At 68.7% G+C, this 45,188-nt stretch carries 40 protein-coding genes and 1 tRNA gene; 16 read left to right on the top strand and 25 right to left on the bottom strand.

What is annotated here, in order from left to right:
* Positions 1–463: 463 nt before the first annotated feature.
* A complete protein-coding gene (locus L0984_RS28270) occupies positions 464–769 on the bottom strand; it encodes a DciA family protein (protein ID WP_234197728.1) in 306 nt (101 codons plus the stop codon).
* Between the two features lie 178 nt (positions 770–947).
* Here L0984_RS28270 and secA point away from each other — a divergent pair, with 178 nt between their 5' ends.
* The 4 genes from secA (at position 948) to L0984_RS28245 (ending at position 6,405) form a co-directional block, all read left to right on the top strand.
* Entirely contained in the window at positions 948–3,722 is a 2,775-nt protein-coding gene (secA, locus tag L0984_RS28265; RefSeq protein ID WP_305079925.1) for a preprotein translocase subunit SecA, read from the top strand.
* A 100-nt stretch (positions 3,723–3,822) separates the two neighbouring features.
* Entirely contained in the window at positions 3,823–5,049 is a 1,227-nt protein-coding gene (gene argJ, locus L0984_RS28255; protein WP_234197727.1) for a bifunctional glutamate N-acetyltransferase/amino-acid acetyltransferase ArgJ, read from the top strand.
* Between the two features lie 34 nt (positions 5,050–5,083).
* On the top strand, positions 5,084–5,959 hold the full coding sequence (locus L0984_RS28250) for an ATP-binding protein (protein WP_234197726.1): 876 nt from the start codon (positions 5,084–5,086) through the stop codon (positions 5,957–5,959).
* A complete protein-coding gene (locus L0984_RS28245; RefSeq protein ID WP_234197725.1) occupies positions 5,956–6,405 on the top strand; it encodes an NUDIX domain-containing protein in 450 nt (149 codons plus the stop codon). Before L0984_RS28250 ends, L0984_RS28245 begins: the two co-directional genes overlap by 4 nt.
* An 85-nt stretch (positions 6,406–6,490) precedes the next feature.
* Here L0984_RS28245 and L0984_RS28240 read toward each other — a convergent pair whose 3' ends face one another.
* The 11 genes from L0984_RS28240 to L0984_RS28190 all read right to left on the bottom strand — a co-directional run bounded on the left by L0984_RS28240 (position 6,491) and on the right by L0984_RS28190 (position 17,006).
* Positions 6,491–6,709, bottom strand: coding sequence for a DNA gyrase inhibitor YacG (locus tag L0984_RS28240; RefSeq protein WP_234197724.1), 219 nt, complete (start codon positions 6,707–6,709; stop codon positions 6,491–6,493).
* Between the two features lie 22 nt (positions 6,710–6,731).
* Positions 6,732–7,487, bottom strand: a complete 756-nt coding sequence (zapD, locus tag L0984_RS28235) for a cell division protein ZapD (protein WP_017759280.1) — start codon at positions 7,485–7,487, stop codon at positions 6,732–6,734.
* Between the two features lie 69 nt (positions 7,488–7,556).
* The gene (locus L0984_RS28230; RefSeq protein ID WP_234197723.1) at positions 7,557–8,564 is read right to left on the bottom strand and encodes a hypothetical protein; all 1,008 of its coding nucleotides are present in this window, start codon (positions 8,562–8,564) and stop codon (positions 7,557–7,559) included.
* A gap of 8 nt (positions 8,565–8,572) precedes the next feature.
* Entirely contained in the window at positions 8,573–9,595 is a 1,023-nt protein-coding gene (locus L0984_RS28225; RefSeq protein WP_234197722.1) for a hypothetical protein, read from the bottom strand.
* A 13-nt stretch (positions 9,596–9,608) separates the two neighbouring features.
* On the bottom strand, positions 9,609–11,099 hold the full coding sequence (locus tag L0984_RS28220; protein ID WP_234197721.1) for an MBOAT family O-acyltransferase: 1,491 nt from the start codon (positions 11,097–11,099) through the stop codon (positions 9,609–9,611).
* A 115-nt stretch (positions 11,100–11,214) separates the two neighbouring features.
* Complete coding sequence (coaE, locus tag L0984_RS28215; protein ID WP_234197720.1) at positions 11,215–11,820, bottom strand: dephospho-CoA kinase; 606 nt, start codon at positions 11,818–11,820, stop codon at positions 11,215–11,217.
* A gap of 7 nt (positions 11,821–11,827) precedes the next feature.
* Positions 11,828–12,784 (bottom strand): prepilin peptidase, encoded by a 957-nt coding sequence (locus L0984_RS28210; RefSeq protein ID WP_370646221.1) that lies wholly within the window; start codon positions 12,782–12,784, stop codon positions 11,828–11,830.
* Entirely contained in the window at positions 12,781–14,019 is a 1,239-nt protein-coding gene (locus L0984_RS28205; RefSeq protein ID WP_234197718.1) for a type II secretion system F family protein, read from the bottom strand. The genes L0984_RS28210 and L0984_RS28205 overlap by 4 nt, the downstream gene beginning before the upstream one ends.
* Positions 14,020–14,047: 28 nt before the next feature.
* Entirely contained in the window at positions 14,048–15,781 is a 1,734-nt protein-coding gene (pilB, locus tag L0984_RS28200; RefSeq protein WP_234197717.1) for a type IV-A pilus assembly ATPase PilB, read from the bottom strand.
* A 193-nt stretch (positions 15,782–15,974) separates the two neighbouring features.
* A tRNA-Pro gene (locus L0984_RS28195) sits at positions 15,975–16,051 on the bottom strand.
* A 25-nt stretch (positions 16,052–16,076) separates the two neighbouring features.
* Positions 16,077–17,006 (bottom strand): polyprenyl synthetase family protein, encoded by a 930-nt coding sequence (locus tag L0984_RS28190; RefSeq protein WP_234197716.1) that lies wholly within the window; start codon positions 17,004–17,006, stop codon positions 16,077–16,079.
* A gap of 236 nt (positions 17,007–17,242) precedes the next feature.
* Here L0984_RS28190 and rplU point away from each other — a divergent pair, with 236 nt between their 5' ends.
* The 4 genes from rplU to proB all read left to right on the top strand — a co-directional run bounded on the left by rplU (position 17,243) and on the right by proB (position 20,174).
* Positions 17,243–17,554 carry a 50S ribosomal protein L21 gene (gene rplU / locus L0984_RS28185; protein WP_017761189.1) on the top strand — a complete coding sequence of 104 codons (312 nt, stop codon included), beginning with the start codon at positions 17,243–17,245 and terminating at the stop codon, positions 17,552–17,554.
* 18 nt (positions 17,555–17,572) lie between these two features.
* Positions 17,573–17,830, top strand: coding sequence for a 50S ribosomal protein L27 (gene rpmA, locus L0984_RS28180; RefSeq protein WP_017761188.1), 258 nt, complete (start codon positions 17,573–17,575; stop codon positions 17,828–17,830).
* 88 nt (positions 17,831–17,918) lie between these two features.
* Entirely contained in the window at positions 17,919–18,986 is a 1,068-nt protein-coding gene (gene cgtA / locus L0984_RS28175) for an Obg family GTPase CgtA (RefSeq protein ID WP_234197715.1), read from the top strand.
* 54 nt (positions 18,987–19,040) lie between these two features.
* Positions 19,041–20,174 (top strand): glutamate 5-kinase, encoded by a 1,134-nt coding sequence (gene proB / locus L0984_RS28170; protein WP_234197714.1) that lies wholly within the window; start codon positions 19,041–19,043, stop codon positions 20,172–20,174.
* 101 nt (positions 20,175–20,275) lie between these two features.
* On the opposite strand, the gene L0984_RS28165 is transcribed toward proB, so the two are convergent.
* On the bottom strand, positions 20,276–20,776 hold the full coding sequence (locus L0984_RS28165) for a CNP1-like family protein (RefSeq protein WP_234197713.1): 501 nt from the start codon (positions 20,774–20,776) through the stop codon (positions 20,276–20,278).
* A 13-nt stretch (positions 20,777–20,789) separates the two neighbouring features.
* Positions 20,790–21,455 (bottom strand): RNA pyrophosphohydrolase, encoded by a 666-nt coding sequence (locus L0984_RS28160; protein ID WP_017761184.1) that lies wholly within the window; start codon positions 21,453–21,455, stop codon positions 20,790–20,792.
* A 141-nt stretch (positions 21,456–21,596) separates the two neighbouring features.
* Here L0984_RS28160 and L0984_RS28155 point away from each other — a divergent pair, with 141 nt between their 5' ends.
* Together L0984_RS28155 and L0984_RS28150 are read left to right on the top strand one after the other, a co-directional pair.
* The gene (locus L0984_RS28155) at positions 21,597–23,339 is read left to right on the top strand and encodes a proline--tRNA ligase (RefSeq protein WP_234197712.1); all 1,743 of its coding nucleotides are present in this window, start codon (positions 21,597–21,599) and stop codon (positions 23,337–23,339) included.
* Between the two features lie 98 nt (positions 23,340–23,437).
* Positions 23,438–24,106, top strand: coding sequence for a lytic transglycosylase domain-containing protein (locus L0984_RS28150; RefSeq protein WP_370646220.1), 669 nt, complete (start codon positions 23,438–23,440; stop codon positions 24,104–24,106).
* A gap of 58 nt (positions 24,107–24,164) precedes the next feature.
* On the opposite strand, the gene L0984_RS28145 is transcribed toward L0984_RS28150, so the two are convergent.
* The 6 genes from L0984_RS28145 to hemA form a co-directional block, all read right to left on the bottom strand.
* Positions 24,165–25,490: a hemolysin family protein gene (locus tag L0984_RS28145; protein WP_234197711.1), complete on the bottom strand. Its 1,326-nt coding sequence runs from the start codon at positions 25,488–25,490 to the stop codon at positions 24,165–24,167.
* A gap of 97 nt (positions 25,491–25,587) precedes the next feature.
* Positions 25,588–26,586, bottom strand: a complete 999-nt coding sequence (locus L0984_RS28140) for an AAA family ATPase (protein WP_017761180.1) — start codon at positions 26,584–26,586, stop codon at positions 25,588–25,590.
* A gap of 228 nt (positions 26,587–26,814) precedes the next feature.
* Complete coding sequence (gene grxD, locus L0984_RS28135) at positions 26,815–27,138, bottom strand: Grx4 family monothiol glutaredoxin (RefSeq protein WP_017761179.1); 324 nt, start codon at positions 27,136–27,138, stop codon at positions 26,815–26,817.
* Positions 27,139–27,176: 38 nt separating this feature from the next.
* Positions 27,177–28,094, bottom strand: coding sequence for a peptide chain release factor N(5)-glutamine methyltransferase (gene prmC, locus L0984_RS28130; protein WP_234197710.1), 918 nt, complete (start codon positions 28,092–28,094; stop codon positions 27,177–27,179).
* Positions 28,091–29,176 (bottom strand): peptide chain release factor 1, encoded by a 1,086-nt coding sequence (gene prfA, locus L0984_RS28125; protein WP_234197709.1) that lies wholly within the window; start codon positions 29,174–29,176, stop codon positions 28,091–28,093. The genes prmC and prfA overlap by 4 nt, the downstream gene beginning before the upstream one ends.
* Positions 29,177–29,281: 105 nt before the next feature.
* On the bottom strand, positions 29,282–30,568 hold the full coding sequence (gene hemA, locus L0984_RS28120; RefSeq protein ID WP_076511518.1) for a glutamyl-tRNA reductase: 1,287 nt from the start codon (positions 30,566–30,568) through the stop codon (positions 29,282–29,284).
* A gap of 92 nt (positions 30,569–30,660) precedes the next feature.
* Between hemA and L0984_RS28115 the strand changes: the two genes are divergently transcribed.
* The 6 genes from L0984_RS28115 to L0984_RS28090 all read left to right on the top strand — a co-directional run bounded on the left by L0984_RS28115 (position 30,661) and on the right by L0984_RS28090 (position 38,844).
* The gene (locus L0984_RS28115; RefSeq protein WP_234197708.1) at positions 30,661–30,936 is read left to right on the top strand and encodes a hypothetical protein; all 276 of its coding nucleotides are present in this window, start codon (positions 30,661–30,663) and stop codon (positions 30,934–30,936) included.
* Between the two features lie 95 nt (positions 30,937–31,031).
* On the top strand, positions 31,032–31,721 hold the full coding sequence (locus L0984_RS28110) for a TetR/AcrR family transcriptional regulator (protein WP_234197707.1): 690 nt from the start codon (positions 31,032–31,034) through the stop codon (positions 31,719–31,721).
* Positions 31,718–33,631: an alkyl/aryl-sulfatase gene (locus L0984_RS28105; protein ID WP_234197706.1), complete on the top strand. Its 1,914-nt coding sequence runs from the start codon at positions 31,718–31,720 to the stop codon at positions 33,629–33,631. The genes L0984_RS28110 and L0984_RS28105 overlap by 4 nt, the downstream gene beginning before the upstream one ends.
* Positions 33,632–33,718: 87 nt before the next feature.
* Positions 33,719–35,392, top strand: coding sequence for a GMC family oxidoreductase (locus L0984_RS28100; protein ID WP_234197705.1), 1,674 nt, complete (start codon positions 33,719–33,721; stop codon positions 35,390–35,392).
* Positions 35,393–35,470: 78 nt separating this feature from the next.
* Positions 35,471–37,786, top strand: coding sequence for an arylsulfatase (locus tag L0984_RS28095; protein WP_234197704.1), 2,316 nt, complete (start codon positions 35,471–35,473; stop codon positions 37,784–37,786).
* 89 nt (positions 37,787–37,875) lie between these two features.
* The gene (locus L0984_RS28090) at positions 37,876–38,844 is read left to right on the top strand and encodes a Bug family tripartite tricarboxylate transporter substrate binding protein (RefSeq protein ID WP_234197703.1); all 969 of its coding nucleotides are present in this window, start codon (positions 37,876–37,878) and stop codon (positions 38,842–38,844) included.
* An 85-nt stretch (positions 38,845–38,929) separates the two neighbouring features.
* On the opposite strand, the gene L0984_RS28085 is transcribed toward L0984_RS28090, so the two are convergent.
* The 5 genes from L0984_RS28085 to ugpA form a co-directional block, all read right to left on the bottom strand.
* Positions 38,930–41,383, bottom strand: coding sequence for a DUF3772 domain-containing protein (locus tag L0984_RS28085; RefSeq protein ID WP_234197702.1), 2,454 nt, complete (start codon positions 41,381–41,383; stop codon positions 38,930–38,932).
* A gap of 126 nt (positions 41,384–41,509) precedes the next feature.
* Positions 41,510–42,247 carry a glycerophosphodiester phosphodiesterase gene (gene ugpQ, locus L0984_RS28080; protein WP_234197701.1) on the bottom strand — a complete coding sequence of 246 codons (738 nt, stop codon included), beginning with the start codon at positions 42,245–42,247 and terminating at the stop codon, positions 41,510–41,512.
* Complete coding sequence (gene ugpC / locus L0984_RS28075; protein WP_234197699.1) at positions 42,248–43,258, bottom strand: sn-glycerol-3-phosphate ABC transporter ATP-binding protein UgpC; 1,011 nt, start codon at positions 43,256–43,258, stop codon at positions 42,248–42,250.
* 143 nt (positions 43,259–43,401) lie between these two features.
* Positions 43,402–44,253 (bottom strand): sn-glycerol-3-phosphate ABC transporter permease UgpE, encoded by an 852-nt coding sequence (gene ugpE / locus L0984_RS28070; RefSeq protein ID WP_234197698.1) that lies wholly within the window; start codon positions 44,251–44,253, stop codon positions 43,402–43,404.
* A 1-nt stretch (position 44,254) separates the two neighbouring features.
* Positions 44,255–45,136 (bottom strand): sn-glycerol-3-phosphate ABC transporter permease UgpA, encoded by an 882-nt coding sequence (ugpA, locus tag L0984_RS28065; RefSeq protein ID WP_234197697.1) that lies wholly within the window; start codon positions 45,134–45,136, stop codon positions 44,255–44,257.
* Positions 45,137–45,188 lie beyond the last annotated feature (52 nt).

The following is a 45,188-nucleotide window of genomic DNA, read 5'->3' as shown; positions in this document are numbered from 1 at the left end:
GAACAGGACAGTGAAACGACTCAGCGCCGATGATAGTGCGGACTCCCGTGTGAAAGTAGGTCATCGTCAGGCTCTTACAGCCCTCAAAAAGCCCCTCAGCTCTCGCTGCGGGGCTTTTTGTTTTGGGCGACCGGCCAGCACTCAAGACGGGCCAATACCGCGACGCCAATTCAAGATTCAAGGAGAAATCGCAGCTTTTGAATCGGCCTTCCAGACGCCAGCCGCAACGCTTTAATCAGCCTACAACCCCCGGCGCGTCAGAGTCCAGAAGATGTCCGCCGAGCGAGGCCTGACGCCGTGGCAGCACACGTCGTCGTGCGAATGACGTCGCAGAAGCCGTAGCGAGCGAAGAGCGCCATTCAACCAGCGGCGACCGGCGTAATGCATCCAGCGCGCCAATCGTGCAATTACGGCTCTAAGCCACCGCCCGCTCCGCCTCCTTGGCCGGCCAACCGAACGCCCCTCAGCTCCCCGCCGATATCTTGATCCGAATCGCCGTGGTCTCCCAGCCGCGGGAGCGCAGATGCGCCAGCAGCATCGGCACCATCTGCCGCAGCTTCGCCGCCACCGCACTGCCTTTGACAAGCAGGCACCAACTGCCGTCCTCCAACGGCCCCGCCTGCAGCGCCGCGAACATCGCCGGCGGAACCAGCGGCTGGATGGCCTTGAGCCGTGCCTGGCTGGCTCGGACGCGGGACAGCAAGCCTGACAGCGTTGGCGAATCCTCGGTGGCTTGAAGCAAGGTGATGGCGTGGGAACGTCGGGTCATGGACAGGCTCTAAAATGCCCTGTTCACCGGCCCCAGGCTGGTGAGGCATGTCGCGGGACGGCGTGGCGGGTCTTCTTCTTGGAAGGCTGGCCGGCGCCCCCAACTCGTCCACTATCTTAGGCTTTCCGACCCGCCGTTTCTCGAGGCAGCCTCGAAGCGCGCGCCGATATCGCATCCAATGGCCACGAACTTCCTCACCCGCCTATTCGGCAGCCGCAACGACCGCCTCCTGAAGCAGTATCGAAAGAACGCAGAGCGCGTGAACGCGCTGGAGCCACAGTTCGAGAAGCTCGACGACGATGCGCTGCGGGGCAAGACGCAGGAGTTCAGGGAGCGGCTCGCCAAGGGCGAGTCACTGGACGATCTGCTGCCCGAGGCCTTCGCCACGGTGCGTGAGGCCTCGAAGCGCGTGATGAAGATGCGGCATTTCGACGTGCAGCTCATTGGCGGCATGGCCCTTCACCAGGGCAAGATCGCCGAGATGCGCACGGGCGAAGGCAAGACGCTCACCGCAACGCTGCCGGTCTACCTGAATGCGCTCACTGGCAAGGGCGTCCATGTGGTCACGGTGAACGACTATCTGGCCAGCCGCGATGCGACCTGGATGGGGCGCCTGTACAACTTCCTCGGACTGACGGTGGGCATCAACCTGCCCAACATGCCCAAGGAGGAGAAGCAGGCGGCCTATGGCTCGGACATCACCTACGGCACCAACAACGAGTACGGTTTCGACTACCTGCGCGACAACATGGTCTACGAGCCGGCCGACCGTGTGCAGCGGGGGCTCAACTACGCCATCGTCGACGAGGTGGACTCCATCCTGATCGACGAAGCGCGTACGCCGCTGATCATCAGTGGCCAGGCCGAAGACCACACGCAGATGTACCTGGCCATCAACCAGGTGGCGCCCCTGCTGACCCGCCAGGAGGGCGAAGAGGATCCTCGAACCGGCGAGGGCATCACCAAGCCCGGTGACTTCACGGTGGACGAGAAGGCGCACCAGATCTTCCTGACCGAAGATGGTCACGAGAAGGCCGAGCAGTTGCTGAGCCAAGCCGGCCTGTTGCCCGAAGGCGCATCGCTCTACGACCCGGCCAACATCACGCTGATGCACCACCTGAATGCCGCGCTGCGTGCACGGCACCTGTATCACCGCGACCAGCACTACGTGGTCCAGGACGGCGAGGTGGTCATCGTCGACGAATTCACGGGCCGCCTGATGAGTGGTCGCCGCTGGAGCGACGGCCTGCATCAGGCCGTGGAAGCCAAGGAAGGCGTGGAGATCCAGGCCGAGAACCAGACGCTGGCATCGATCACCTTCCAGAACTACTTCCGCCTGTACGGCAAGCTCGCCGGCATGACCGGCACGGCCGACACCGAAGCCTACGAGTTCCAGGAGATCTACGGGCTCGAGACGGTCATCATCCCGCCCAACCGGCCCAGCAAGCGCGACGATCAGCTCGACCGCGTCTACAAGACCACGCGCGAGAAGTACGAGGCGGCCATCGCGGACATCCGCGAATGCCACGAGCGCGGCCAGCCGGTGCTGGTGGGTACGTCGTCGATCGAGAACTCGGAAATCATCTCCGGCCTGCTGACGCATGCGGACCTGCCGCACCAGGTGCTCAACGCCAAGCAGCATGCACGCGAGGCGGACATCATTGCGCAGGCCGGTCGGCCCAAGATGATCACCATCGCCACCAACATGGCGGGCCGCGGCACCGACATCGTGCTGGGCGGCAACGTGGAGAAGCTGGTCGAGGCCGTGGAGGCCGACGAGTCGCTCGATGCCGCAACCAAGCAGGCACGCATCGAGGAACTGCGCGATGGTTGGAAGGCGGAGCACGAGTTCGTGCGCTCGCTGGGCGGCCTGCGCATCATCGCCACCGAGCGCCACGAGTCCCGCCGCATCGACAACCAGCTGCGCGGGCGTTCGGGCCGCCAGGGTGACCCCGGCTCCTCTCGCTTCTACCTGAGCCTGGACGACCAGCTGATGCGCATCTTCGCGGGCGACCGCGTGCGCGCCATCATGGACCGCCTGAAGATGCCCGACGGCGAAGCGATCGAGGCTGGCATCGTGACGCGCAGCATCGAGAGCGCGCAGCGCAAGGTCGAGGCGCGCAACTTCGACGTCCGCAAGCAGCTGCTCGAGTACGACGACGTGGCCAACGACCAGCGGAAGGTCATCTACCAGCAGCGCAACGAGATCCTGGACGCCACCGAACTCGGCGCCCAGATCGACGCACTGCGCGAGGGCTGCTTCACCGACCTGGTTCGCCAATACGTGCCGGCCGAGTCGGTGGAGGAGCAGTGGGACCTGCCGGGTCTGGAGCGTGCCCTGGCGGCGGACTGGGGCCTCGAACTGCCGCTGGTGCAGGAAGTCGAGGGCGCCGCTGCCATGACCGACGAGGACATCGTCGAGCGCGTGGTCAAGGCGGCCAACGAGGCCTACGAAGCCAAGGTCGCCCTGGTCGGCCGCGAGCAGTTCACGCAGTTCGAGCGCATGGTGCTGCTGCAGGCCATGGACAGCAACTGGCGCGAGCACCTGTCCTCGCTCGACTACCTGCGCCAAGGCATCCACCTGCGCGGCTACGCCCAGAAGCAGCCCAAGCAGGAATACAAGCGCGAGGCCTTCGAGCTCTTCGGCCAGTTGCTCGACACGGTCAAGAACGAGGTGACGCGCCAGCTGATGCTGGTGCGCATCCAGTCGGCCGAGCAGATCGAGCAGGCGGCCGACGACATGGAAAGCCGCGCGGAGGCGATTTCCAACCTCACCTACACCGCGCCGACCGAAACGGGCGAGCCGGAGGTGCGCAGCACCGCGGCGGCCAGTCCTACGGCAGCCGCAGCGGCCGTGGCGGCCGCCGTCGCCGCCGGCCGCGTGGGCCGCAACGATCCCTGCCCCTGCGGCAGCGGCAAGAAGTACAAGCAGTGCCACGGCAAGCTGAGCTGATCGCCGGCTGAGCCTTCGCCTTTGCGCCCCGGCGCCGGCCGTCATCGGCACGGCACCGGGGCGCTGCACAATCCGCGTCCCAGACTTTTCAGGAATCCCCATGCCCGTGAACCTGACCGCCCCCGATCCAGCCCAGTTGCACCCCGTGCCGGGCGTGCGCATCGGCGTCACCGAAGCCGGCGTTCGCAAGGCCAATCGCAAGGACTTGACCGTGTTCCTGCTCGACGAGGGGAGTGCCGTGGGCGGCGTGTTCACGCAGAACCGCTTCTGCGCGGCGCCGGTGCAGGTCTGCCGTGAGCATCTGGCCGCAGGCTTCGGCGTCCGCGCGCTGGTCATCAACACCGGCAATGCCAACGCCGGCACCGGCGAGGATGGCCTGGTGCGTGCGCGCTCCACCTGCATCGCCCTGGCCCGCCTGCTGGAAGTGGCGCCTGAGCAGATCCTGCCGTTCTCCACCGGCGTGATCATGGAGACGCTCCCCAACGACCGCATTGCCGCCGGCTTGCCCGCCGCGCTGGACGACGCGTCGGATGCGCACTGGGGCCGCGCCGCCGAAGGCATCATGACCACCGACACCGTGCCCAAGGCCTTCAGCCGTCAGGTCGCGCTGGGCGGTGCCACCGTCACCATCACTGGCATCAGCAAGGGGGCCGGCATGATCCGCCCGAACATGGCGACCATGCTGGGCTTCCTGGCCACCGATGCGCGCATTGCGCCGGCGCTACTGCAGCCGCTGGCCCGCACGCTGGCCGAAGGCTCCTTCAATCGCGTCACCATCGACGGCGACACTTCCACCAACGATTCCTTCGTCGTCATCGCCACGGGCAAGACCGGCCCGGCCATCGACGCGCTGGACAGCGCCGACGGCCAGGCCCTGCTGGCGGCCATGCAGGCGGTGGCGCGTGACCTGGCCCAGGCCATCGTGCGCGACGGCGAGGGCGCGACCAAGTTCATCACCGTGCAGGTGGAAGGCGGCCGCGACGCCGCCGAATGCCGGCAGGCGGCCTATGCCGTGGCCCACTCGCCGCTGGTCAAGACCGCCTTCTTCGCCAGCGACCCGAACCTGGGCCGCATCCTTGCGGCCGTGGGCTATGCCGGCATTGCCGACCTGGACCAGACGTGCATCGAGCTGCACCTGGACGATGTGCATGTGGTCACCCGTGGCGGTCGCCATCCCGACTACCGCGAAGAAGACGGCCAGCGCGTGATGAAGAAGAGCGAGATCGTCGTGCGCATCGGGCTGGGTCGCGGCGAGGCCAGCGACACGGTCTGGACCTGCGACCTCAGCCACGACTACGTCTCCATCAACGCGGATTACCGCTCCTGAGAAGGCGCGGGTCGCGCGTCCGCCCCATGCCGCCATGAACGAGAAATTCGAGCGCCTGATCGAACGGGCCGAGCAACTGATCGACCGCATCGAGTCCGTGCTGCCCCAGCCCCTGGGCGCGCCGCCCGACTGGAATGCCGCCATCGCCTGGCGCTACCGCCGACGCAGTTCTGGCCATGGCCGGCTGGAGCCGGTGCGCCATGTGGCGGCGATGGCGCTCTCCGATCTCAAGGAGATCGACGGCCAGAAGGAAAAAATCGAACGCAACACCCGCCAGTTCATCGAGGGCCGCCCCGCCAACAACGTGCTGCTGACCGGCGCGCGCGGTACGGGCAAGTCCTCGCTGGTGCGGGCCTGTCTGCATGAGTTCGCGCCGCAAGGCCTGCGCCTGATCGAGGTCGACAAGGCGGACCTGACCGACCTGCCCGACATCGTCGAGGTGGTTTCCGGCCGGCCCGAGAAGTTCATCGTCTTCAGCGACGACCTGAGCTTCGACGAGGGCGAGCCGGGCTACAAGGCGCTCAAGTCCATCCTCGACGGCTCGGTGGCCGCGGCCACGCCCAACGTGCTGATCTACGCGACCAGCAACCGGCGCCACCTGCTGCCCGAGTACATGAAGGAGAACCTCAGCTACACGCACACGGAGGATGGCGAGGTGCATCCCGGTGAGGTGGTGGAAGAGAAGATCTCGCTGTCCGAGCGCTTCGGCCTGTGGGTGAGCTTCTATCCCTTCTCGCAGGCCGAGTACCTGGCGATCGTGGCGCAGTGGCTGTCGTCCTTCGGGCTGGACGCTGCCGCCATCGAGTCGGCGCGGCCCCAGGCGTTGGTGTGGGCGTTGGAACGCGGCTCGCGCAGTGGACGCGTGGCCTACCAGTTCTCGCGCGACTTCGCGGGGCGGATGGCGGTATGACGGAAGTCGCCCCCTCCACCGCGCCCCGCAAGCACACCGAAGTGGCTGTCGGTGTGCTCATCGCTGTGGACGGTGCGCTGCTGCTGTCCACGCGCCCTGACGGCAAGCCCTATGCGGGCTACTGGGAGTTCCCGGGCGGCAAGATCGAAGCCGGCGAAACGGTCGAAGAGGCGCTGCGTCGGGAGCTGCAAGAGGAACTGGGCATCACCATCGACGGCGCCGAGGTCTGGCGCGTGACCGAGCACGACTATCCGCATGCGCTGGTGCGGCTGCACTGGTGCAAGGTGTTCAGCTGGACCGGCGAGTTCGAGATGCGTGAAGGCCAGACGATGTGCTGGCAGCAGCTGCCGCTGACGGTGACGCCGGTGCTGCCCGGCGCCATGCCGGTGCTGCAGTGGCTGGCGGAGGAGCGCGGCGTCGCGGGTCCGGTGCTCGCCGGCGGCTGAGACAACATCCCTCAGGCGGGGCATAACCTCCCGGCTGCTGCGAGTGTGCTGAGTGACCAGCCTCCCGCGGCCAGGCGACCTTCTCTCAGCTTTGCAGGCGCGGATCGCCGAAGGGCTCGTCGTCGGGCGGCGCCTCGGTCGGCATGCGGAACTGCTCGCTGGCCCACGCCCCCAGGTCGATGCCCTTGCACCGTGCGCTGCAGAACGGGCGGAAGCGGTTCTCGGGCGCATAGACGCTGTCCTGCCCGCAGGCGGGGCAGGGCACCAGGCGGACAGCAGGCTTCTTCTTCGGGTCGGAACTCATCGGAACGGCAGGAGGGCGCCCTTCAGGCGCACAGGGTGAGCTCGAACGGCGCGTCGTCGACGCTGGGTTGCAGATGGCCCTGCTCGTCCTGCCGCATCAGCCGCACCGAGACCATCAAGCGATTGCCGCTGATCTCCGGCACTACATCGAGCGACGGGTCGATACGCAGGCGGAGCAACTGGAAGCTGCGGCTTTGCGGCAGCGTCTGCTGGAACTGCCCACGCGTGGCCATCACCCGGCAGGGCATGTCGGCATCGCGCAGCAGCTTGAGCAGCAGGTAGACGGCCTCGGCCAGCGGCGACAGGCTCGCCGCCCATTGCTGCAGGTCGGCCCGACGCTGGGCGGCACTGCGGTGCTGCCAGGCGTGATAGGCGGGCAGGTCGAATTCGCAGGTGCCGGCAGGAATGCCCGCCCGGCTGCGGATGCTCATCAGCCACTCGTTGTCGGCCAGCGCCTGGCCCGCCTTGCCGCTGGCGCTGTTGAGCGACTGGAAGGCACGGTCCAGCTGCAACACGAATGCGTCGAGCAACGACTCCTGAATGGCAGGATTGCCGCGGTAGCCGTTGAACACCGCCTTCTGCTTGTCCAGGTCTCGCAGCGCCTCGGACTTGAGGTCGGCGCGGCCCGCCACGTCCATGATGTCGAACATGGTGAGCAACGCGAAATGATGATGCAGCGCCGAGTCCGATGGCACCAGTTCGCCCAGGCGACGGAACAGGTGCTCGAGCCGAAGGTAGGTCCGGATGCGCTCGTTGAAGGGATATTCGTAGAGGATCACGTCTCTGTGGGGCTCCTTCGCGACATCATAGTTGCCGCGATGCCACATGCGTGTCCGGTTCCCAATGTTTCACGGGGCCTTGGCGACACCCAGCCGCGCCTGCACTTCCTTGAGCATGATGTCCCCCAAAGCATACTGCCCGTGCATCGAGAAGTGCGTGTCGTTGGGGAAGTACAGGTCACGCACCTGGTGCCGTGCGGATTGCGCATAGGCAAACAGGTCGGGCCCGAGGCCGCTCGGCCGGAAGCGCGCGAGGAAGGCGTCGGAGTAGGACGGGTCCAGGTAGACGGTCGTCTTGTTGGGAATGACCATCCACAAGATGGGGATCGGCTGCGAGCGCGTGAAGCTGACCATGTGCTCGAAGGTCTGCGCCGTCAACGGGCCGTTGGTCAGATCTTCCTTGAAGAAGAGCGCGCGCTCGCACAGGTGGTGCGAGAACTGCTTGCAGCCATCGGGCACGAAGCGCACCTGCGTGTCCTCACCGAACTGCAGGTCGGTGTGCGACTTGTACACCGCCTTCATGTTGCGGTAGGTGATCAGGCCGGTGGTCAGTTTGGCGCTCCAGTTCAGGCCCAAATCCGGCACACCGACCAAGGGACGGATGAAGGGCTCGGCCTTCACGTCGGGCGGCTTCTTGCCCATGGTGGCGCAACTGTCGCTCTTGCGTACGCGCTCGTCGAGCAGGCGCTCGACGCTTTCGGCGATGACCAGGCGACCGCGGAAGCCCGCGCGCTGAAGCCACTGAGAGAAGTCACCGCACAGGTAGCCCACCTGGCCCCAGTAGATGGTGGAGACCTTGTAGCCGGCGCGAACCAGCGTCGACTGCCAGTACAGCGTCATCGAGAAGCTGTCACCCACCACCACGATGTCGGCATCGCTCAGTGGTGAGGACTTCAACGAATCGGCGGGAGGTGCGGGCGGCGCGGGCTGCTGCCAGCCGAACTCCGCGTCCGACAGCCGGCCGATGCGGGTCAGATCGCCATAGGGGACCGGCGTGAACAGCGTCAGCACCAGCAGGACGCTGACGACGACGAAGCCGACGAGGAAGGTGCGAAGCCAGATCGCTGCGTAATTCATGAACGCTGTCAGGGAAGAGGTTCCAGCCCGGCCGCCCGCACGGCGTCGACCATGCGGTTGCCGAAGTAGAGCTGGCCTTGCATCGACCAGTGCGTGTCGTTGGGCCAGTAGAGGTCGATGATGCGCAGGCGCTGTTCCTGGGCCATCGCGAAGAGGTCGGGACCCACGCCCAGGGCGTTGCTGCGGGCCACGAAGGCGCTGGCGTTGTGGGTGTCGAGGTAGACGGTCGTCTTGTTGGGCACGACCATCCACATGACCTTCACCGGCGCCGCCCCGCGTGTCAGGGTGGCCATGAAATCGGCATCCCGGGGCTGCAACTCGCGGTTGGTCCGGTCGGCCGTGAGAAACAGGCTCTTGTCGCAGACGCGGCTGCTGAACTGCCTGCAGCCATCGGCCACCGGGCTGGAGAAGATGTAGTCGCCGAAGCGCTCGTGCTCCACGTCCACCACGCCATCCGTCTTCACGATCTGGCGCGTGTTGAGGTAGGTGATGAGGCCGGTGGTCAGGGGCGACTCCCAGTTGAGCCGGAAGCCCGGGGCCGGTTGGGCCGGGCTCTGCGTGGGCACGGGCAGCGCCTTGAGCGGGCGGCGGACCATGGTCTTGCAACCCTGGGCCTGCTCCAGGCGTTCGGGCAGCAGGCGCTCGATGCTCTCGAGGATGACCATCCGGCCCTTGAAGCCGATGGACCTCAGCCAGGCCGGGAAGTCGGCGCACAGCGGGCCGCTCCGGTCCCAGTGCGTGGTCGCCACCTTGTAGCCCGCTGCGACCAGGGGCGACTGCCAGGCGTAGTACATCGAGAAGCTGTCGCCGATGACCAGGATGTCCGCGTCGGCCGGCTCCCATCCACGAACATGGGCCATGGGGATGTCCGGTGGCACGGACCGCCAGCCGAAGGCGTCTTCGGAGACGCGGCCAATGCGCGTCAGGCCGCCTTCGGCCGGCTGCGTGAACAGGGTGACCAGGAACAGCGCGACGATGACCGCAAAACCGGTCATGAAGACGCCGAGCCAGGTCCGCGCGGGCTTGTGCATCACTGCCGCTTCGTCAGAACTGGAAGTACAGGAAGGGGCTGTAGGTGCCCAGTCGCGAGATGGACATGCCCAGCAGCAGCACGGTCACGGCAGCCGTGACCACGGTGGCGAGGCCGGCCAGTCGGGGACGGCCGGCCAGGGCCGGGACCACTGGCACCCAGCGCTGCAGGCTGATGGTGGGCGGCAGCGCCAGGCAGATGAACAGGCCCAGGAACATGGTCTGGAAGAACTCGGGCTTGCGGTAGGGAATGGTGAACTCGGAGAAGGCCGACATCGAGACGCCGTTGAGCCCCAGCATGCCCTTGTAGAGGTGCATGGCGGTGGTCATGCTGTCGGCGCGGAACACCACCCAGGCGACCATCACGCACAGGAAGGTCAGCAGCCAGCGCAGCGGCAAGGTCCACCTGCTCGGCGGCCGGTTGCGCCGAACCTTGGCGTTCCAGAGATGGTTGATGGTGAGGTAGATGCCGTGCAGCGCACCCCACAGCACGAAGGTCCAGGCGGCGCCGTGCCACAGGCCGCCCAGCAGCATGGTCAGGAAGAGGTTGAGGTAGCGCCGTGCTTCGCCCTTGCGGTTGCCGCCGAGCGGGATGTAGAGGTAGTCGCGCAGGAAGGTCGACAGCGAGATGTGCCAGCGGCGCCAGAACTCGATGATGCTGGTCGACTTGTAGGGCGAAGCGAAGTTGAGCGGCAGGTTCACGCCCATGCACAGCGCGATGCCCACGGCCATGTCGGAGTAGCCGGAGAAGTCGAAGTAGATCTGCAGCGTGTACGCCAGCACCCCGAACCAGGCGCTGATCAGGGTCGGGATGGTGCCGCCCTGCACGCCGTGGAAGACCATGTCCGCGTACTCGCCCATGCGGTCCGCGATCAGCAGCTTCTTGGCGAGGCCGAAGCTGAAGATGGCCAGTCCAAGTGCGAGCTTGTTGGTGTCCACGCGGTAGGTCGCCGGGTTGGCGAACTGCGGCATCATCTGCGCGTGGTGCAGCACCGGGCCCGCGATCAGGTGCGGGAAGTAGGTCACGAACAGCACGTAGTGCACGAAGCTGCGTTCGCGCACCTTGCCCTGCCAGCAGTCCACCAGGAAGGCGATCTGCGTGAAGGTGTAGAAGGAGATGCCGATGGGCAGCGCCACATGCAGCATCGGCAGGGGTGCGATGCCCGCCTCGCCCAGGGCCTCGTTCACGTTGCCGATGAAGAAGTCCGCGTACTTGAAGATGCCCAGCAGCGTCAGGTTCACGGTGAGCGCCAGCACCAGCATGCGCTTGCGTGCGCGGTCGCTGCGGCCCTCCTGCGGCGTGAGCTGCAGGCCGAACCAGTAGTTCATGCAGATGGAGGCCAGCAGCAGGGGCAGGGCCTTCACGCTCCACCAGCCGTAGAAGAACAGCGATGCCAGCGCCAGGAAGCCTGCCGCTGCCCGCGTGTTGCGCCATCCGATCAGGAAGAAGCCCGCCAGCACCAGCGGGAAGAAGACGAAGATGAACGCGTAGGAGTTGAAAAGCATCGGGGATGGGGCTTCTTGTGCGCCGGTTTCGGCGGGGCCGTACGGGGTCCTGCGCGTGTCTCTGCGTTGTGATGCCCGCCCCAGTGTGGGCGGGTCGCGAAGGAGCAGCGCGGGATTATCGCAAGCCCGGCCTGACCCAACGCTGCCACAGCGACTGGACGCATAGAGCCAGGGCGTCCATGCCGAGTTCCTCGTTGTGGATCACGGCATCGGCGGCGGCCCGCCGTTGGGCTCGTGATGCCTGCTGCGCGATCACGGCCCGCACCGTCTCCTCCGGCCAGCCGGAGCGGGCCATGACGCGGCGCACCTGGACGTCTTCGGACGCATCGACCACGAGCACACGATTCACCAGGGCGCGCCAGCGACCGGACTCCACCAGCAGCGGGACGTCGAAGACGAGCATGGGCAGGTCGCCGTGTGCACGCGCCTGACGCTCGCATTCCTCGCCGATCAGTGGGTGGAGCACGCCCTGCAGGCGGTGGCGGACGTCGGGGTTGCCGAAGGCGAGTTCGCGCATCCGGGCCCGGTCGAGGCTGCCGTCGGGGGCCGCCATTTCGGGCCCGAAGGCCTGCAAGATGGCGGGCATGGCCCGCCCACCCGGCGCCGTCAGCTGGCGCGCGATGGCGTCGGTGTCGACCAGGCCAGCGCCCAACGCCTGCAGTTGGGCGGCGACGGTGCTCTTGCCGCTGCCGATGCCGCCGGTGAGGCCGATGCGCAGCATGGCCGACTCAGAAGCCCAGGGGGAAGGCGAAGGGCAGCCAGGCGCGCACGGTGTCCGGCCCGAGGATCAGGCAGAGCAGGCCCGCGCCCGCCAGGAAGGGGCCGAAAGACAGGGGCACATGCCGGTTGGCCAGGCGGCCCACCAGCAGCAGCACGACGCCCAGCACGGCGCCCACCAGCGAGGACACGAGGATGATGGCCAGCAGGAAGGGGGCGCCCAGCCAGGCGCCCAGGGCGGCCAGCAGCTTGAAGTCGCCAAAGCCCATGCCCTCCTTGCCGGTGGCGGCCCGGTAGAGCCGATAGACGATCCAGAGGCTCAGATAGCCGAAGACGGCACCCCAGATGGCCGAGGTGGGCGAGACCCCGGTCAGCCCATAGGCCGCGCCTGCAAGACCCAGCCACAGCAGCAGGTAGTTCAGCGAGTCCGGCAGCAGTTGGGTGTCTAGGTCGATGACGAACTGGCAGACGAGGATCGCGCAGAAGGCCGCCCAGAGGGCTGCGACCGGCGTCATGCCGAAGCGCCATGCGCACAGCGCGAACAGCGCGCCGGTGACCAGTTCGACCGCCGGATAGCGCAGGCCGATCGGCGTCTTGCAGGCGCTGCAGCGGCCCCGCAGCACCAGCCAGCTCAGCAGCGGGATGTTTTCGTACCACCGGATCTCGTGGCCGCAGTGGCCGCAGCGCGATCCCGGTCGCGCGAGCGTGAGCGGCGGCAGCGCATCGACCTGGTCGAGCGCGGCCTGGGCATCCTGCTCGAGACGGCCAGGGGGCTTCGTGTCTTTGCCGAAGACCAGTTCCCACAGGCTGGGAATGCCGGGCTGGGGCGCCAGGTTGGCCGTGGCATCCACGAGCCAGCCGCGGTACATCATGCGCGGCAGGCGATGGATCACCACGTTGAGGAAGCTGCCGACGACAAGGCCCAGCAGGCCGCCTGCCGCGGCATCCAGGAACGCCGGCGCCATCAGACGACCTGGCCCAGCTTGAAGATCGGCAGGTACATCGACACGACGATGCCCCCGATCACCACCCCCAGCACGACGATGATGATCGGCTCCATCAGGCTCGACAGGCCCGCCACCATGGCGTCGACCTCCTGCTCATAGAAGTCGGCGGCCTTGCCCAGCATGTGGTCGATGGAGCCGGACTCCTCGCCGATGGCCGTCATCTGCAGCACCATGGGCGGGAACAGGTTCGCGCCCGTCATGGCCGTCGTCAGGCTGGTGCCCGTCGACACCTCCTGCTGGATGCGAGTGGTGGCCTTCGCATACACCGAGTTGCCCGATGCCCCACCCACCGAGTCGAGGGCCTCCACCAGCGGGACGCCCGCGGCGAACATGGTCGACAGCGTGCGCGTCCAGCGCGCCACGCAGGACTTGTCGATGAGCGCGCCGAAGATCGGCAGGCGCAGCAGCAGGCGGTCCATGCCTTCCTGGAATTTCTCGTTGCGCTTCCAGGCCTGCATGAGGAAGTAGCCACCCGCGATCAGCACCCCGAAGATCAACCACCAGTAGCCCACGAAGAATTCGCTCATGGCGATGACGAACAGCGTGGGCGCGGGCAGGTCGGCCCCGAAGGAGGTGAACACTTGCTTGAAGGACGGGATCACGAACAGCATGATGATCGTGACCACGATGAAGGCCACCAGGATCACGGCCGTCGGGTACATCAGCGCCGATTTGATCTTCGACTTGATGGCCTCGGTCTTCTCCATGTAGATGGCCAGGCGGTCGAGCAGCTCTTCCAGGATGCCGGCCGCCTCGCCGGCCTCGATCAGGTTGCAGTAGAGGCTGTTGAAGTACTTGGGATGCTTGCGGAAGGCCGAGGACAGCGAGGTGCCGGTCTCCACGTCGGTGCGGATGTCGTTGAGCAGCCGCGCCATGTTGGGATTGCTGTTGCCGCGGCCCACGATGTCGAAGGACTGCAGCAGCGGCACGCCGGCCTTCATCATCGTCGCCATCTGCCGGGTGAACACGGCCACGTCGCGTGGCTTGATCGCCTTGCCCGAGCGCAGGCGGCGCTTCTTGATCTTGGTGGTCAGGACGCCCTGGCGCCGCAGCGAGGCCTGGACCTGGTTCTCGCCCAGGGCCCGCATCTCGCCCCGGACGGCCTTGCCGTTGCGGTCGCGGCCTTCCCACTCGTAGAGGTGTTCCTTGGCAGAGGTGGGGCGGGTGGGGCTTCGTTTCTGGGCGGCTGTGGCCATGGCAACTCCGTTGGGCGCGCGTCCGAGTCTATTCGTTGGTGACGCCGAGCACCTCTTCGAGCGAGGTCACGCCCTGCATCACCTTCTGCAGGCCCGAGCGGCGCAGCGAGCGCACGCCCTCGCGCTCGGACTGGGCGGCGATCTCGAGCGCGCTGCCATCGCGAAGAATGATCTTCTGGATCTCCTCCGAGATCGGCATCACCTGGTAGATGCCGACCCGGCCCTTATAGCCGCCGCTGCAGGCGGGGCAGCCCACGGGTCGGTAGGGCTTCCAGCTGCCGTCGAGCTCCTCGCGCCGGAAGCCGGCGTCCAGCAGCGCCTGCGGCGGAAGGTCGGCGGGCAGCTTGCACTGCGGGCACAGGCGACGCGCCAGGCGCTGGGCGGTGATCAGGATGACGCTCGACGCGATGTTGAAGGGGGCGATGCCCATGTTGCGCATCCGCGTCAGCGTAGTGGGCGCGTCGTTGGTGTGCAGGGTGGAGAGCACCAGGTGGCCGGTCTGCGCGGCCTTGATGGCGATGTCGGCCGTGTCCAGGTCGCGGATCTCGCCGACCATGATGATGTCCGGGTCCTGCCGCAGGAAGGCGCGCAGCGCCGTCGCGAAGGTCAAGCCGGCCTTCTCGTTGACGTTGACCTGGTTGACGCCCGGGAGGTTGATCTCGGACGGGTCCTCTGCGGTGGCGATGTTGACGCCCGGCTTGTTCAGCAGGTTCAGGCAGGTGTAGAGCGATACTGTCTTGCCCGAGCCCGTGGGCCCGGTCACCAGGATCATGCCGTAGGGTCGGCCGATGGCGGTGAGCAGGCGCTCCTTTTCGTCCGCGTCGTAGCCGAGCGCGTCGATGCCCAGGCGCGCGCTGCTGGGGTCGAGGATCCGGATCACGATCTTCTCGCCGAAGAGCGTTGGCAATGTGCTGACACGGAAGTCGATCACCCGGTCGGCGCCGACCTTCAGCTTCATCCGGCCGTCCTGCGGGATCCGCTTCTCGGAGATGTCCAGCTTGGAGATCACCTTGATGCGCGAGGCCAGCTTGTCCTTGATGGCCACGGGCGGGCTGGCGATCTCGCGCAGTTCGCCGTCCACCCGGAAGCGCACGCGGTAGTTGTGCTCGTAGGGCTCGAAGTGGATGTCGGAGGCGCGCATGGAGAAGGCGTCGAGCAGCATCTTCTGCAGGAAGCGCACCACGGGGGCGTCCTCCACCTCGGAAGAGGCGGCCGTCTCCTGGGCCTCGTCCGGCTCGCCGAGCAGTTCGTCGTACTCGAACTCGCTGCTCGCCAGTTGCTCCAGCGTTTCCGAGGGGGTGGCCGCGCTCGCGTCGACGAGGCGCGACAGCTTGTCGTACTCGGCCACCACCCAGTCCACGCCCAGTTGGGAGGCGAACTTGATCTTTTCTGCCGCCTGCTGATCGGAGGGGTCGGCCGTGGCGACCACCAGCCGGTTGCCGCGCTTGGCCAACACCACGATGCGGTAGGACTGGCAGAGGCGCACATCCAGCAGCCCCTTGGGCAGTCGCAGCGGATCGACTGCGGCGAGATCGACCAGGGGGGCGGAGAAGCTGATCGCCAGCACATGCGCCAACTCGTGCGGAGACACCTGGCCGGTGCCGGTGAGTTCGGCAATGAAACTGCTGCGCGAGGCCAGCGAGCGACGGTAGATCTGCTCGGCGGCTTGCGGGTCCAGGATGCCTGCCGACACCAGGGCGCGTGCCAAACCAGGCAGCGCGACGGAGGCGGTGTCACGAAGCGGTGGGTCGGCAACAGCCATGCGGCGGAAAACGGAAGGTGGGAGCTGGACGGTCAACGGACCATCACGCCAATGTACATTGGTTGCACAAAAACACATTGTGCAACACGGCTGTAAGCCCTTCGTATGGGTGCCGGGCGTCGGATTGGACCCACAAAAAAGCCCCACGACGTGGGGCTTTGGTGTCTTGCCCGGGGGGGGGCAAGGATGAATCTGGTCGGGGTGAGAGGATTCGAACCTCCGGCCTCTACGTCCCGAACGTAGCGCTCTACCAGGCTAAGCTACACCCCGCTGATCAATCTTGCTTGGGTGCCGATCAGGTTCGGCGCTCAAGAAGCTGAGCCGCTAACTGTAGCATACCTTTCGAGTAAGTATTGGCCGGGAGCGCGTCGAGCGCGGAAATTGCGCGTTCGGCTTCGCGCGCGGCCGCGGCACGGGTGGCTTCCAATGCGCCGGTTTCCCGCACGATCTGGACCACCTGCGGGAGTTGGGAGACGTCGCCTGTCTCCAGTGCCGTGCGGACGACGGCGGCCTGCGCGGCGTTGCCGTGCTTCATGGCGAGGATGAGTGGCAGCGTGGCCTTGCCTTCCCGGAGATCGTCGCCGACGTTCTTGCCCGTCTCGGCGGCATCGCCCGCGTAGTCGAGCACATCGTCCACCACCTGGAATGCGGTCCCGAGGGCTTGGCCGTAGGTGGCGCACGCCTCTTCCAGATCGCGCGGGGCGCCGGACAGGATCGCCGCCAGCCGGGTGCTGGCCTCGAACAGCTTGGCAGTCTTGGAACGGATGACCTGCAGGTAGGCCTGCTCGTCCAGCGACGCATCGCCCATGTTCATGAGCTGCAGCACCTCGCCTTCCGCAATGACGTTGGTGGCTTCGGCCAGAACGTCCATCACGCGCATGTCCTGGGCGTCCAGCATCATCTGGAAGGCGCGCGAATAAAGAAAGTCGCCGACGAGCACGCTGGCTGCGTTGCCGAAGGACTCGTTGGCGGTGGGCCGGCCTCGGCGCAGGGTGGACTCGTCCACCACATCGTCGTGCAGCAGCGTCGCGGTATGGATGAACTCGACGACCGCTGCCAGGTTGAAATGCTGCGTTCCCTCGTAGCCCAGCGCTCGGCTCATCAGCAGAAGCAGGACCGGGCGCAGGCGCTTGCCACCTGCGGCAATGATGTAGCGCGACACTTGGCTCACCAAGGGCACGCCCGTGGACAGGCGGGCGTCGATGACCCGGTCGACCTCGGTCATGTCGCTGGCCACGAGGTCGAGCGCTGCAAGGGTCGGCGGAGGTGGGCTGGCTGTGGTGGAAGACAAGAGAGGGGGCGCGAGGCGCGGTGATCGGTCTTTCGAGCGCCGGAATTATAGGGAGCGGCCATGGACAGGCCCGTCCCTGGGCTGCCGGGGCGTGCATCTTGCCATTGCGCGTGCTATCATGGAGAGCTTCGCGGAATGAGCCGCGGAGAATCTTTCACAAGAGGTTTCCCATGTACGCGGTCATAAAAACCGGTGGCAAGCAGTATCGCGTTGCCCCCGGCGAGAAAATCAAGGTAGAACAGATTGCTGCGGACGTTGGCCAGGAAATCGTGATCGACCAAGTGCTTGCCGTCAGCGACGGCAGCGCGATCAAGGTCGGCACGCCCCTGGTGTCCGGCGCCACGGTGACGGCCACGGTGCTGTCCCACGGCAAGCATGACAAGGTGCGCATCTTCAAGCTGCGTCGCCGTAAGCATTATCAAAAGCGTCAAGGCCACCGCCAGCAGTTCACCGAGCTGCAGATCGGTGCGATTGCCGGCTAAGCCCAGGAGCAGGACACCATGGCACAGAAAAAAGGCGGCGGCTCTACGCGTAACGGGCGCGATTCCAAGCCCAAGATGCTCGGCGTGAAGGCCTTCGGCGGCCAAGTGATCAGCGCCGGTTCCATCATCGTGCGTCAGCGCGGCACGCGCCTGCATGCCGGTGACAACGTGGGCGTGGGCAAGGACCACACCCTGTTCGCGCTGGTCGATGGCCGCGTCTCGTTCGGCATGCGCGGCGCGCTGAACAAGCACGTCGTGAACATCACCCCGGTCTGAGCGACCTCGCTCTCCCGTGTGAAGCCCCGCTTTGCCGGGGCTTCATCGTTTATGTGCCTCCGGCACGTCTCATTTGTAAACTGCCCTCATGAAGTTCGTCGACGAAGCCTTCATCGACATCGCCGCTGGCGATGGCGGCAACGGCTGCGTGTCGTTCCGCCATGAGAAGTACAAGGAATTCGGCGGCCCCGACGGCGGCGACGGCGGCCGCGGCGGCCACGTCTTCGCGGTGGCCGATCCCAACCTCAACACGCTGGTCGACTACCGCTTTTCGCGCCGGCACGAGGCCAAGCGCGGCCAGCACGGCATGGGCTCCGACATGTTCGGCGCCGCGGGCGACGACGTCACGCTGCGCATGCCGGTCGGCACCATCATCAGCGATGCCGAGACGGGCGAGGTGCTGTGCGAACTGCTCGTGCCCGGCGAGCCGGTCACCATCGCCAAGGGCGGGGACGGCGGCTTCGGCAACCTGCGCTTCAAGTCGTCCATCAACCGTGCGCCGCGGCAGAAGACGCCCGGCTGGCCCGGTGAGCGCAAGAGCCTCAAGCTCGAACTCAAGGTGCTGGCCGACGTGGGCCTGCTGGGCATGCCCAATGCCGGCAAGTCGACGCTGATCAGTGCGGTCTCCAATGCCCGCCCGCGCATTGCCGACTATCCCTTCACCACGCTGCATCCCAACCTGGGCGTGGTGCGCCTGGGGCCGGAACAGAGCTTCGTCATTGCCGACCTGCCGGGGCTGATCGAAGGCGCCTCTGAAGGGGCGGGCCTGGGCCACCTCTTCCTGCGACATCTGCAGCGAACCCGGCTGCTGCTGCACGTGGTCGATCTGGCCCCCTTCGACGAGGGTGTGGACCCCGTCGCCCAGGCCAAGGCCATCGTGGGCGAGCTCAAAAAGTACGACAAGGGCCTTCACGACAAGCCCCGCTGGCTGGTGCTCAACAAGCTGGACATGATCCCGGTCGAGGAGCGCGCCGCCCGCGTCAAGGACTTCGTCAAACGCCTGCGCTTCAAGGGACCGGTCTTCGAGATCTCCGCCCTCACGCGAGAAGGCTGCGAGCCGCTGATGCAGGCCATCTACCAGCACGTCAAGGCGCAGCAGAAGGCCGAGCAGCCGCCGGAATACATCGATCCGCGCTTCGCTTCGCCCCAGGACTGACCACCGCCTTCGCCCGCCCTCATCACGGCGCCCGGCGCCGCACGATTCCGCTCCATGACCCGCAACTTCTCGTCCTCTGTCCTGCGCGATGCGCGCCGTCTCGTGGTGAAGGTGGGCTCCAGCCTTGTCACGAACGAAGGCAAGGGACTGGACGAGGAAGCGATCGGCGAATGGTCGCGCCAGCTCGGCGCGCTGGTCCGTGATGGCCGAGAACTGGTCATGGTGTCGAGCGGCGCGATTGCCGAGGGCATGAAGCGCCTGGGCTGGTCCGTGCGGCCCAAGGAGGTCCATGAACTGCAGGCCGCCGCCGCCGTGGGGCAGATGGGCCTGGCCCACATGTACGAGAACAAGCTGCGCGAGAACGGCCTGCGCAGCGCGCAGGTGCTGCTCACGCATGCCGACCTCGCGGACCGCGAGCGTTATCTCAATGCCCGCTCCACCCTGTTGACCCTGCTTGGCCTGGGCGTTCTGCCTGTGATCAACGAGAACGACACCGTCGTCAACGACGAGATCAAGTTCGGTGACAACGACACGCTGGGGGCGCTGGTCGCCAATCTCGTGGATGCGGACGCGCTGGTCATCCTCACCGACCAGAAGGGCCTCTACACCGCCGATCCGCGCAAGAACCCCGATGCCACCTTCGTGCATGAAGCCCGGGCTGGCGATCCCGCGCTGGAGCTGATGGCCGGCGGGGCGGGCTCCAGCATTGGCCGGGGTGGCATGCTGACCAAGATACTGGCGGCCAAGCGGGCGGCCGGATCGGGCGCCTCGACGGTCATCGCCTGGGGGCGGGAACCCGATGCGCTCATGCGGCTGGCACGCGGTGAGGCCATCGGCACGCTGTTGGTGGCCGACACCGCCAAGCACCAGGCCCGCAAGCGCTGGATGGCCGACCACCTGCAATTGCGAGGTGCGGTGATCGTGGACGAGGGTGCTGCGCGCAAGGTCCGGGGCGAGGGCAAGAGCCTGTTGCCCATCGGCATGACGGCCGTCGACGGCGACTTCTCGCGTGGCGACGTCATTGCCATCCGCGATGCGGCCGGTGTCGAGCTGGCCCGTGGCCTGGCGAACTATGCAGCCGCCGAGGCGCGGCTACTCTGCCGACGCTCGTCGACGGACATCGAAGGGCTGCTGGGCTATTCGGCCGAGCCCGAGATGATCCACCGGGACAACCTCGTCCTGATGTGAGCGTGGGGCCTCGAAGGCCCTCTTGCAGTTCGGCGTGATTCGCCGGCCGCATGCGGCGTTGCACCGCTGCTTGGTTGCCGGCCGGCCCGGGCCTGTGGTGCTCAGTTGAGCAGGATTTCCGGGCGCTTGAGTTCGCGCACCATGTCCGTCACGCTCGCCCGCGGCGCGCGTCCCCGGCAGAGCGCCTGCCGGGACAACTCGTACGTGTAGATCGAATTGCGGTCGTCGATCCGCTTCCAGTCGGGGTTGTCGACCAATCGCCACGCGCCATCGGCCGATCGTGCGTAGGTCTTGTATTCCGCCGTGGCGCAGCGCACGCCTTCGTAGAAGGCATTGACGGTGCCGCCGCCCTCGCGCCAACCCAGCACCACGTAGCGAACGACGCCATCCGGCGTGATCACGATGGTCTTGGGGTCGATGCCGAACTTGAGCGTCATGTACGCCGGCATCTCGATCTGCAGCGCACGCTTGACGTCGTAGGCGGGCGGAGGCGGGACTGCCGATTCCTGCCAATCCGGGTTGTCGACCAGCTGCGCATGCGCGGTGCCCGCCACCAAGGCCGCCGTGGCGAGCAGGTGCGTGAACTTCGCCGCTGCCGTCAAGCGCCCCCAGGCGCTAGGGACTTGCGGGTGTCGGGCTGTCGGGATGCGAGGCATGATCGGAGGCACTGTTGGGGTCGGGGTCGAAGGACGCCCCCGGCGGCAATTCGAAGGTGGGCGCAGCGGCAGCGGGCCCGTGCGGTGGCCGATCGCGATGATCGGCCTCGCGGCCTCGCATGCTGCCGCGCAGGAAGCGGTTGCGCATGTCGGGCCGCGGCAGGAAGCGGGCCAGCTCGGTCAACGCCATCTCGTAGACGCCACGCTTGAACTCGACCACCACGTCCAGCGGGACCCAGTAGTCATGCCAGCGCCAGGCGTCGAACTCGGGATGGTCGGTGGCACGCAGGTTGAGATCCCAGTCGTGCCCCACAAGTTGCAGCAGATACCAGATCTGCTTCTGGCCCTTGTAATGGCCGCGGGCGTCGCGGCGGATGTAGCGGTCGGGCACCTCGTAGCGCAACCAGTCGCGGGTGCGGGCCACGATGCGCACGTGGTCGGGCATCAGGCCGACCTCTTCGTGGAGCTCGCGGTACATGGCCTGCTCGGGTGTCTCGCCCCGATCAATCCCGCCTTGAGGAAACTGCCAGGAGTGGGTGCGGATGCGCTTGCCCCAGAACACCTGGTTTTTCTGGTTGAGCAGGATGATGCCGACGTTGGGCCTGAAGCCGTCCCGGTCAAGCATAATCAAACCCCAATTTTTGAACTGGTTCGATTATGCATAGATCGATGCTGGCCGGGGCTTGACGCCGGCCCGCCCAGTTCCCGGCCCCGCGCCGCGTGCGGCACGCCGCCTTCCTTCCTCCAGCTTCTTGCCCTGCAGTCGATGAAAGCATCCCGTTTCCTGGTGTCCACACTCAAGGAGGCCCCGGCCGACGCCGAAGTGGCCAGCCACCGGCTCATGACCCGTGCCGGCATGATCAAGAAGCTCGGCGCGGGCATCTACACGTACATGCCCATGGGTCTGCGCGTGATCCGCAAGGTGGAGGCCATCGTGCGCGAGGAAATGAACCGCGCCGGTGCCGTCGAGATGACCATGCCGGTGGTGCAGCCCGCCGAGCTCTGGCAGGAGACGGGCCGCTTCGACAAGATGGGCCCCGAGCTGCTGCGCATCAAGGACCGGCACGAGCGCGACTTCGTCATCCAGCCCACCAGCGAAGAGGTGGTGACGGACATCGCACGGCAGGAGATCCGCAGCTACAAGCAGCTGCCCAAGAACTTCTACCAGATCCAGACCAAGTTCCGCGATGAGCGCCGTCCGCGCTTCGGCCTGATGCGTGGCCGTGAGTTCATCATGAAGGACGCCTACAGCTTCGACCGCAGCCCAGACGCGGCCAAGGCGAGCTACCAGGTGATGGCCCAGGCCTACCGTCGGATCTTCGACCGCTTCGGCCTGCGCTACCGCGCCGTGGCGGCAGACAGCGGCGCCATCGGCGGCGACCTGAGCGAGGAATTCCAGGTCATCGCCGCCACGGGCGAGGACGCCATCGTCTACTGCCCCGACAGCGACTACGCCGCCAACATGGAGAAGGCCGAGGCGCTGGCGCCCACCGGCCCGCGCGGCGCCGCGACGCAGCAGATGACCAAGACGCCGACGCCCGGCAAGTCCACCTGCGAGGACGTGGCGGCGTTGCTCGGCGTACCGCTTTCGACCACCGTGAAGTCGCTGGTGCTGGCCACCGATTTGCTCGACGACGCGGGCGCCATCAAGGCCACCCAGGTCTGGCTGCTGCTGCTGCGCGGCGACCACGACATGAACGAGGTCAAGGTCGGCAAGCTGCCCGGCTTGGCCGGATTCCGATTCGCCACCGTGGGCGAGATCGAGGCCCACTTCGGCTGCAAGCCCGGCTACCTGGGCCCGCTCCACATGAAGCAGCCGGTCAAGGTGGTGGCCGACCGCGAGGTGGCGCTGATGGCCGACTGGATCTGCGGCGCCAACGAGCCCGACTTCCACATCACCGGGGTCAACTGGGGCCGCGACCTGCCCGAGCCCGACCTGGTGGCCGACCTGCGCAACGTCGTGGCCGGCGACCCGTCGCCCGACGGCAAGGGCGTGCTGGCCATCGAGCGCGGCATCGAGGTGGGCCATGTCTTCTACCTGGGCACCAAGTACAGCCAGGCCATGAACGCCACCTTCCTCGAAGAAGACGGCAAGCCGCGTCCGCTGGAGATGGGCTGCTACGGCATCGGCATCACCCGCCTGCCGGCGGCCGCCATCGAGCAGAACCACGACGAGCGCGGGATCATCTGGCCCGACGCGCTGGCGCCCTTCACGGTGGTGCTGTGCCCCATCGGCATGGACCGCAGCGCCGAGGTCAAGGCGGCTGCAGAGGCCCTGTATGACCAACTGCTGGCCGACGGGGTGGACGTGCTGCTGGACGACCGCAACGAGCGCCCCGGCGCCATGTTCGCCGACTGGGAACTGATCGGCGTGCCGCACCGCCTGGTCATCTCCGACCGCGGCCTGAAGGAGGGCCAGTTCGAATACCAGCACCGCCGCGATACGGCGGCGACCAAGGTGCCTGCAGCAGAGGCGGCGGCCTTCCTGAAGGGCCGCCTGGCGGTGTGACGCAGCAGCGCCTGGCCTTCGCCGATGCGCAGGCCGGCGGGCCGCTCGGCCCTGCTGCAACTGCGGGCACGGCTGCGGTGGCCGAGGCGACGGCGCCTGTGTCCCAGGCCGGGCGCCGTGGCTTCCTGGGCCGCGCGGTGCAGGTGGCGTCCTGGGCTGGACTCGGCGGCCCGCTGTGGCTGCCTTCCACCGCCCACGCCGGCGCCCAGATCGAGGAGCCGCTGGCCGATGCAGTGCGCACCGCGCTGAGTTCGGCCATCCTCAACAACGCCCCGCCGGTTCCGGAGTTCGACGACTTCGCCAGCCGCCTGCACTACCTGCGCTGGCTCGGCACCATGGGTGACCGGCTGCGGCGCAAGGTGTCCGATTGGCAGACCCGCAAGGAGCTTCTGCAGACCATCTGGTACGAGAGTCGCCGCGCCGGCCTGGACGTGAGCCTGGTGCTGGGCCTGATCCAGGTCGAGAGCAACTTCCGCAAGCACGCGGTGTCGAGCGCCGGTGCGCGGGGCTACATGCAGGTGATGCCCTTCTGGGTGCGGACCATCGGCAACGGCGATCCCTCGGTGCTGTTCCACATGCAGACCAACCTGCGCTTCGGCTGCGTGATCCTGCGTCACTATCTGGACCGTGAGCGCGGCGACCTGTTCATGGCGCTGGGTCGATACAACGGCAGCCGCGGCCGCGCGCCGTACCCGGACGCCGTCTTCGCCAACCAGCGCAACTGGAACTTCGATCCTCGTCACACCCCGGGCGGCGCAGGCGAATGACTGGCCGGCGCCGGCCGCCGCCCAGACCGTCGCCGGAGGGCCGCCGACGCTGCGCCCTTCAGTGGCGCACCGCAGGATCGGGCTGCGCTGCGGCCGGTCCGCCGCGGGTGACCATCACCTGGTCGATGCGGTGGCTGTCCACGTCCATCACCTCGAAGGTGAAGCCGGCCCAGCTCACGCTATCGGTGCGGCGCGGCACGCGGCGCAGCATCACCATCAGGAAGCCGGCCAGCGTCTCGTATTCGTCCTCGTGCGGCATCTCGTCGATGCCCAGGGCGCGCTGCACGTCCTGGATGGGCGTGACGCCGTCGATCAGCCAGGAATGCTCGTCGCGCTGCACGATCTGCTGCTCGTCGGTGGAGGCCGGCACCAGATCGCCCATGACCGTGCTCATCACGTCGTTGAGCGTGATGACGCCCACCACCAGGCTGTATTCGTTGACCACGATGGCGAAGTCCTCGTGGGCGGAGCGGAACTGCTCCAGCACCTCGGTCAGCGTCAGCCGGTCGGGAATGACCAGCGCCTTGTGGATCGGCAGGCCCTGGTCGAAGGACAGGGGCTGGCCACCCAGCACGCGCTGGAACATGTCCTTGGCGTCGACATAGCCCAGCACATGGTCGATGTCGCCTTCGCAGACCGGATAGGCGGAATAGGGCTCGGCCACGATGCGCGCGCGCAGCACCGACTCGGGATCGTCGCGGTGCAGCCAGGCGATGCGCTCGCGCGGCGTCATCACGCTGTTGACCATGCGCACGTCCAGCTCGAACACGTTGGCGATCACCTGGTGCTCCTGCGCCGCGAGCACGCCGGCGCGGGTGCCGGCCTCGGACATGGCCAGGATGTCGGCCAGGGTGATCTTGTCCTCGCGCACCATCGGCAGGCCCAGCAGCTTGAACAGGCCATCCGTCATGCGGGTGAACAGCCAGGTGAGCGGCCCCAGCAGCGTGATCAGCCAGCGCATGGGGCGCGCGATGCGCATGGCCATGCGCTCCGGCTCGCTCATGCCCAGCCGCTTGGGGAACAGGTCGGCGAAGACCAGGAAGGCCGCGATGATGGTGATGAAGGAGGCCGTGAAGGCGGCGCGCTGGGCGTTTTCTCCGTCCAGTGCCAGCTCGAAGAGGCGGGCGAAGTAGGGCGTGAGCGCCCCTTCGCCGACCACGCCGCCCAGGATGGCGATGGCGTTCAGGCCGATCTGCACCACGGTGAAGTAGTGGCCCGGCTGCTCCTGCAGCGCGATCACCTCCTGCGCGCGCGCGTCGCCGTCGTCGGCCAGCTGGCGCAGGCGCAGCCGGCGGGCGGCGGCCAGCGAGATCTCGGCGACGGAGAAGAAGGCGCTGACGGCAATCAGCAGCGCGATCAGGAGCAGGCTTTGGGTCAGGGTCATCGGCAGGCAGGAAGTGGCGCCGGCCTGAGGATAGCGTCCTGCCGGCGCCGCGCCGATGGTTCCCGGCCCCTGGCCCGGCAGCGGGGCCGGGTCGAAGCTACTGCACGAAGCCCATGCGCGGCCGCTGGCCGGCGGCGCCGCGCGGCAGGTCGTCCACCTGCATCTGCTCGCGCCGGGCCAGTCGGGCATTGCCGAAGCCGGTCATCAGCGCGCGGCGCATCTCGCGCGGAGCAAGGCTGGCCAGGACGTCGAGCACATCGTCCGCCGGCTCGGCCGCCAGGTGCCGGCCCCAGTCGTGCTCGGCGCGGATCGACAGGTACAGGTTGCGGGCGATGCGCCGCGCCTGCTCCGCCGAGGGCGCCTCGATCTCGAACACGTTCATCCGGTTGAGGATGGGCTCGGGCACGCTGCGCTCGTCGTTGGCGGTGGTGATCCAGATGACCTGGCTGGCGTCGATGGCCACCTCGGCGAATTCGTCGACGAAATGGTGCGCGGTGTCGTGCTCCAGCAGGCCATAGAGCGCGCCGAGCGGGTCGTACTGCGCGTCGGCACTGGCCTTGTCGATCTCGTCCACCACGATCACCGGGTTGGCGTACTGGCCATCCACCAGTGCCTCGAACACCTTGCCGGGCTTGGCGCCCTTCCATTGCGAGGAGGCGCCGGAGAGCAGCCATCCGGCCGTCATCGAGCTCATCGGCACCAGCTGCATGCCGGTGCCCAGCAGCTCCGCCAGCTTGCGCGCGAAATGGGTCTTGCCGATGCCGGGCGGGCCCAGCAGCAGCATGGGCGTCACTTCCAGGCCGTCGCGACTGTCCTGGGCCAGGGCGACGTGGCGGCGCACGTCGTCCAGCGCGTCGGTGAAATTGGGGAGCTGCTCGTAGAGGGCGGCCATGTCGGGCACGCCGCTGGGCTTGACCTGGAAGCGCTCGGGTCCGCGCTCGAGCATGCGGGTGTAGGTGCTGCGCAAGGTCTCGTGATCGCGCTCGGGCAGCTTGGCGAGCCGGCGCTCGACCTCGTGCGTCTCGTAGACGCTGCGCAGTTGCGCCACGGGCAGCTGGAAGCCTGCGCTGGTGGGAACGAGACTGCGGGAATCCATCGGGAACACCTCCGTATCGAACATCAACAACACCTGGTGCGACACAGCATAAGACGTGCCCGCGTTGCTTGCACGCGGGCCGCAGGGGCCGACAGGCGATGTGGCTTGGCGACTACAGGAGGGGAGGCAGTGTCCGAAGGGCGGGGCGCGCGCCATGAAAAAAGGCCCGCGCAAGGCGGGCCGATCGGGGCGCCGAGGCGCCCGTCAGAGAGGCAAGAAGGGCTGCCCTCAGGCGGCCTGGGTCAGCATCTGCTGCAGTTCGCCGGACTCGTACATCTCCATCATGATGTCCGAGCCGCCCACGAATTCGCCCTTGACGTAGAGCTGGGGGATGGTGGGCCAGTTGCTGTATTCCTTGATGCCTTGGCGGATCTCGGCGTCGTCCAGCACGTTGACCGTGGTCAGCGCCTTGGTGTCGACGCCGCAGGCCTTCAGGATCTGGACGGCGCGGCCGGAGAAGCCGCACATGGGAAAGCTCGCGTTGCCCTTCATGAAGAGCACGACATCACTCGACTTCACGATGCCGTCGATGCGTTGCTGAACGTCGCTCATGGGGTTTCCTGTGGGTGGTGGGGTGGTAAGGAGGTGGATTATTTCACCGGGGCCCAGGTTCCGCCGGTGCACCGGGCAATGCCGGACAGGTCCTGGCGGTGCTGGATGTCGGCGAAACCCGCGTCGGCGAGCAACTGCCGCACGGCGGCAGCCTGGTCGTAACCATGTTCCAGCAGCAGCCAGCCGCCCGCGGCCAGGTGTGCGGGCGCGTCGCGCACGATCTGCCGCAGGTCGTCCAGGCCCTCGGTGCCGGCGACCAGAGCGGCGCGGGGCTCGTGGCGCAAGCCGGGCAGGTGCGGGTCGCCTTCGGCGATGTAGGGCGGGTTGCTGACGATCAGGTCGTAGGCGGCCCGGGGCGCGCCTTCGAGCCAGGAGGCCAGGTGGAATGCGACAGGCAGGCCCAGGCGCTGGGCATTCGCTGCCGCCACCGCCAGGGCGTCGGCGCTGGCATCGACCGCCTCGACCCGCGCGTCGGGCCGGGCGCGTTGCACGGCCAGGGCGATGGCGCCGCTGCCGGTGCCCAGGTCGATCACGCGCGGCGCGCTGCGGCCCTGCAGGCAGGCCAGGGCCCAGTCGACCAGCGTCTCGGTGTCCGGCCGCGGCACCAGCACGCGGGCGTCGACTCGCAGGTCCAGGCCGTGGAATTCCTTCTCGCCGAGCAGGTACGCGGCGGGCTCGCCGGCCAGGCGCCGCTGGAAGAGGGCGGCGATGCGCGACCAGTCTTCGGCAGCGAGCGCGTCCGTGTCGTGCGTGAGCAGCCAGGCCCGGTCGTGCGGCGCGCGGCCGAGGGCGAAGAGCAGCAGCAACTGGGCGTCGAGCCGGTCCAGGCCCGCGCGCAGGCCGGCCTGGAGGGCGGCGGCGATGCTGGACGGCGCAGCGTCCGCGAAGAAGGAGGAATCGGAAGGGGCGTCGCCGGGGGCGCGAGAGCCATCCAAGACAGCCGGACGCCCGCTCATGCCTGGCTCGCCTCCAGCTCCGCCAACTGCTCGGCCTCGCGCGCGGCCTGCAGCGCGTCGAGCACCTCGCCCAGGTCGCCTTCCATCACGGCACCCAGCTTGTAGAGCGTGAGGTTGATGCGGTGGTCGGTGAGCCGGCCCTGCGGGAAGTTGTAGGTGCGGATGCGGTCGCTGCGGTCGCCGCTGCCGATCAGGCCCTTGCGCAGCGCGGCCTCCTTGGCGGCGCGCTCGCTGCGCTCCTTCTCCTGCAGTCGGGCCTGCAGCACCTGCAGCGCCTTGGCCTTGTTGCTGTGCTGGCTGCGGCCGTCCTGGCATTCGGCGACCAGGCCGGTGGGCAGGTGCACCACGCGCACGGCCGAGTCGGTCTTGTTGATGTGCTGCCCGCCGGCACCGCTGGCGCGGAAGGTGTCGATGCGCAGGTCGGCCGGGTTGAGGGTGATGGCCTGCGCCTCGTCGGGCTCCGGCATCACGGCCACGGTGCAGGCGCTGGTGTGGATGCGCCCCTGGGTCTCGGTGGCGGGCACGCGCTGCACGCGGTGGCCGCCCGACTCGAAGCGCAGCCGGCCGTAGGCGCCGTCGGCCTCGACGCGCAGCACCACTTCCTTGTAGCCGCCGATCTCGCTCTCGCTGGCGCTCATGATCTCCAGCTTCCAGCCCTGGCTGGCCGCGTGGCGGGTGTACATGCGCGCCAGGTCGCCCGCGAACAGGGCCGATTCGTCGCCGCCGGTGCCGGCGCGGATTTCGAGAAAGGCGTTGCGGGCGTCGTCCGGGTCCTTGGGCAGCAGCAGGCGCTGGAGTTCGTCCGCCAGCTGCTGCAGCTCGGCCGTGGCGGCGGCGATTTCCTCCTGCGCCATCTCGGCCATGTCGGGGTCGTCCAGCATGCCGCGGGCGCTGTCCAGGTCGGCCTCGCGCTGGCGGTAGCGCGCCCAGCGGCCGGCGATGGCCGTGACCTCGGCATGCTCGCGCGAGATGGCGCGGTACTGCGCCATGTCGGCCATGATGTCCTCGCGGGAGAGCAGGAAGTCCAGCTCTTCCAGGCGCTGGGCAAAGCGTTCGAGTTGGTGGCGGAGGAAGTCTTTCACGGGCGAAGCGGAAGGGGAAGCAGGGCCGTGGAGCCCGGGCGGCGCAAAGTGGCTGCGCGGCGGAAGGGAGCGGCCTCGCGCAGAGGCCGCGGCGAGCGGGCGTCGCTAGTTGTCCCGGCGCGGGTCGCCGTTGCGCAGGAAGAGCCGGCTCACCGTCTGCGCCGTCTGCTCGCGGTGCGTGGCGTCGCCGGCATGCAGTTCGGCCAGGGCGCCGTGCAGCATCTTCTGCGTGAGGCCGCGCGACAGGGCCTCCAGCACCGCCTCGACGTCGTCGCCCCGGGCGAGCTGCCGGCGGGCGCGAGCCAGTTCGGCCGCACGCCAGGCATCGGCCTGGGCCTGCAGCTGCTGGATGAGCGGCACGCTGCTGCGCTGGTCCATCCAGTGCAGGAAGTTCTGCACCCCGGCGTCGATGATGGCCTCCGCCTGGGCGACGGCGGCCTGGCGGCTGGCCTCGCCCTGGCGCACCACGTGGGCGAGGTCGTCCACGGTGTACAGGTAGACGTCTTCCAACGCCTTGACCTCGGGCTCGATGTCGCGCGGCACCGCCAGGTCGACCATGAACATGGGCCGGTGCTTGCGCACCTTGAGCGCCCGCTCCACGGCACCCAGGCCGATCAGCGGCAGGGTGCTGGCGGTGCAGCTGACCACGATGTCGAACTCGGCCAGGCGGCCGGGCAGGTCGGCCAGGCGCATGGCCTCGCCGCCCAGGCGGCTGGCGAGCTTCTCACCACGCTCGAGCGTGCGGTTGGCGATGACGATGCTGGCGGGCTGGCGCGCGGCGAAATGTGTGGCGGCGAGGTCGATCATTTCGCCCGCGCCGACGAAGAGCACGCGGGTCTCGCGCAGGTCCTCGAAAAGCTGGCCGGCCAGCCGAACGGCGGCGGCGGCCATGCTGATGGAATGGGCGCCGATCTCGGTGGAGGTGCGCACTTCCTTGGCGACGGCGAAGGAGCGCTGGAACAGCTGGTTGAGCGTGGTGCCCAGCGCGCCGGCCGTTTCGGCGGCGCGGATGGCGTCCTTCATCTGGCCCAGGATCTGGGCCTCGCCGAGCACCATGGAGTCGAGGCCGCTGGCCACGCGGAAGGCATGGCGCGCGGCCTGGCCGTCGGTGAGCGTGTAGGTGTGGGAGCGAAGCAGGGCCGGCGAGACGCCGCCGCTGCCGGCCAGCCAGTCGACCGTGTGCTCCAGTGCGGGCCGGTCGGCAGCGCAGTAGATCTCGGTGCGGTTGCAGGTGGAGAGGATGGCGGCCTCCACTGGCGGATGGCCGCGCAGGCCCACGGCGCTGCGCAGACTCTGCAGGGTGGGCGCGATCTGGTCGACGGCAAACGCGAAGCGGCCGCGCAGGTCGAGCGGCGCGGTCGTGTGGTTCAAGCCGAGTGCCCAGACTGCCATAACTGCGCATTATAAAATTTGCGCCCCTCTTCGGCGCCCTGCACTGCAGCAAATCCTCCTATTGCAGTCATGTGCCGGTCGATCCGCGACGCATGTCCCCCCTCCAGTTTCTCGATCACCTGCTGAATTTTGTGGCGCCTGCCGTGGTCGTGGCGGGGTGGCTGGCCCTGGGCCTGCGCGTGCTGCAACGCGCACGCTCGGTGCGCGTGCCGCTGTGGAAGCAGGTGGCCGTCACCACGGGCGCTGGCGTCGCGACGCTGCTCGGCGGTCTGGTGCTGACGGGCCACGACGGGCGCGTGGCCACCTATGCGGCACTCGTGGTGGTCGCCGGGACTGTGCAGTGGGCGCTTCTGCGCGGCGGGCGCTGATCCCGTCTCGCTCCCTTTCCTGCGGGTAAGCCCGAGCTTTTCGGGGCCTCGTTCGATCCATAACATGAATATGAATTCATGTTCATGTTGAGTCGATGCGGGAAGAACTTGTTCAGAAAGCCGCCGGCACGCTGCCGGCGCAGCATGCCGTCACGCCCAAGCGTCCGCGCGGCCAGGAACGCCAGCAGGCGCTGATCGAAGCCGGGCTGCAGCTGACGGCCAGCCGCCGCTGGTCCGAGGTGACGGTCAGCGACATCGCCCAGGCCATCGGCTGCTCGGTCGGCACCTTCTACACGCGCTTCCACAACAAGGAGGCCTACTTCGCCGTGCTGCAGCAGTTGCTGGCAGAGGTGCTGCAACAGCGGCTCGACGCCTTCCACGCCGCGCCGGAGCGCGAGGGCGAGACGCCGGCCCAGTTCCTCCAGGCCTGGGTCGGGCTGATGGTCCATTCCTTCCGGCTGCACCGCGGGCTCTATGCCGCGGCGCTGGGGCAGACCCAGCAGCAGCCGCGCGACGCCAACACGGCGCATCCGCTGGCGCAACTGCGGCTGGTCACGCGCGGACGGCTGGCGGCGGCCATGGCGCGCTGGCCGCAATGGCAGGGCGAGGCCGCCGCCGCGCGCCTGGGCTTCGCCCACCAGATGCTGCACGGGCTGCTGGTCAGCGCCGTGCTGACCGACCCCGGCCCGGTGCGGCTGGGAGACGACGCCCTGGTCACGCAGACCGCCGAGGCGCTCGGCGCCTACCTGGGCATCGTGCCCGTGCACAAGGACAACCAGCCATGAAGACCGCCTACGGCCCCACCCTCGACCTCCAGCGCCTGGCCGCGGCCGGTGCGCCGCCGGAGGACGGCGAGGACTTCGACGACGCCCGGCGTGGCTTTCTCGGCAGCGACGACGAGGCCGAGGTGGCCGGCGTCTCCGGCGCGCCGGTCTGGAGCCTGCGTCCCTACGCCTTCCTCGACGACGAGACGCCCGCGCCCACCGTCAACCCGGCGCTCTGGCGCCAGGCGCGGCTCAACCGCATCCACGGCCTCTTCCAGGTCACGCCGCGCATCTTCCAGGTGCGCGGCTACGACCTGGCCAACATCACCTTCATCGAGGGCGACGAGGGCCTGATCGCCCTCGACGCCCTCACCGTGCCCGAGACCGCCGCCGCCGCGCTGCGCCTGTACCGCCGCCTGCGCGACCCCGAGGGCCGACGGCCGCTGCACACGGTGATCTACAGCCACAGCCACAGCGACCATTTCGGCGGCGTCGCCGGCCTTGTCTCGCAGAAGGACGTGGACGCCGGCCGTGTGCAGGTGATCGCGCCGGTGGGCTTCATGCACCACGCGGTGGCCGAGAACGTGATCGGCGGCGTCGCCATGGCGCGGCGGGCGCAGTTCCAGTTCGGCCACACGCTGCCGGTGGGCGCCGACGGCCAGGTGGACGCCGGCCTGGGCAAGAGCCTGCCGCGCGGCCGTCCCTCGCTGATCGCGCCCACCTGGGAGATCGTGCAGGACGTCGAGGCTCACACCATCGACGGCGTGGCCATCGAGTTCCAGCTGGCGCCCGACACCGAGGCGCCGGCCGAGATGCATTTCTACTTTCCGGGCGAGCGCGCCCTCAACCTGGCCGAGAACGCCACGCGCACGCTGCACAACCTCTGCCCGCTGCGCGGCGCCAAGGTGCGCGACTCGCTCGCCTGGTCCAAATACCTGCACGAGGCGCTGCAGCGCTGGGGCGACCGCAGCGACGTGGCGCTGGCCCAGCACCACTGGCCCACCTGGGGCCAGGACCGGGTGCAGGGCTTCCTGCGCGAGCAGCGCGACCTGTACCGCTGGCTGCACGACCAGACGGTGCGGCTGATGAGCCACGGCCTCAAGTCGGCCGAGATCGCCGAAGGCCTGACCATGCCGGGCCCGCTGGCGCGGCGCTGGCATGCGCGCGGCTTCTACGGCACGGTCTCGCACAACGTGAAGGCCATCTACCAGCACTACCTGTCCTGGTACGACGCCCATCCGGCCAACCTGCATGCGCATCCGCCCGTGGCGGCCGCCGAACGCTACGTGCGCTACATGGGCGGCATCGACGCGCTGGTCGAGCGGGCGCGCGAAGACCTGGATCGTGGCGACTACCGCTGGGTGGCCGAGGTCATGAAGCATGCCGTCTATGCGCATCCGGACCATGCCGGGGCCCGCGCGCTGGCCGCCGAGGCGCTGGAGCAGATGGGCTTCGCCGCCGAATCCGCCACCTGGCGCAATGCCTTCCTGCTGGGCGCGCGCGAATACCGCGAGGGCCCACCCGCAGCGCCGGCCGTGCCCGGCGGCAGCGCCATGCTGGCAGCGCTGGGCAACGGCCTGCTCTTCGACGCGCTGGCCGTGCGGCTGAACGCACCGCGTGCCGGCGAGCTGGCCTGCGTGGTGGGCCTGCACCTGGTCGACAGCGGCGAGCACTGGCGGCTGGAGCTGTCCAACGGCGCGCTGAGCCCGATCCGCGTGCCCTCGGCCGAGGCGCCCTGCGACGTGCACCTGACGCTGCCGCGCCGCGCCCTCAATGCCCTGCTGGCGCGCCAGCAGACGCTGCCGGAGCTGGTAGGCGCCGGCGAGGCTCAACTGCGCGGCGACGCCAGCCTGCTGCCGCGCTTCTTCGGCCTGCTCGACAACTTCAGCGGCAGCTTCCCGGTGGTCGACGCGGCCCGCTGGCCCGACTGACGTCCGTACGCGCGAGGTCGCCGCGCAACGTGCGGCGGCCGGCCCGCGCCCCGACTCCGATTCCTCCCAGCGTTCAGGAGACGCGCCATGCCCGAGAACAACAAGGAAGAGCACTTCGACTACGTCATCGTCGGCGGCGGCACCGCCGGCTGCACGCTGGCGGGCCGGCTCAGCGAGGACCCGCGGGTCACCGTCGCGTTGCTCGAAGCCGGCGGCAGCGACGCCAGCGGCTGGGTGACCGTGCCCATGGGCCTGATCGGCACCGTGCCCACACGACGCATGAACTGGGCCTTCGAGACCGAGCCGCAGCCCGGCCTGGGCGGCCGCCGCGGCTACCAGCCGCGCGGCAGGGTGCTGGGCGGCAGCTCGTCGATCAACGCCATGATCTACGTGCGCGGCCATCCCGCGGACTACGACGAATGGGCGGCGCTGGGCTGCACCGGCTGGAGCTGGCAGGAGGTGCTGCCCTACTTCCTGCGCAGCGAGGGCAACACGTCGCTGCCCGCCTCGGCGCTGCACGCGACGGACGGGCCGCTCAAGGTCTCCGACATCCGCTCGCCCGCTGCCTTCAACCAGCGCTTCCTGGATGCGGGCGTGCAATGCGGCTACGCGCTCAACCCCGACTTCAATGGCGAGCGCCAGGAGGGCGTGGGCTGGTTCCAGGTCACGCAGAACGGCGGCGAGCGCTGGAATGCGCAGCGGGCCTACCTGGCACCGGCGCGCAACCGGCCGAACCTGCGCGTGATCACCGGCGCCCATGCGCTGGGCCTGCGCATGGAGGGCCGGCGCGTGACCGGCGTGGACGTCTCGGTCGACGGCCAGCATCGCCGCCTGACCGCGCGCGCCGAGACCCTGCTGTGCGCGGGCGCCTTCGGCAGCCCGCAGCTGTTGATGCTCTCGGGCATCGGCCCGGCCGACGCACTGCAGGCGCAGGGCATCGCGGTGCGCCATGCGTTGCCGGGCGTGGGCCGCAACCTGCAGGACCACCTGGACTGCGTGCTGTCGCGGCGCTGGTTCGACCTGGAACTCTTCGGCCGCACGCCGCAGGGTCTGGTGTCGCTCTTCCGGCACTGGGGCCGCTGGCGTCGCGACCGCGAGGGCTGCTTTTCCACCAACTTCAACGAGGCTGGCGCCTTCCTGTGCAGCCGGCCGGGCCTGGCGAGGCCCGACATCGGCCTTCACTTCTCGCGCGCCCAGGTGCAGGACCATGGCCGTCGCCAGATGCCCGGCCACGGCTACGGCCTGCATGCCTGCGTGCTGCGGCCGGCCTCGCGCGGCACCGTGGGCCTGCACAGCGCCGACCCGCATGCGGCGCCGCGCATCGACCCGGCTTTCCTCTCCGATCCGCAGGACATGGCGGCCATGGTCGAGGCCTACCGCATCTGCCGCCGCATCCTGGCGGCGCCGGCCTTCGCCGACGTGCGGGGCATTCCCGGCCGCGACGAGCCGGACCCGGCCGATCGCATGGGCGTGGAGGCCTACATCCGCGCCACGGCCGACACCATCTACCACCCCGTCGGCACCTGCCGCATGGGGCAGGACGAGCAGGCCGTCACCGATCCTGAACTTCGCGTGCACGGCCTGGACGGGCTGCGCGTGGTCGACGCGTCGGTCATGCCGCGGCTGATCGGCGGCAACACCAATGCGCCGACCTACATGCTGGCGGAGAAGGCGGCCGACCTGATCCGCGGCCGGTCCTGCCCTGCCGCGGCGCCCGCCCCGACGCCTGCGGCGGAGACCGCCACCCTCGCCGCCGTGTAGGTCGCACGCCGCCTCCAGTCACACCCGCTCGCCGCGTCCCGCCCTCCCGCCCCCGGCACCGAAACCCAGGAGCCCGCCATGCCCGCCGCCCAACCGCCCGAAGCCCCCGCCTACCAGGGCCATGCCGGCCGCACCCTGGCCGAGTCGCGCCCCTGGTGGCCCGAACCCGCCCGCCCCGCGCCCGGCACGCCCAATGTGCTCGTGGTGCTGTTCGACGACGTCGGCTTCTCCGACTTCGGCTGCTACGGCTCGGACATCGCCACGCCCACCATCGACGCGCTGGCGCAGCAGGGCGTGCGCTGCACCGGCTTCCACACCACCGCCATGTGCTCGACCACGCGGGCCTCGCTGCTCACCGGCCGCAACCACCATGCGGTGGGCATGGGCTGCCTGGCCAACTTCGACTCGGGCTACCCGGGCTACCGCGGCAAGATCGCACGCGACGCGCCCACGCTGGCCGAGATGCTGCGCCCGCACGGCTACAACAACTACATGGTCGGCAAGTGGCATGTCACGCCGGTCAGCGAGACCGGCCCCGGCGGTCCCTACGACGGCTGGCCGCTGCGCCGTGGCTTCGACCGCTTCTACGGCTTCCTCGATGCCGAGACCGACCAGTACAGCCCCGAGCTGGTCCAGGACAACACGCTCATCGCCGCGCCTGGCACCTACGAGAGCGGCTACCACCTGACCGAAGACCTGGTGACCCAGGCCATCCGCATGATCGCGGACCACCAGGCCGACCGGCCGCGCCAGCCGTGGTTCACCTTCCTGGCGCTGGGCGCCTGCCACGCGCCGCACCAGGCGCCGGCCGAACTCATCGCCCACTACGACCAGCGCTTCGCCCACGGCTGGGACGAGGAGCGCGCCCGCCGCCTGGCGCGGCAGATCGCCATGGGCGTGGTGCCGCCCGGCACGCAGCTGCCCGAGCGCAACCCCGGCGTCGAGGCCTGGGGCGACCTTCCGCCCGAGCAGCAGCGCCTGTTCACCCGCCTGCAGGCGGCCTATGCCGCGATGCTCGACCATGCCGACCAGCACCTGGCGCGGCTGGTCGCCTTCCTGGAGGAAGCGGGCCTGCGCGAGGACACGCTGATCCTCGTGCTCTCCGACAACGGCGCCAGCCAGGAAGGCGGCCCGCTCGGCATGGTCAATGCCATGGGCCCCTTCAACCTGCTGCAGGAGACGCTGCAGACCAAGCTGGCGCGCATCGACGACATCGGCGGGCTCGACACGCACAGCAACTTTCCCTACGGCTGGGCGATGACGGCCAACACGCCGCTCAAGCGCTACAAGCAGAACACGCATGGCGGCGGCATCCGCGATCCGTTGGTCGTCTCCTGGCCGCGCGGCATCGCGGGCGACGGCGCGCTGTGGAAGGGCTTCTGCCACGTGAGCGACCTGGCGCCCACGGTGCTCGATCTGCTGAAGCTGGCGCCGCCCACGCAGGTGGAGGGCGTGGCCGCGCAGCCCATGACCGGCCAGAGCTTCGCCGCCTGCCTGCGCGACACGGCCGCTGCCGGGCAGCGGGGCCCGCAGTACTTCGAGATGTTCGGCCACCGGGGCCTGTGGCACGAGGGCTGGAAGGCCGTGGCCTGGCATGCCGTCAACACGCCCTTCGAGGCCGACGTGTGGGAGCTCTACCACCTGGACGAGGACTTCTCGGAGACGCGCGACCTGGCGGCGGTCCATCCCGAGCGCCTCGAAGCGCTGAAGGCCCTGTGGTGGCGCGAGGCCGAGGCCAACCAGGTGCTGCCGCTGGACGACCGTTTCGCGCCGCGCTTTGCCGAGAACGGCCGGCGCGTGCACGGCCCGCGCACCCACTTCGTGCTCCATGCCGGCATGGGCCACCTGCCCAACGACGTGGCACCCGACGTGCGCAGCCGCGACTACCGCATCGAGGCCTACGTCCGCATCGACCGTGCCGATGCGCGGGGCGTGCTGGTGGCGCATGGCGACGCCACCTGCGGCTACAGCCTGTACCTCAAGAACGGCCACCTGGTGCACGACATGAACGTGGGCGGGCGCCACCACCTCATCGTCTCGGAGCGGCCCTTCGTCCCGGGTCACCATGTGCTGGGCCTGCAGATGCGCCTCGGCCCCTGGGTGCGTGTGCGGCTGCCGGTGATCGGCATGACCATCATGCCCTCCACCCGCACGGCCACGCTGCTGATGGACGGCGAGCCGGTGGGCCGGCTGGACACGCGCATGCTGGGCTTCAACAGCCAGGTGTCCTTCTCGGGCCTGGACATCGGGCTGGACCGTGGCAGCCCGGTGTCGCACTACCCGGCACCGTTCGTGCTGCAGGGTGCCCGGCTGTTCCGCGTCGAGTACCAGCTCGACCCGCTGCAGCGCCTCGATCCCGAGCTGCTGGCGCTGGTGGAGATGGCCCGGCAGTAGTGCAGCGCGCCGCATGCCATCGCCGCCATCCCGACGACACGACGACACGACGACACGACGACACCGACACACAACCAGAGGAGACAACCATGCAACGCCGAGAACTGCTTGCCGCCGGCCTGGCGGCCCTGCCTGCCCTCGCGCCCGTGGCGGCGCGCGCGCAGACGCCCCTGCGCATCGTCACCACCGACCAGCCCGGCGGCGGCATGGACGCGCTGTTGCGGCCTCTGGCCGACCGCCTGGGCCAGAGCCTCGGCCGCCCGGTGCTGGTGGAGAACCGCGCCGGCGCCCAGGGCCGCATCGGTGGGCAGGTGGTCGCCACCAGCCCGCCGGACGGCAACACGCTGCTCGTCACCGTGCAGGCGGGCGTGGTCATCAATCCGCAGGCCTACCCGAGCTGGCCCTACAACCCGCTCACCGACCTGATTCCGGTGACGGACATGGGGCGCGGCAGCCTGCTGCTGCTGACCGGTCCGTCGATGCCGGCCAACGACTTCGCGGGCCTGGCGAAATGGCTGCAGGCGCAGCCCAAGGGCAGCGTGAGCTACGGCACCTACAGCCCCGGCACCATCTCCCATTTCGGCGGCGTGCTGCTGGCCAAGTCGCTGGGGGTGGACATGGTGGCCGTGCACTACAAGGCCTCGGGCGATCAGGTGCGCGACCTGGCGGGCGGGCAGGTGGCGCTCGGTTGGGGCCCGGCCGCTGGCTCGGTCGGGCAACTGATCAAGAGCGGCCGACTCAAGGCCATGGCCTACCTGGGGCCCAAGCGGCTGCCGGCCTTCCCGGAGGTGCCGACCATCCGCGAGCTGGGCAATCCCAGCGTGGAGCTGGACGGCTGGATCGGTGTCTTCGCGCCCCGCGGCACGCCCGCCGAGGCGGTCACGCACCTGCAGCAGGAAATCGCCCGCGCCATCGCCGCGCCGCAGATGCGCGACCTCTACCTCAACGTGGGCTTCATGCCGGGCGGCGCGTCGCCGGCCGAGTTCGCGCAGCTGGTCAAGTCGGACTGGCAGCGCTTCGGCGAGACGATCCGGATGATGGACTACCGGCCCGAGTGAGCGGGACGCCTGCGGCGCGTCCTTGCCTGCCGGGCACCCGCGCGATCGACGGCGGCTGGCTGCGGGGCCGGTGGTCTGCGGCCACTCAGGCCAGCGGCGCGGGCGCCGGCGGCGTCGCCGCCACCACGGGCGTGACCAGCGGCAGGCCGGCCAGCTTGAAGTCCTCCAGCATGGTGAAGAGCAGGTCGCTCTTCACCCCGCCCGCCACGCGCGGGCTGTTGACGTAGGCGATGGCCTGGAAGATCAGCATGCCGTTCTCGATGCCTTCCAGAGACACCGAGGGCGCTGGCGTGGGCAGGATGGACGGATGCGCCGCGCAGGCCGCCAGCATCAGCTCGCGCACACGGCGGGCATCGCTGGCCAGCGGCATCGGCAGGCGGATCAGCACGCGGCCCTCGGCATTGGCCAGCGTCATGTTGCGCACGGTCTTGGTGATGAATTCCGAGTTGGGCACGATCACCGTGGAGCGGTCGGCCAGCTGGATCTCGGTGGCGCGCACGTTGATGCGCCGCACGTCGCCCTCGGTGGTGCCCAGCACCACCCAGTCGCCCACCTTCACCGGCCGCTCGGCCAGCAGGATCAGGCCCGAGATGAAGTTCTGCACGATGGCCTGCAGGCCGAAGCCGATGCCCACCGACAGCGCACTGGCGATCCAGGCGATGCGGTTGATGCCGATGCCCAGCGCCGACAGCGCCATCGCCACCACCAGCACGCCACCCGCATAGCCCAGCAGCGTGGTGAGCGAGCTGCGCATGCCGGGCTCCAAGCCCGATGCCGGGAAGTAGCGGGTGTCCAGCCAGACGCGCAGCACCCGCAGCGCGATGAAGCCCGCCACCAGCACCGCCAGCGCGCTGAACAGGGCCGCGGGCACGAACTGGAACTCGCCCACCTGCAGGCCGCTGCCGAACTGGCCGGAGCGCTGTACCACCTCTTCCGGCCCCGTGCCCAGCGGTGCCATGAGCGTGATGACGAGGTAGAAGAAGAGCGCCAGCCGCAGCACGCCCGACAGCAGCACCGCGGCCTGGTCCAGCCGTGTGGGCTGCAGGCCGAAGCTGGCCGCCAGCCGCTGTCCGGTGGCGCTGCGCGCCGCGAGCAGCGCCATGCACAGGTCGTCGACGAACTTGAACAGCACATAGAAGGCGCAACCCACGATGCCGGTCCAGATCAGCTGGCTGGCCACCAGGCTGGCCAGCGCCACGTAGCCGCTGACGAGCAGCGCCACCACGGCCAGCAGCACCACGCCGACCAGGCCGCGCAGCAGGCCGACCCATACCGGACGGATCGTCTGGGTGGCGGAGGTGCCATCACCGGCATCGGCCGGGCGGGCCGCGTCGGGGGCGGCGGTCTGCGCCGCGCCAGCGGCGCCGCCCGTCGCGGCCGGCCGCAGCCGGAACAGCAGCAAGGCCACCAGCAGGGTCAGGGCCGCGGCGGTGGCCGCCTGCGTCGCCTGCAGGGCCGCATAGCTGGCCTCCACCAGCGCATTCACCTGCGCCGGTATCCACACCAGTGCGCCGACGATGGCGACCAGCAGCGGAAAGGGCCGCAGCCGCAGCGCCATGGCGTCCGCGATGGGCGGCAACCGCCACGAGCGGCGCGCGTTCGCCAGCAGGGCGCGGCCCAGGCTCAGCACGAAGGTCATGAAGAGCGCGACGCCGATCAGCTCCTTCACCATCTCCCGCGCCGCCTCGCCGAGCAGCTGCTGGTCTTCGAGCAGTGCGCGGAAGCCGTGCAGGGCCAGCGCCACCAGCAGCATGTTGACGAGCACCACGGCGATCACCAGCAGCGAACGCCGCAGACGGCCGCCGGGCAGGATGCGCTGCGCCAGCGCCACCAGGCCGCGCTCGGCCAGCATGTTGCCCAGCGTGATCACCCCCAGCGCCAGCAGCAGCGCGCCCAGCACCACGCCACGGTGGGCGGGCGACAGGGCCGCCGATGCAGCGGCGCGCAACTCGTCCAGCAGGGGCGCCAGCCGGTCGCGGTCGTCGGGCCAGGCGTCGGCGATGGCCTGCCAGAAGACGGGCGACAGCGGCGAGGCGGTGCGTTCGGTCAGGCGGGCCTCGAAGTCCTGGCGGCGCTTGTTCAGCAACTCGGTGGCGCGCTGCTGGGCGTCGACCACCACCAGTCGCGCCAGGCGGATGTCGGCGTCGACGCCATTGCGCTCGCGTGTGAGCGTGGCGCGCTGGCGCGTGATGTCGGGGTCTTCGGTCGTGCCGGCGGCGGGGGCCGGGCCCAGCTCGCCCAGCCGGGCGTTCAGGTCGTTGAGCTGGCCCGTGCGCAGGTCGATCAGCTTCTGTGCGGCGGTGCCGATGGCGTCGACCTGCCGCACCAGCAGGCGGGCCTCTTCGCTCGTCTCGGCCGACTTGGGCAGGGCCGTGAGCTGGGCACGCAGCGTGGTGATGTCGGCCAGCGCATCGGTCTGCGCGGCCGTGGTCGATGCGCTGGAGGTGGGCTGGCCCCAGGCGGTGGGCAGGTCGGGCAGGCCCGTCCACAGGGCCAGCCAGAGGGCGAAGAGAAAGAGAAGACGCGGAGTCCGGCGCATTCGCTGGATCATAGGCAGAGCTTGCGGTGGGACCTGTCGGCCGGCGCTGGCAGCAGGGCCGTCGCGGGTCAACGCGCCCGGGGCCGAGACCCTTCAGGCGCACATCGGCGCCCGACGATCAGGCCGTCAGCCGGCCGGCGAGAACAGGTCCACCCGGTCGGTGATGATGCCGTCGGTGCCCAGCTCGACGAGGCGCTGGGCCGCCCATTCGTCGTTCACGGTGTAGCTCAGCTGCCGGAAGCCGGCGGCCCGGGCGTCGGCCACGGTGTGCGCGTCCCACAGCGCGTGGTTGCAGACGATGGCCACGCAATCGAGCTGGCGGGCGAGATCGAGCCAGTCATTGCGCAGGGTGTCGAGCAGCAGGGCGCGCGGCAGCGCCGGTTCGGTGTCGCGCGCGGCGGCCAGGGCATCGGGGCGGAAGGAACTGAGCAGCGGGGGCACGGCCGCGCCGGCCCACAGGCGCGCCGCCTCGCGTGCGACGGCGGCGCCCGTCTCGGCGTCGGTGCCGGGCGTGGGCTTGATCTCGATGTTGAGCAGGTGGCCGTTCGCCAGGCAGAAGCGCGCCAGCGCGGCCAGCGTCGGCAGCGGCTCGCCGGCATAACGGCGCGAATGCCAGCCGCCCGCGTCGAGCTGCGACAGCGCCGACCAGGGCTGCTCGCCGCCGATGCCGGCAGCGCCGGTGGTGCGCGCCAGCGTGGCGTCGTGCATGAGGAAGACCACGCCGTCCTGGCTGAGCTTGGCATCGCATTCGAACATGCGGTAGCCGTGGTCCGCGCCGAGGCGGAAGGCGGCCAGCGTGTTCTCGGGCGCGAGCTTGCCGGCGCCGCGATGGGCGATCCAGCGGGGATAGGGCCAGGGCGGCACTCAAGCCTCCAGGCGCTTGCCGGACCCGGCATCGAACCAGTGCAACCGCTCTTCGCCCGCACCCAGCCGCAGCGTGTCGCCCACCTTGGGTGCGGGCTTGTCGGCATCGGCGCGCATCACGATCTGCTCGTCGCCGATGCGGCCGTAGACCAGGCGTTCGGCGCCCAGCAGCTCGACCTGCTCCACGTTCACGCTCCAGCCGGAATCGTGCTGGGCGATGTGCTCGGGCCGGATGCCCAGGATCTTGCCGGCCGGCACGCCCGGGGCGTTCTTCAGCAGGTTCATGGGCGGCGAACCGATGAAGCTGGCCACGAAGGTGGTGGCGGGCCGGTGGTAGACCTCTTCGGGCGTGGCGAACTGGTCCATCACGCCGCCGTTCATCACGATGATGCGCTGGGCCAGCGTCATGGCCTCGACCTGGTCGTGGGTGACGAAGAGCGAGGTGATGCCCAGCTCGCGGTGCAGCTTCTGGATCTCCAGCCGGGTCTGGGCGCGCAGCTTGGCGTCCAGGTTGGAGAGCGGCTCGTCGAACAGGAAGACCTGCGGCTGGCGCACGATGGCGCGGCCCATGGCCACGCGCTGGCGCTGGCCGCCCGACAGCTCGCGCGGCTTGCGCTCCAGCAGGTGGCCCAGTTCGAGAATCTTGGCCGCCTTGTCCACCCGCGTCTTGATCTCGTCCTTCGGCACGCCCTGGATGCGCAATCCGTAGGCCATGTTGTCGAAGTTGGTCATGTGCGGGTAGAGCGCGTAGTTCTGGAACACCATCGCGATGTCCCGCTTGGCCGGCTCCACGTCGTTGACCACCCGCCCGCCAATGGCGATCTCGCCGGCGGAGATCTCCTCGAGCCCCGCCACCATGCGCAGGAGCGTCGACTTGCCGCAGCCCGACGGCCCCACGATGACCACGAACTCGCCATCCCGGATATCGGCCGACACGCCATGGATGACCTGATTGGCCTTGGCACCCTTGCCGTAGCGCTTGATGACGTTGCGAAGGGAAATACCGGACATAAGAGAACTAAAAACAGGTTGCGACGTTGGAAGAGGCGCGATCCAGGCGGGAGACACCGCGGAACCGGCTTTGCCGGGCCGCCGGTGTCGCCCCCTTGAGGGGGGATTCGGCTACACGAAGTGAGCAAGAAACGGGGGTGGGCTCATTTCTCGGTGTCGACAAGTCCCTTGACGAACCACTTCTGCATCAGGATCACCACCAAGGCCGGCGGCAGCAGCGCCAGGATGGCCGTCGCCATGATGATGTTCCAGTCGTTGGCCGCGTCGCCGCTGGCGATCATGCGCTTGATGCCGATCACCACCGGGTACATGTCCTCGGTGGTGGTGGCCAGCAGCGGCCAGAGGTACTGGTTCCAGCCGTAGATGAACTGGATGACGAACAGCGCCGCGATGGAGGTCTGCGACAGCGGCACCAGGATGTCCTTGAAGAAGCGCATGGGCCCCGCGCCGTCGATGCGCGCTGCCTCCACCAGCTCGTCCGGCACCGACAGGAAGAACTGCCGGAACAGGAAGGTCGCCGTCGCCGAGGCGATCAGCGGTACCGTCAGGCCCGCATAGGTGTTGAGCATGTTCAGGTCCGACAGGACCTTGTAGGTGGGCAGGATGCGCACCTCCACCGGCAGCATCAGCGTCACGAAGATCATCCAGAAGACGAGCTTCTTGAACGGGAAGCGGAAGTACACGATGGCGAAGGCCGACAGCAGCGAGATGGCGATCTTGCCGATGGCGATCACCAGTGCCGTGACCAGGCTCACCCACATCATGCGACCCACGGCCGCCTTGGAGCCCTGCGTCTCGGCGGTGCCGGTGAGGGCGGCGGTGTAGTTCTCGATCAGGTGCTTGCCGGGCGTGAGCGGCATGGGCACCTGCACGATCTCGTCGCGCGTGTGCGTCGAGGCCACGAAGGCCAGGTAGATCGGGAAGGCAATGATCAGGATGCCCAGCAGGAGCACCACATGCGAAAGGACCGTCAGGCCGGGGCGTCGTTCAACCATGTCAGTACTGCACCTTCTTCTCGACGTAGCGGAACTGCACCACCGTCAGCGCAACCACGATCAGCATCAGCACCACCGACTGAGCGGCCGAGCCGCCGAGGTCGAGCGCGCGGAAGCCGTCATGCCAGACCTTGTAGACCAGGATGGCCGTGTCGCGCCCCGGGCCGCCCTCGGTGGTGGCATGCACCAGCGCGAAGGTGTCGAAGAAGGCATACACCACGTTGATCACGAGCAGGAAGAAGGTGGTGGGCGACAGCAGCGGGAACTGGATGGTCCAGAAGCGTCGCAGCGGCCCGGCGCCGTCGATGGAGGCCGCCTCGATCAGCGCCTTCGGGATCGACTGCAGGCCGGCCAGGAAGAACAGGAAGTTGTAGGAGATCTGCTTCCACACCGCCGCCACCACGATCAGCGACAGCGCCTGGTTGGAGTTGATCAGGTGGTTCCAGTCGTAGCCCATCTTGCGCAGGCCGTAGGCCACCACGCCGATGGAGGGCGAGAACATGAACACCCACAGCACCCCCGCCACGGCAGGTGCCACGGCATAGGGAATGATCAGGAAGGTCTTGTACGCCAGCGCTCCGCGCAGGATGCGGTCGGCAAAGATGGCCAGCACCAGCGACAGCGCGATGCCGCAGCCCGCCACCAGCACCGAGAAGATGGCCGTGACCTTGAAGGACTCGATGTAGGCCGGGTCCTGGAACAGCTGCTTGAAGTTCTCCAGCCCCACGAACACGGTCGACGTGCCGAAGGCGTCCTCGCTCTGCATCGACTGCAGCACGGCCTGGCTGGCGGGCCAGAAGAAGAAGACCAGGATCACCGCCATCTGCGGCGCGATGAGCACCCAGGGCAGCCAGGAGGATCGGAAGAGGACGCGTTTTTCCATGGGGCTCTGAAAACGAAAACGCCCGGCTGGCGTCAGCGCGGGCGTGCGAGTC

The organism is Pseudacidovorax sp. NFM-22, assembly GCF_021401245.1.
Lineage (GTDB): Bacteria > Pseudomonadota > Gammaproteobacteria > Burkholderiales > Burkholderiaceae_C > Xenophilus.
Note: the sequence above shows the minus strand (reverse complement) of the source record. Positions and strands in the feature narration are given on the sequence as shown.

Excerpts from the sequence above, each read along its gene's own strand:
- L0984_RS28220 (WP_234197721.1), bottom strand. The coding sequence starts at position 11,099 with ATGCTTTTCAACTCCTACGCGTTCATCTTCGTCTTCTTCCCGCTGGTG.
- ugpA (WP_234197697.1), bottom strand. The coding sequence starts at position 45,136 with ATGGAAAAACGCGTCCTCTTCCGATCCTCCTGGCTGCCCTGGGTGCTC.
- prmC (WP_234197710.1), bottom strand. The coding sequence starts at position 28,094 with ATGAGCGGGCGTCCGGCTGTCTTGGATGGCTCTCGCGCCCCCGGCGAC.
- L0984_RS28115 (WP_234197708.1), top strand. The coding sequence starts at position 30,661 with ATGTCCCCCCTCCAGTTTCTCGATCACCTGCTGAATTTTGTGGCGCCT.
- L0984_RS28270 (WP_234197728.1), bottom strand. The coding sequence starts at position 769 with ATGACCCGACGTTCCCACGCCATCACCTTGCTTCAAGCCACCGAGGAT.
- L0984_RS28205 (WP_234197718.1), bottom strand. The coding sequence starts at position 14,019 with ATGGCCACAGCCGCCCAGAAACGAAGCCCCACCCGCCCCACCTCTGCC.
- pilB (WP_234197717.1), bottom strand. The coding sequence starts at position 15,781 with ATGGCTGTTGCCGACCCACCGCTTCGTGACACCGCCTCCGTCGCGCTG.
- L0984_RS28085 (WP_234197702.1), bottom strand. The coding sequence starts at position 41,383 with ATGCGCCGGACTCCGCGTCTTCTCTTTCTCTTCGCCCTCTGGCTGGCC.
- argJ (WP_234197727.1), top strand. The coding sequence starts at position 3,823 with ATGCCCGTGAACCTGACCGCCCCCGATCCAGCCCAGTTGCACCCCGTG.
- rplU (WP_017761189.1), top strand. The coding sequence starts at position 17,243 with ATGTACGCGGTCATAAAAACCGGTGGCAAGCAGTATCGCGTTGCCCCC.
- L0984_RS28095 (WP_234197704.1), top strand. The coding sequence starts at position 35,471 with ATGCCCGCCGCCCAACCGCCCGAAGCCCCCGCCTACCAGGGCCATGCC.
- L0984_RS28160 (WP_017761184.1), bottom strand. The coding sequence starts at position 21,455 with ATGCTTGACCGGGACGGCTTCAGGCCCAACGTCGGCATCATCCTGCTC.
- L0984_RS28110 (WP_234197707.1), top strand. The coding sequence starts at position 31,032 with ATGCGGGAAGAACTTGTTCAGAAAGCCGCCGGCACGCTGCCGGCGCAG.
- proB (WP_234197714.1), top strand. The coding sequence starts at position 19,041 with ATGACCCGCAACTTCTCGTCCTCTGTCCTGCGCGATGCGCGCCGTCTC.
- rpmA (WP_017761188.1), top strand. The coding sequence starts at position 17,573 with ATGGCACAGAAAAAAGGCGGCGGCTCTACGCGTAACGGGCGCGATTCC.
- L0984_RS28190 (WP_234197716.1), bottom strand. The coding sequence starts at position 17,006 with ATGACCGAGGTCGACCGGGTCATCGACGCCCGCCTGTCCACGGGCGTG.
- L0984_RS28105 (WP_234197706.1), top strand. The coding sequence starts at position 31,718 with ATGAAGACCGCCTACGGCCCCACCCTCGACCTCCAGCGCCTGGCCGCG.
- L0984_RS28240 (WP_234197724.1), bottom strand. The coding sequence starts at position 6,709 with ATGAGTTCCGACCCGAAGAAGAAGCCTGCTGTCCGCCTGGTGCCCTGC.
- grxD (WP_017761179.1), bottom strand. The coding sequence starts at position 27,138 with ATGAGCGACGTTCAGCAACGCATCGACGGCATCGTGAAGTCGAGTGAT.
- cgtA (WP_234197715.1), top strand. The coding sequence starts at position 17,919 with ATGAAGTTCGTCGACGAAGCCTTCATCGACATCGCCGCTGGCGATGGC.
- coaE (WP_234197720.1), bottom strand. The coding sequence starts at position 11,820 with ATGCTGCGCATCGGCCTCACCGGCGGCATCGGCAGCGGCAAGAGCACC.
- L0984_RS28225 (WP_234197722.1), bottom strand. The coding sequence starts at position 9,595 with ATGCACAAGCCCGCGCGGACCTGGCTCGGCGTCTTCATGACCGGTTTT.
- L0984_RS28155 (WP_234197712.1), top strand. The coding sequence starts at position 21,597 with ATGAAAGCATCCCGTTTCCTGGTGTCCACACTCAAGGAGGCCCCGGCC.
- L0984_RS28145 (WP_234197711.1), bottom strand. The coding sequence starts at position 25,490 with ATGACCCTGACCCAAAGCCTGCTCCTGATCGCGCTGCTGATTGCCGTC.
- L0984_RS28245 (WP_234197725.1), top strand. The coding sequence starts at position 5,956 with ATGACGGAAGTCGCCCCCTCCACCGCGCCCCGCAAGCACACCGAAGTG.
- L0984_RS28090 (WP_234197703.1), top strand. The coding sequence starts at position 37,876 with ATGCAACGCCGAGAACTGCTTGCCGCCGGCCTGGCGGCCCTGCCTGCC.
- L0984_RS28250 (WP_234197726.1), top strand. The coding sequence starts at position 5,084 with ATGAACGAGAAATTCGAGCGCCTGATCGAACGGGCCGAGCAACTGATC.
- hemA (WP_076511518.1), bottom strand. The coding sequence starts at position 30,568 with ATGGCAGTCTGGGCACTCGGCTTGAACCACACGACCGCGCCGCTCGAC.
- ugpE (WP_234197698.1), bottom strand. The coding sequence starts at position 44,253 with ATGGTTGAACGACGCCCCGGCCTGACGGTCCTTTCGCATGTGGTGCTC.
- L0984_RS28140 (WP_017761180.1), bottom strand. The coding sequence starts at position 26,586 with ATGGATTCCCGCAGTCTCGTTCCCACCAGCGCAGGCTTCCAGCTGCCC.
- L0984_RS28230 (WP_234197723.1), bottom strand. The coding sequence starts at position 8,564 with ATGAATTACGCAGCGATCTGGCTTCGCACCTTCCTCGTCGGCTTCGTC.
- ugpC (WP_234197699.1), bottom strand. The coding sequence starts at position 43,258 with ATGTCCGGTATTTCCCTTCGCAACGTCATCAAGCGCTACGGCAAGGGT.
- L0984_RS28100 (WP_234197705.1), top strand. The coding sequence starts at position 33,719 with ATGCCCGAGAACAACAAGGAAGAGCACTTCGACTACGTCATCGTCGGC.
- secA (WP_305079925.1), top strand. The coding sequence starts at position 948 with ATGGCCACGAACTTCCTCACCCGCCTATTCGGCAGCCGCAACGACCGC.